The sequence below is a fragment of the Pseudomonas sp. FW300-N1A1 genome, from assembly GCF_058789115.1.
On record NZ_JBYTBK010000029.1, the window covers coordinates 1 to 55366 of the forward strand.

The 55366-nt window shown below is 62.0% G+C and carries 61 protein-coding genes (1 of these 61 cut by a window edge); 28 read left to right on the plus strand and 33 right to left on the minus strand.

Annotated features, from left to right (window positions below):
• Positions 1-220: 220 nt before the first annotated feature.
• Both rhtA and AC3WQN_RS18450 read left to right on the plus strand, forming a co-directional pair.
• Positions 221-1108, plus strand: coding sequence for a threonine/homoserine exporter RhtA (rhtA, locus tag AC3WQN_RS18445; protein ID WP_103402265.1), 888 nt, complete (start codon positions 221-223; stop codon positions 1106-1108).
• A 163-nt stretch (positions 1109-1271) separates the two neighbouring features.
• On the plus strand, positions 1272-1553 hold the full coding sequence (locus tag AC3WQN_RS18450; protein ID WP_095080063.1) for a hypothetical protein: 282 nt from the start codon (positions 1272-1274) through the stop codon (positions 1551-1553).
• Between the two features lie 14 nt (positions 1554-1567).
• Here the strand turns inward: AC3WQN_RS18450 and AC3WQN_RS18455 are convergent, their stop codons facing one another.
• Entirely contained in the window at positions 1568-2134 is a 567-nt protein-coding gene (locus tag AC3WQN_RS18455) for a TetR/AcrR family transcriptional regulator (protein WP_103402264.1), read from the minus strand.
• A gap of 91 nt (positions 2135-2225) precedes the next feature.
• Between AC3WQN_RS18455 and AC3WQN_RS18460 the strand changes: the two genes are divergently transcribed.
• Both AC3WQN_RS18460 and AC3WQN_RS18465 read left to right on the plus strand, forming a co-directional pair.
• The gene (locus AC3WQN_RS18460; RefSeq protein WP_103402263.1) at positions 2226-2966 is read left to right on the plus strand and encodes an SDR family oxidoreductase; all 741 of its coding nucleotides are present in this window, start codon (positions 2226-2228) and stop codon (positions 2964-2966) included.
• Positions 2967-3002: 36 nt separating this feature from the next.
• Positions 3003-3593, plus strand: coding sequence for a 2-hydroxychromene-2-carboxylate isomerase (locus tag AC3WQN_RS18465; protein WP_103402262.1), 591 nt, complete (start codon positions 3003-3005; stop codon positions 3591-3593).
• A gap of 51 nt (positions 3594-3644) precedes the next feature.
• Here AC3WQN_RS18465 and AC3WQN_RS18470 read toward each other — a convergent pair whose 3' ends face one another.
• The 5 genes from AC3WQN_RS18470 to AC3WQN_RS18490 form a co-directional block, all read right to left on the minus strand.
• Positions 3645-5453 carry an aminopeptidase P family protein gene (locus AC3WQN_RS18470; protein WP_103402261.1) on the minus strand — a complete coding sequence of 603 codons (1809 nt, stop codon included), beginning with the start codon at positions 5451-5453 and terminating at the stop codon, positions 3645-3647.
• A 57-nt stretch (positions 5454-5510) separates the two neighbouring features.
• Positions 5511-6680 carry a cysteine desulfurase family protein gene (locus AC3WQN_RS18475; RefSeq protein WP_103402260.1) on the minus strand — a complete coding sequence of 390 codons (1170 nt, stop codon included), beginning with the start codon at positions 6678-6680 and terminating at the stop codon, positions 5511-5513.
• A 199-nt stretch (positions 6681-6879) separates the two neighbouring features.
• Complete coding sequence (locus AC3WQN_RS18480; RefSeq protein ID WP_103402259.1) at positions 6880-7494, minus strand: LysE family translocator; 615 nt, start codon at positions 7492-7494, stop codon at positions 6880-6882.
• A gap of 97 nt (positions 7495-7591) precedes the next feature.
• Entirely contained in the window at positions 7592-7861 is a 270-nt protein-coding gene (locus tag AC3WQN_RS18485; protein WP_103402258.1) for a hypothetical protein, read from the minus strand.
• Positions 7862-7979: 118 nt separating this feature from the next.
• Complete coding sequence (locus tag AC3WQN_RS18490) at positions 7980-8345, minus strand: antibiotic biosynthesis monooxygenase (protein ID WP_103402257.1); 366 nt, start codon at positions 8343-8345, stop codon at positions 7980-7982.
• A gap of 92 nt (positions 8346-8437) precedes the next feature.
• On the opposite strand from AC3WQN_RS18490, the gene soxR reads away from it, so the two are divergent.
• From soxR to AC3WQN_RS18545, 11 genes are all read left to right on the plus strand, one after another.
• On the plus strand, positions 8438-8917 hold the full coding sequence (soxR, locus tag AC3WQN_RS18495) for a redox-sensitive transcriptional activator SoxR (protein WP_103402256.1): 480 nt from the start codon (positions 8438-8440) through the stop codon (positions 8915-8917).
• Between the two features lie 130 nt (positions 8918-9047).
• Positions 9048-9506 (plus strand): VOC family protein, encoded by a 459-nt coding sequence (locus AC3WQN_RS18500; RefSeq protein ID WP_103402255.1) that lies wholly within the window; start codon positions 9048-9050, stop codon positions 9504-9506.
• Positions 9507-9770: 264 nt separating this feature from the next.
• Positions 9771-10982: a PepSY-associated TM helix domain-containing protein gene (locus AC3WQN_RS18505; RefSeq protein WP_103402254.1), complete on the plus strand. Its 1212-nt coding sequence runs from the start codon at positions 9771-9773 to the stop codon at positions 10980-10982.
• Positions 10979-11518: a PA2404 family protein gene (locus AC3WQN_RS18510; RefSeq protein WP_103402253.1), complete on the plus strand. Its 540-nt coding sequence runs from the start codon at positions 10979-10981 to the stop codon at positions 11516-11518. Before AC3WQN_RS18505 ends, AC3WQN_RS18510 begins: the two co-directional genes overlap by 4 nt.
• 14 nt (positions 11519-11532) lie before the next feature.
• Positions 11533-11862: a hypothetical protein gene (locus AC3WQN_RS18515; protein ID WP_095145800.1), complete on the plus strand. Its 330-nt coding sequence runs from the start codon at positions 11533-11535 to the stop codon at positions 11860-11862.
• Positions 11859-12434, plus strand: coding sequence for a DUF6162 family protein (locus tag AC3WQN_RS18520; RefSeq protein ID WP_095148546.1), 576 nt, complete (start codon positions 11859-11861; stop codon positions 12432-12434). Before AC3WQN_RS18515 ends, AC3WQN_RS18520 begins: the two co-directional genes overlap by 4 nt.
• 35 nt (positions 12435-12469) lie before the next feature.
• The gene (locus tag AC3WQN_RS18525; RefSeq protein ID WP_095145770.1) at positions 12470-13408 is read left to right on the plus strand and encodes a metal ABC transporter substrate-binding protein; all 939 of its coding nucleotides are present in this window, start codon (positions 12470-12472) and stop codon (positions 13406-13408) included.
• Positions 13405-14157, plus strand: a complete 753-nt coding sequence (locus tag AC3WQN_RS18530; protein ID WP_103400954.1) for a metal ABC transporter ATP-binding protein — start codon at positions 13405-13407, stop codon at positions 14155-14157. The genes AC3WQN_RS18525 and AC3WQN_RS18530 overlap by 4 nt, the downstream gene beginning before the upstream one ends.
• Positions 14157-15056: a metal ABC transporter permease gene (locus AC3WQN_RS18535; protein WP_095080079.1), complete on the plus strand. Its 900-nt coding sequence runs from the start codon at positions 14157-14159 to the stop codon at positions 15054-15056. The genes AC3WQN_RS18530 and AC3WQN_RS18535 overlap by 1 nt, the downstream gene beginning before the upstream one ends.
• A complete protein-coding gene (locus tag AC3WQN_RS18540) occupies positions 15057-16028 on the plus strand; it encodes a metal ABC transporter solute-binding protein, Zn/Mn family (protein ID WP_095145766.1) in 972 nt (323 codons plus the stop codon).
• 124 nt (positions 16029-16152) lie between these two features.
• Entirely contained in the window at positions 16153-16980 is an 828-nt protein-coding gene (locus AC3WQN_RS18545; protein WP_095148550.1) for a class I SAM-dependent methyltransferase, read from the plus strand.
• A gap of 68 nt (positions 16981-17048) precedes the next feature.
• Here the strand turns inward: AC3WQN_RS18545 and AC3WQN_RS18550 are convergent, their stop codons facing one another.
• From AC3WQN_RS18550 to AC3WQN_RS18565, 4 genes are all read right to left on the minus strand, one after another.
• Positions 17049-17276: an MbtH family protein gene (locus AC3WQN_RS18550; RefSeq protein WP_095148551.1), complete on the minus strand. Its 228-nt coding sequence runs from the start codon at positions 17274-17276 to the stop codon at positions 17049-17051.
• A gap of 81 nt (positions 17277-17357) precedes the next feature.
• Entirely contained in the window at positions 17358-18755 is a 1398-nt protein-coding gene (locus tag AC3WQN_RS18555; RefSeq protein WP_103400992.1) for an aspartate aminotransferase family protein, read from the minus strand.
• A gap of 954 nt (positions 18756-19709) precedes the next feature.
• Positions 19710-21032, minus strand: coding sequence for an ATP-binding protein (locus AC3WQN_RS18560; RefSeq protein ID WP_103400955.1), 1323 nt, complete (start codon positions 21030-21032; stop codon positions 19710-19712).
• On the minus strand, positions 21029-21709 hold the full coding sequence (locus AC3WQN_RS18565; protein WP_103400956.1) for a response regulator: 681 nt from the start codon (positions 21707-21709) through the stop codon (positions 21029-21031). Before AC3WQN_RS18565 ends, AC3WQN_RS18560 begins: the two co-directional genes overlap by 4 nt.
• A 153-nt stretch (positions 21710-21862) precedes the next feature.
• On the opposite strand from AC3WQN_RS18565, the gene dsbD reads away from it, so the two are divergent.
• The 3 genes from dsbD to dsbG are packed head-to-tail and all read left to right on the plus strand — an operon-like array spanning position 21863 to position 25208.
• Entirely contained in the window at positions 21863-23599 is a 1737-nt protein-coding gene (dsbD, locus tag AC3WQN_RS18570; protein WP_103400957.1) for a protein-disulfide reductase DsbD, read from the plus strand.
• Entirely contained in the window at positions 23599-24465 is an 867-nt protein-coding gene (locus AC3WQN_RS18575) for a TlpA disulfide reductase family protein (protein ID WP_103400958.1), read from the plus strand. Before dsbD ends, AC3WQN_RS18575 begins: the two co-directional genes overlap by 1 nt.
• Positions 24441-25208, plus strand: a complete 768-nt coding sequence (dsbG, locus tag AC3WQN_RS18580) for a thiol:disulfide interchange protein DsbG (protein WP_103400959.1) — start codon at positions 24441-24443, stop codon at positions 25206-25208. The genes AC3WQN_RS18575 and dsbG overlap by 25 nt, the downstream gene beginning before the upstream one ends.
• Before the next feature lie 198 nt (positions 25209-25406).
• On the opposite strand, the gene AC3WQN_RS18585 is transcribed toward dsbG, so the two are convergent.
• Positions 25407-25847, minus strand: coding sequence for a GlcG/HbpS family heme-binding protein (locus AC3WQN_RS18585; protein ID WP_103400960.1), 441 nt, complete (start codon positions 25845-25847; stop codon positions 25407-25409).
• A gap of 267 nt (positions 25848-26114) precedes the next feature.
• On the opposite strand from AC3WQN_RS18585, the gene gcl reads away from it, so the two are divergent.
• The 8 genes from gcl (at position 26115) to AC3WQN_RS18625 (ending at position 35794) form a co-directional block, all read left to right on the plus strand.
• Complete coding sequence (gene gcl / locus AC3WQN_RS18590) at positions 26115-27890, plus strand: glyoxylate carboligase (protein ID WP_103400961.1); 1776 nt, start codon at positions 26115-26117, stop codon at positions 27888-27890.
• Positions 27891-28030: 140 nt separating this feature from the next.
• On the plus strand, positions 28031-28813 hold the full coding sequence (gene hyi / locus AC3WQN_RS18595; RefSeq protein WP_103400962.1) for a hydroxypyruvate isomerase: 783 nt from the start codon (positions 28031-28033) through the stop codon (positions 28811-28813).
• A gap of 224 nt (positions 28814-29037) precedes the next feature.
• Positions 29038-29928, plus strand: coding sequence for a 2-hydroxy-3-oxopropionate reductase (locus tag AC3WQN_RS18600; RefSeq protein ID WP_103400963.1), 891 nt, complete (start codon positions 29038-29040; stop codon positions 29926-29928).
• 148 nt (positions 29929-30076) lie between these two features.
• Positions 30077-31357 carry a glycerate kinase type-2 family protein gene (locus AC3WQN_RS18605; protein ID WP_103400964.1) on the plus strand — a complete coding sequence of 427 codons (1281 nt, stop codon included), beginning with the start codon at positions 30077-30079 and terminating at the stop codon, positions 31355-31357.
• Positions 31347-32762, plus strand: coding sequence for a pyruvate kinase (gene pyk / locus AC3WQN_RS18610; protein ID WP_103400965.1), 1416 nt, complete (start codon positions 31347-31349; stop codon positions 32760-32762). The genes AC3WQN_RS18605 and pyk overlap by 11 nt, the downstream gene beginning before the upstream one ends.
• A 174-nt stretch (positions 32763-32936) precedes the next feature.
• On the plus strand, positions 32937-33857 hold the full coding sequence (locus tag AC3WQN_RS18615) for an urea transporter (protein WP_103400993.1): 921 nt from the start codon (positions 32937-32939) through the stop codon (positions 33855-33857).
• Positions 33858-33878: 21 nt separating this feature from the next.
• A complete protein-coding gene (locus AC3WQN_RS18620; RefSeq protein WP_095145736.1) occupies positions 33879-34703 on the plus strand; it encodes an ion transporter in 825 nt (274 codons plus the stop codon).
• 92 nt (positions 34704-34795) lie between these two features.
• A complete protein-coding gene (locus AC3WQN_RS18625) occupies positions 34796-35794 on the plus strand; it encodes a sulfate ABC transporter substrate-binding protein (RefSeq protein ID WP_103400966.1) in 999 nt (332 codons plus the stop codon).
• A 69-nt stretch (positions 35795-35863) separates the two neighbouring features.
• Here AC3WQN_RS18625 and AC3WQN_RS18630 read toward each other — a convergent pair whose 3' ends face one another.
• From AC3WQN_RS18630 to ccmA, 13 genes are all read right to left on the minus strand, one after another.
• Complete coding sequence (locus AC3WQN_RS18630; RefSeq protein ID WP_103400967.1) at positions 35864-36262, minus strand: RidA family protein; 399 nt, start codon at positions 36260-36262, stop codon at positions 35864-35866.
• A 137-nt stretch (positions 36263-36399) separates the two neighbouring features.
• Positions 36400-36804 (minus strand): type II toxin-antitoxin system HicB family antitoxin, encoded by a 405-nt coding sequence (locus tag AC3WQN_RS18635; RefSeq protein WP_103400968.1) that lies wholly within the window; start codon positions 36802-36804, stop codon positions 36400-36402.
• Positions 36804-37016 carry a type II toxin-antitoxin system HicA family toxin gene (locus AC3WQN_RS18640; RefSeq protein ID WP_103400969.1) on the minus strand — a complete coding sequence of 71 codons (213 nt, stop codon included), beginning with the start codon at positions 37014-37016 and terminating at the stop codon, positions 36804-36806. The genes AC3WQN_RS18635 and AC3WQN_RS18640 overlap by 1 nt, the downstream gene beginning before the upstream one ends.
• 190 nt (positions 37017-37206) lie before the next feature.
• The gene (locus tag AC3WQN_RS18645; RefSeq protein ID WP_103400970.1) at positions 37207-37617 is read right to left on the minus strand and encodes a hypothetical protein; all 411 of its coding nucleotides are present in this window, start codon (positions 37615-37617) and stop codon (positions 37207-37209) included.
• Between the two features lie 15 nt (positions 37618-37632).
• A complete protein-coding gene (gene ccmI, locus AC3WQN_RS18650; RefSeq protein ID WP_103400971.1) occupies positions 37633-38841 on the minus strand; it encodes a c-type cytochrome biogenesis protein CcmI in 1209 nt (402 codons plus the stop codon).
• Positions 38838-39308, minus strand: coding sequence for a cytochrome c-type biogenesis protein (locus AC3WQN_RS18655; protein ID WP_095080100.1), 471 nt, complete (start codon positions 39306-39308; stop codon positions 38838-38840). Before AC3WQN_RS18655 ends, ccmI begins: the two co-directional genes overlap by 4 nt.
• The gene (locus AC3WQN_RS18660; RefSeq protein WP_103400972.1) at positions 39305-39841 is read right to left on the minus strand and encodes a DsbE family thiol:disulfide interchange protein; all 537 of its coding nucleotides are present in this window, start codon (positions 39839-39841) and stop codon (positions 39305-39307) included. The genes AC3WQN_RS18655 and AC3WQN_RS18660 overlap by 4 nt, the downstream gene beginning before the upstream one ends.
• Positions 39838-41826 carry a heme lyase CcmF/NrfE family subunit gene (locus tag AC3WQN_RS18665; protein WP_103400973.1) on the minus strand — a complete coding sequence of 663 codons (1989 nt, stop codon included), beginning with the start codon at positions 41824-41826 and terminating at the stop codon, positions 39838-39840. Before AC3WQN_RS18665 ends, AC3WQN_RS18660 begins: the two co-directional genes overlap by 4 nt.
• A gap of 3 nt (positions 41827-41829) precedes the next feature.
• The gene (gene ccmE, locus AC3WQN_RS18670) at positions 41830-42285 is read right to left on the minus strand and encodes a cytochrome c maturation protein CcmE (RefSeq protein WP_095080103.1); all 456 of its coding nucleotides are present in this window, start codon (positions 42283-42285) and stop codon (positions 41830-41832) included.
• Complete coding sequence (gene ccmD / locus AC3WQN_RS18675) at positions 42282-42458, minus strand: heme exporter protein CcmD (protein WP_095080104.1); 177 nt, start codon at positions 42456-42458, stop codon at positions 42282-42284. The genes ccmE and ccmD overlap by 4 nt, the downstream gene beginning before the upstream one ends.
• Positions 42455-43210, minus strand: coding sequence for a heme ABC transporter permease (locus tag AC3WQN_RS18680; protein WP_103400974.1), 756 nt, complete (start codon positions 43208-43210; stop codon positions 42455-42457). The genes ccmD and AC3WQN_RS18680 overlap by 4 nt, the downstream gene beginning before the upstream one ends.
• 77 nt (positions 43211-43287) lie before the next feature.
• Complete coding sequence (gene ccmB, locus AC3WQN_RS18685; RefSeq protein ID WP_103400975.1) at positions 43288-43956, minus strand: heme exporter protein CcmB; 669 nt, start codon at positions 43954-43956, stop codon at positions 43288-43290.
• Positions 43953-44534: a cytochrome c biogenesis heme-transporting ATPase CcmA gene (ccmA, locus tag AC3WQN_RS18690; protein WP_492589173.1), complete on the minus strand. Its 582-nt coding sequence runs from the start codon at positions 44532-44534 to the stop codon at positions 43953-43955. The genes ccmB and ccmA overlap by 4 nt, the downstream gene beginning before the upstream one ends.
• 248 nt (positions 44535-44782) lie before the next feature.
• Between ccmA and fliK the strand changes: the two genes are divergently transcribed.
• Together fliK and AC3WQN_RS18700 are read left to right on the plus strand one after the other, a co-directional pair.
• Positions 44783-46348 (plus strand): flagellar hook-length control protein FliK, encoded by a 1566-nt coding sequence (fliK, locus tag AC3WQN_RS18695; RefSeq protein ID WP_103400977.1) that lies wholly within the window; start codon positions 44783-44785, stop codon positions 46346-46348.
• Entirely contained in the window at positions 46345-46674 is a 330-nt protein-coding gene (locus tag AC3WQN_RS18700) for an EscU/YscU/HrcU family type III secretion system export apparatus switch protein (protein WP_103400978.1), read from the plus strand. Before fliK ends, AC3WQN_RS18700 begins: the two co-directional genes overlap by 4 nt.
• 201 nt (positions 46675-46875) lie before the next feature.
• On the opposite strand, the gene AC3WQN_RS18705 is transcribed toward AC3WQN_RS18700, so the two are convergent.
• The 9 genes from AC3WQN_RS18705 to AC3WQN_RS18745 all read right to left on the minus strand — a co-directional run.
• Complete coding sequence (locus AC3WQN_RS18705; RefSeq protein ID WP_103400979.1) at positions 46876-47268, minus strand: DUF2802 domain-containing protein; 393 nt, start codon at positions 47266-47268, stop codon at positions 46876-46878.
• On the minus strand, positions 47269-47754 hold the full coding sequence (locus AC3WQN_RS18710; protein WP_019692361.1) for a chemotaxis protein CheW: 486 nt from the start codon (positions 47752-47754) through the stop codon (positions 47269-47271). It lies immediately after the preceding gene.
• A gap of 85 nt (positions 47755-47839) precedes the next feature.
• On the minus strand, positions 47840-48712 hold the full coding sequence (locus tag AC3WQN_RS18715) for a CheW domain-containing protein (RefSeq protein ID WP_103400980.1): 873 nt from the start codon (positions 48710-48712) through the stop codon (positions 47840-47842).
• A 1-nt stretch (position 48713) separates the two neighbouring features.
• Positions 48714-49502 carry a ParA family protein gene (locus tag AC3WQN_RS18720; protein ID WP_095148567.1) on the minus strand — a complete coding sequence of 263 codons (789 nt, stop codon included), beginning with the start codon at positions 49500-49502 and terminating at the stop codon, positions 48714-48716.
• Between the two features lie 44 nt (positions 49503-49546).
• Positions 49547-50440 carry a flagellar motor protein MotD gene (gene motD, locus AC3WQN_RS18725; RefSeq protein WP_103400981.1) on the minus strand — a complete coding sequence of 298 codons (894 nt, stop codon included), beginning with the start codon at positions 50438-50440 and terminating at the stop codon, positions 49547-49549.
• A gap of 276 nt (positions 50441-50716) precedes the next feature.
• Positions 50717-51457 (minus strand): flagellar motor protein, encoded by a 741-nt coding sequence (locus AC3WQN_RS18730; protein ID WP_095080127.1) that lies wholly within the window; start codon positions 51455-51457, stop codon positions 50717-50719.
• Positions 51457-52584, minus strand: a complete 1128-nt coding sequence (locus AC3WQN_RS18735) for a protein-glutamate methylesterase/protein-glutamine glutaminase (protein WP_103400982.1) — start codon at positions 52582-52584, stop codon at positions 51457-51459. Before AC3WQN_RS18735 ends, AC3WQN_RS18730 begins: the two co-directional genes overlap by 1 nt.
• Positions 52585-52633: 49 nt before the next feature.
• A complete protein-coding gene (locus AC3WQN_RS18740; RefSeq protein ID WP_103400983.1) occupies positions 52634-54859 on the minus strand; it encodes a chemotaxis protein CheA in 2226 nt (741 codons plus the stop codon).
• Between the two features lie 76 nt (positions 54860-54935).
• Positions 54936-55366, minus strand: partial view of a protein phosphatase CheZ gene (locus AC3WQN_RS18745; RefSeq protein WP_103400984.1) — the 3' portion only. The gene runs 358 nt beyond the window's last position; 431 of the gene's 789 nt are visible here — the last part of the coding sequence; the start codon falls outside the window, past its right edge — the gene reads right to left on this strand; the stop codon is at positions 54936-54938.

Consider the following 55366-nt stretch of genomic DNA (forward strand, 5'->3'; position numbering starts at 1 on the left):
TTCGACTGCGCCGGAAGTGGGGCGAATTATAGACAGATAAAATTCGCCGTCAACTGCTAATTCAGGGTTTCTATCAAAAAGCCGTCAAAGCCCTGAAAACCTGGCTGAACAGACGCTACTTGCACAAAGACTGCGCAGTATATTGCTCAATTCATATTAGTTGAGCATGATGTGCCACACGTACGCTCTCTCGCCTCCTGATTCTGGAAGACTCCACGCAATGAATGACCACCCCCGCAGCCTGGCTTCGACTCTGCTCCCGGTCGGCCTGCTATTAATAGCCATGGCCTCGATTCAGTCCGGCGCGTCCCTGGCCAAAAGCATGTTCCCGGTCGTGGGCGCCGAAGGAACGACGACCCTACGACTGGTCTTCGCCAGCGTGATCATGGTCCTGCTGCTGCGCCCCTGGAAAGCCAGGCTCACTGCCAGCTCATTGCGCACCGTGATTGTCTACGGGGTGGCGCTGGGCGGCATGAACCTCCTCTTCTATATGTCGCTGCAAACCGTGCCCCTGGGTATCGCCGTTGCATTGGAGTTCACCGGCCCGCTGGCAGTGGCGATCTATGCCTCGCGCAGGGCCATCGACTTCATGTGGATCGGCCTGGCGATCGTCGGCTTGCTGCTGCTTATCCCGACGGACGCGGCAAGCGCGAGCATTGACCTCGTGGGTGCCGGTTACGCACTCGCAGCCGGCGTCTGCTGGGCGCTGTACATTCTCTTCGGCCAGAAGGCCGGGGCAGACAATGGCGTGCAGACCGCCGCCCTCGGGGTGATGATTGCCGCCCTCTTCGTTGCGCCTATCGGAATCGCCCATGCTGGCGCTGCGTTACTGACACCGTCGCTGATCCCCATCGCACTTGGCGTGGCGATTCTGTCCACCGCCCTTCCTTATACCCTCGAGATGGTCGCCCTCACCCGCATGCCCGCACGCACCTTTGGTACGCTGATGAGCATCGAGCCCGCTGTCGGGGCCTTGTCCGGCCTGCTGTTCCTGCACGAGTACCTGTCCCTGGCACAGTGGATGGCCATTACCTGCATCATCCTCGCCTCCGTGGGCGCAACCATGACCATGCGCAGCGAATCCAAGCCGCTGGTACCGGCAGACTAAGTTTCATTCTGACGAAGGTCTGGTATTTAGCGCTCAATTAGGCCATTTTAGCCCCGACTCGACATAGGATATCGACAGCTCGGGTAGGGATGTCATCGACAAGAAATGAAAGCGCACGCTGTCAGGCTTGGGTGCCAGACCCGAGACCGTATTAGGGAAAGGAATGAAACGATTTTTGGTACTTGTTGCAGTACTGGCTATTGCCGGATGTGCCGCGACCTCTAAAACCGAAGTTAAGCGTGGGAAAAAAGGCCTTCACATCAACTGCTCCGGCCTTTCATCCTCTTGGGACAAGTGCGACGCAACCGCCGTTCACGCGTGCGGACCAAAAGGCTACAAGGTGATCGCCAAGTCCGGTGACAGTGTCGAAGACCCGGGCGACTATCCGTTTGGCTTGAACCCTGCCGGGTATACCAGCCGCAGCATGATTATCATCTGCAAGTAATCCGTGCGTCCCTGTCAGGCTTTTCGAGTGGCTATCTGCAGTCCGATTTCCTCGTAGCCTGACTGCAATACGCTGCGCTGGACCTCAGGACTCACCAGCATCCGCGCAACCACCAGCGCCCCGACACATTGCGACAGGATGGCCCAGGCCAGACTGTCGCTCTCCAGAATAGCCGCCCAGCTTTTGTGCAATCGACAGATCCACTGCTCCGCTTCCTGGCGAACACGGACATCGGAGCGCGCAATCTCGGCCCCCAATGCGGGCAGTGCACACCCGGTCCCGGGGTGCTCGACATGAGCCATGCTCAGGTAGAGCTTGAGACAACGCTCCAGCCTGTCTCGACTCAAGTCCCCCTCGCCACTCAATCGCTCAAGGCTGTGACGCAACTCGCGCTCGACGATCGATACAAAAAGCTCATCCTTAGAGGCGAAGTGAGTGTAGAACGCCCCGCCGCTGAGCCCGATGGCTTTCATCAAGCCATCGACACCCACGGCGCTGAAACCTTCGGTCTTAGCCGATACCGAGCTGCTTTCCAGCAGTTTCTGCCTGGTTTCCAGTTTGTGACTGGCTGAGTAGCGCATGCTTTTCCCCGAACATCCATCACCTTGACGTACTCGCAATCGTAGCATAACGTTCGTTTAGTTAACGACCGTTTACCAAAGAGCGATCACTATGACCACTGCTATCAACAACAAGAAAGTCGTACTGGTTGTCGGGGCCGGCGATGCCACCGGCGGCGCCATTGCCAAGCGTTTTGCGCAGGAAGGCCTGATTGCCTGTGTCACCCGTCGCAGCGCCGACAAGCTGCAGCCATTGGTCGATGCCATCAAGGCCAATGGTGGCGAGGCCCACGGTTTTGCGTGCGATGCCCGCAAGGAGGAAGACGTGATCGCGCTGGTGGAACAGATCGAAAGCCAGATCGGCCCGATCGAGGCCTTTGTCTTTAACATTGGTGCCAATGTGCCGTGCAGCATCCTTGAGGAGACGGCCCGCAAGTACTTCAAGATCTGGGAAATGGCCTGCTTCTCGGGTTTTCTGAACGCCCGTGAAGTGGCCAAGCGCATGGTCACCCGCCAACACGGCACGATTCTGTTCACCGGTGCCACTGCAGGCCTGCGGGGCGCCGCCGGGTTTGCCGCGTTCGCCGGCGCCAAGCATGGCATCCGGGCCCTGGCCCAAAGCATGGCGCGGGAACTGGGGCCCATGAACATCCATGTCGCCCATGTGGTGGTCGATGGTGCCATCGACACTGACTTTATCCGTGAGAGCTTCCCGGACAAATATGCGCTCAAGGACCAGGACGGCATTCTTGACCCCGCGCACATTGCCGAAAACTACTGGTACCTGCACAGTCAGCCGCGGGATGCCTGGACCTTCGAACTGGACCTGCGCCCCTGGAATGAACGCTGGTAAGCACGCCCCCAGAACAATAATCAGAGCGTATCGAACATGAGCAAAACCCTGGAGTTCTACTTCGACCTCGGCAGCCCCGCCACTTACCTGGCCTATACCCAGCTGCCGAGCCTCTGCGAACAATCCGGTTGCCAACTGATCTACCAGCCGATGTTGCTGGGAGGCGTGTTCAAAGCCACCGGCAACGCCTCGCCGGCGACGATCCCGGCCAAAGGACGTTACATGTTCCAGGACCTGGCGCGGTACGCCAGGCGCTACGGCGTACCGTTCAGACTCAACCCTCACTTCCCCATCAACACCTTGCTACTCATGCGTGCCGTCACCGGCATCCAGCGGCAACAGCCCGAACGCTTCCTCGACTTCATTGATTGCCTGTTCCAGGCGATCTGGGTAAATGGCCGCAACCTCAATGATCCGGCAACCGTCGCCGCCGTGCTCAGCGAACACGGCTTTGATCCAGATATCGTGCTTGCGTTGACGGCGGACGAAGACGTCAAGGCCGCGCTCAAGGACAACACCGAGCAAGCGATCAGGCGGGGAGTGTTTGGTGCGCCAAGCATGTTCGTCGATGACCAGTTGTTCTTCGGTCAGGACCGACTGGACTTCGTTCGCGAGGCGTTGAGCTAAATCCGGGTCAAGCCGTGCGCCGCCAGCCCTGGCTGACGGCGCACGCTTGAGTCAGATAGCGGCAGTGCGGGTGTTCAGCCAGGCCAGGGCAGCACCGTCGAGCAGAGGGCTCAGGCGCTCACGGACTTGTGCGTGATAGTCGTTGAACCACTCGCGCTCATCCTGGGTCAGCAATGAAGTCTCCAGACAGCGGGTGTCGATCGGGCACAGGGTCAGGGTTTCGAACCTGAGGAACTCACCGAACTCACTGCTGCCCGCCTCACGGTTCAACACCAGGTTCTCGATCCTTACCCCCCAGCGACCCGGACGATAAGTACCCGGCTCGATCGAGGTGATCATCCCCGGCTGCATCGCGGTTTGCGGCGCTGGCGCGGCTTGATAGGCAATGACTTGCGGGCCTTCGTGAACGTTCAGGAAGTAACCGACGCCATGCCCGGTGCCATGGCCGTAATCAACGCTTTCGGCCCAGATCGGTGCCCGTGCAATCGAATCGAGCAACGGCGAGAGAATGCCGCGCGGGAACTGCGCGCGGGACAAGGCAATCACGCCCTTGAGGACCCGCGTGCAGTCACGCTTCTGCTCAGCGGTAGGCGTGCCCACCGGCACCATGCGCGTAATGTCGGTGGTGCCGCCCAGGTATTGACCACCGGAGTCGATCAGCAACAGGCCGTCACCCTCGATCACCGCATGTTCTTCTTCGGTGGCATGGTAATGCGGCATGGCACCGTTGGCGTTGTAGGCCGCGATGGTGTTGAAGCTCAGCGACACATAACCCGGACGACGGGTACGGGCAGCCGTCAGATGCTCGTCAATGGTCAGTTCGGTGATGCGCTCACGCCCCAGGGCGTCGTCCAGCCAAGTGAAAAATTCGCACAGTGCTGCGCCGTCCTGCTCCATGGCCCGGCGAATGTGCTCGGCATCGGCGAGGCTTTTCTGCGACTTGGCCAGGGTGGTCGGGTTCAGGCCTTCAACCAGTTTCACCCCACTGCCCAGGTTCCCCAGCAGTCCGGCCGTCACCCGTGCCGGGTCGACTTGCAGGCTTGCACCGTTGGGCACCGCCGCCAAGGCCTGGGCCACTTCGTCGTAGTCACGCAAGGTGACGCCGTCTTCTTCAAGGACCGCGCGCAAGGATGCATCCACTTTGCTCAATGCGACAAACAGCGTGGCCTGCTCCTGGTTGATCAGTGCAAAGGACACGAACACCGGGTTGAACGACACGTCGCCACCACGCAGGTTGAACAGCCAGGCGATGTCGTCGAGGGTGGCGATGAAGTGCCAATCGGCACCGCGCGCTTTCAGGGCTTCACGCAATTTGGCGAGCTTTTCGCCGCGACTCACAGTGGCCTGTGGTGGCAAGTGCGGGTAGATCGGTTGATCCGGCAGGCTCGGGCGATCGCTCCAGACCTCATTCAACAGATCGATATCGGTACGCAGCCGGGCGCCACGTTCTTCAAGCTTGCTGCCCAGGGTCCGCGCCGAGGCCACGGCCATCACCGCACCATCCACCGCGACCACGCCACCTTCCGGGGTTTGCTCGGCCAGCCACTCCAGCGGGCCGGGTTGCCCCGGTTGCAGCTTGACCAGTTCGATGCCGCTGCCCTTGAGTTCCTTGGTCGCCTGCTCCCAGTAACGGCTGTCGGCCCAGACGCCAGCGAATTCCTGAGTGACGATCAGCGTACCGACCGAGCCATGAAAGCCCGACAACCACTGACGCCCCTGCCAGTAACCCGGCAGGTACTCCGACAGGTGCGGGTCGGCCGACGGCACCAGCAGGGCATGAATGCCCTCCCGGCTCATCAGCTCGCGGGTGAGCGCCAGGCGCTGGGGAACCGTTCCTTGGGTCAAAGGCTGCGTACTCATCATGTCTCCTGCTAACCACTGGGTATTGTTATAGGGCGCTGACTTCTGGTCGGCGCATCAGGGTTGGGCGGTAGCCCAGAACGCCGGTGCACTGGCGCTTGCTGCCTTGATCAATTGTGCCGCCTGATCAATGTCCTGCTCGGTGGTGAAACGTCCCAGGCTCAAGCGAATCGTCCGCCCGGCCGCCCGTGCATCATGGCCCAGTGCCGTCAGCACATGGGACGGCGTATTGTTTGCCGAATTGCAGGCCGAAGTGGCCGAGAAAGCAATCGAAGCACTCAAGAGCTGGGAATTGAACTCGCCCTCGTGGAAGGTCAGGCTCAGGGTATGGGGAATGCGTTGCGTCGGGCTGCCGTTCAAACGCAGGCCGGCAATGCCGTCGAGCTGCTTGAGCAAACGTTCGTGCAGCCGGGTGATGGTAGCCCCCTCCTCGGCAAAGTGCTCGGACGCCAGGGCGAAGGCCGCACCCATGGCCGCGATCTGATGGGTGGCCAGGGTTCCGGAGCGCAAGCCCCCTTCATGTCCTCCGCCATGGATCTGTGCCTGCAAGCGTTGCTGGGCGCGCGGGCCGACGTAGAGTGCACCGATGCCCTTGGGGCCATAGACCTTGTGCGCGGAAAACGACATCAGGTCGACCGGCCACTGGGCCAGGTCAATCGCCACTTTGCCCGCGCCCTGCGCCGCATCGACGTGGAACAACGCACCGTGCTCGCGCACCCGCTGGCCAATAGCCGGGATGTCGTTGACGGTGCCCAGTTCGTTGTTGACCAGCATCAGCGACACCAGGAAGGTATCGTCGCGCAGCGCTTCGCTGACCGCTTGAGCGGTGATCAGGCCTTCGGCATCCGGCAGCAGGTAGGTGACTTCAACGCCGGCCTCCTGCAATTGCCGTGCAGTGTCGAGGATCGCTTTGTGCTCGATCTGGCTGGTAATGATGTGCCCACCGGCCTGCCCCCGGGCCTGGGCCACGCCCTTGAGGGCGAGATTGTTCGATTCGGTGGCGCCGGAGGTCCAGACGATCTGTTGCGCCTGTGCCCCCACCAGATCGGCGACTTGCTGCCGGGCCTGCTCGACCGAGCTGCGGGCCTGCTGGCCAAACGCGTGGGAGCTGGACGCCGGGTTGCCGAAGTTGCCGCTGAACCCCAGACAGTCGACCATCACCTGGATGACCCGCTCATCCACCGGCGTGGTGGCGGCGTAATCGAAATACAAAGGACGCTTATTCATAAAAGACTCGCAGAGCTAGTTCCGGGATCAGGTGCATGGGCTGGCATTGCCGCGCCACGCTCAGGGTAGCGCGCGAATGACAGGCGCTCAGCAATACCTGATCGGATGCCGTTAAAGAAAGACAACTTCATTTAAAAGTGCGTAGGAACGCTCCTGAAGTCGAGCTTAACAGGCATCGGACATCCGGTCGAAGCAGCCGTCAGCTGAAGCTCTCCTGCAGCATCGGGTACAAGGAGGCCACCAGCAACAGCGCCATGCCCCAGTTGAACATCCGCAACCAGCGTCGATCACGCAGGACATTGCGCAACAGACTGGCACACACCACCCAGAGACTGACACTGGGCAGGTTGATCAAGGCGAACACGGCGGCGATGACGATCACATTCGTGAAGTAGCCCTGCAGGGGGGTGTAGGTGCTGATGGCACCAATGGCCATGATCCAGGCCTTGGGGTTGACCCACTGAAACGCCGCGGCCCCCAGGTAACTGATCGGTCGAGCCTGATCGTGCCCGGTGTCGGACACCGGCCCCGAGTGGGCGATTTTCCACGCCAGGTACAGCAAGTAGGCCGCGCCGATAAAGCGCAGCACGCTGTAAAGCACCGGGTAAGTCTGGAACACCGCGCCCAGGCCAAACCCGACCGCCAGCACCAGGCTGAAGAAGCCGCAGGTAATGCCGAGCATGTGCGGAATCGAGCGGTTAAACCCGAAATTGACCCCCGAGGCCAGCAACATCGTGTTATTCGGGCCAGGGGTAATCGACGTTACCAGGGCGAACAGGGCAAAGCCCAACAGTAAATCCAGTGAGAGCGTCATGGGGGCATTCCATCGGTGTCAGTCAGATACCGACCCTATCGCAGCCCCGGTTTGCCGCCCATGGACAGTTGGGCAAAACTTCGAGCAGTACAGTGCCTCAGCTGGAACGACCGTGAAGCGTCACGCCCCGCTCGGCGTTCATCTCACCGTGCCGGTCGAAACCGAAGGTCTTTTGTGGTTGGCCAAGCAACTCGGCTTTTTTGGTGTGGTATTCATCAAACGACAATCCGCGACGATTCAGGGCTTCCAATGCCAGCTCCCGGCTCTCCTCGGCGGTATACGGGCGCAACTCGGGCGCGGACGGACTGGCACAACCGGCGAGCACCGAGGTCATCAACAACAACGAAGTAGCGAGCAAAACGTGCATGAGGGCGATTCCCGGGAGCTGGCCTGAAGCGATGGACACAGGCTACCCCCGCCCCTTTCGCGGGAAAAATCATCATGCTCGATAGTCATTATTGAGCGCACTGCCGTCTTGCCACGACTCAGTTCACCAGGCTGCACTGCAACGCATTGTCTGCGCTGCGTTCGATGCTGCGCAGCACCTGGAAGGAGCCAAAGGTGACGCCCTTGGCCTGGTGGGCGCGGATCAGTTGCCAGAAATCCTGTTCACCGCTCTCGAAACCGCGGAACGCCGCCTCACCCGCTTCGCGCGATTGCCATTGCAGGTAATTGAGCACTCGCCGGCCGTCATCACTGGCCTGCACGCTGGCACTCAGGAAACCCTGGTAGTGCTGGGCCAGGTGCTCGGTCTGTGCAGACAGCGCCGAGACCAGTCCTGGCTGTTGATGGGGTTCGATCTCGAACTCGATCAGCTGGGTAAAACTGCGATTTCTCTCTACTGGCTGCATGAGGATTCCCCCTGGCACGTAAGTCGCGACTTGCGAATGAAAGGTCGGCAGGATAAAACCTCTACTTAAGTAAAGGTCAAGCGGCAATTGAAATGACGATCAAGGAAAACCTGCACAAAGAGTTGAGCGTCGGCCAATTGGCCGAACGCAGCGGCGTGGCGGTCACGGCCCTGCACTTCTACGAGTCCAAGGGGCTGATCAAGAGCAACCGCAATCAGGGCAATCAACGGCGCTATCCTCGCGAAGTATTGCGACGGGTGGCACTGATCAAGGTTGCCCAACGCCTGGGCATCCCTTTGGCGGAGATCGGCCAGGCACTCAAGTCCCTCCCGGATCACCGAGCTCCGACGGCCGCGGACTGGAAGCAACTGTCCGCACAGTGGAGCAACGACCTGAATGAGCGAATCACTCAGTTGACCTTGCTGCGCGACAAGCTCAACGGCTGCATTGGTTGCGGCTGCCTGTCGATGGAGGCCTGCCCACTACGCAACTACGGGGATGTGCTCGGCGAACAAGGCGCGGGGGCACAATTGCTGGCGCCGGGAACGGCTGATCAGCAGTGGCATGACTGATAGCCCTGTAATGGCCATGCTGCAGTCCGTCGGCCTCTCGGAGAGGTTGAACAGGCTGGCCTATAGTAATCCGACCGGAAACCGGCGAAGGACTTGCACCACCCCATCAACGAAAACAGGGAGAACGGTCATGAGTGTCAAACCCATTCCCGAGGGTTATCGAAGCATCACCCCCTATCTGGGCATCCAGAAAGCCGCCGAGGCCATCGAGTTCTACAAGAAAGCCTTCGGAGCCACGGAAATCATGCGCCTGGCGATGCCCGACGGCAGTATCGGCCATGCCGAACTGCGTATCGGCGACTGCGCGATCATGCTCGGCACGCCGTGCGATCAAGGCCCGCTGAGCAACCCCGACAATTCGCCCTCCGTTGGCCTGCATTTGTATGTCGAGGATGTTGATGCCCGCTATGCCCAGGCGATCAAGGCCGGCGGTAGTGTGATTTCAGAAGTGAAGGACCAGTTCTACGGCGACCGCTCGGGGACCTTGAAAGACCCCTACGGCCACCTGTGGTTTCTGGCGACCCACAAGGAGGACTTGACCCAGGAACAGATCGAGCAGCGAGCCAAGGAAATGTTCACCCCGCAATAATCCCCTCCCCTGCAGGAACCGGTTGGCCCGCGTAGACGGCGTATCGACCCTCATCGCCTCGGCGGCCAGCCGGCTCCCGCAGGTCTGCGCACCCACCGCATCGCCCCACTGAAACATTTTCTTTCATATTGCCCTTCTGGATTTATGATTCTCATTCGTCTTAATTAGATGCAGCGGGCCGCGTAGGCAAAAGCCACGGCAAGCTTTTTTGGGAATCACGGTGCTCCGGCACCGCTCCTCTCATCGATTAAAGACCCCCCATTCATGTCGAAGAAGTCCCGTTCCAAACTCTGGTTCCTGGTACACAGCTGGCTCGCGTTGCCCATCTGGTTCTTTGTCCTGATCGTCTGCGTCACCGGCACCCTGGCGGTGGTCAGCCAGGAGATCGTCTGGCTGGCCAATCCGGACATCCGTGCCAGCCAGCCGTCCGACGACGCCGAACTGCTCAGCTATGATCAGGTCATCGCCGCCATCAAGAAGGCCGAACCGGACACCCTTGTCGAGTCCATCAGTCGCCCGGATGAATCACACTTCGCCCTGTCGGCTGATGTCAGCTACCCCGACGGGCGATCGGTCACGGTCTACGTCAACCCCTATACCGGGGTGATTCAAGGGATCAGCCCGGACTTCAACTTCCAGGCCTTCACCCGCGCACTGCATGGCTGGTGGCTGGTGCCCTTTACCAACGGCTTCAGTTGGGGCTGGTACCTGGTGTCGTTCCTGGGCATTCCGTTGCTGGTGTCCCTGATCACCGGGCTGGTGGTGTACAAGAAATTCTGGAAAGGCTTTTTCAAGCCCACGCTACGGGTTCGCCATGGCGCGAGGATTTTCTGGGGAGACTTCCACCGCCTCAGTGGTATCTGGTCGATCTGGTTCATCGCGGTGATTTCCATCACCGGCATCTGGTTCCTGATCCAGGCGCTGCTGTCCGATTTCCACATTTCCATTTCCAGCGAGCCGGTAATCCCGGTGGTGGCCCGTGAGAGCGTGCCGCTGTCGCCGAGCGGTACGCCAGCGAAAATGATCGACCTGGACAACGCCATCCTGATTGCCCAGGAGAAAATCCCGGGGCTGGAAGCCAGCTTCGTCAGCCTGCCGTCCAACGCCTACAGCCACCTGACCATCGGTGGCCGTGGCTGGTACCCGTTGATGTTCCAGACCGCAACGATCAATCCCTACAACGGCGACATCGACGCCTCGCGCCTGTTGTCGGACCGCAGCGGCCTGGAGTTCGTCACCGAATCCATGCGGCCCTTGCACACCGGTGATTTCGGCGGGCTGTGGATCAAGCTGATCTGGTTCTTCTTCGGCCTGGTGTTGAGCATGATGGTCCTCAGCGGCCTGCTGATCTGGACCAAACGCACGGCCCTGGCCACCGCCAATGCCCTCAAGCGCAGTAACAAGACCGCGCGCCCCGCCAGGGCCGGGCAGCCGGCTCCCGCCATGAACATCGACACGCCGGAGGGCAACCTGTGAGCAACGTCACCGCAGCAGCACCGTCGCGCCTGAGCCAGCTCTGGCACAAGTGGCGCTTTCACATCAATGTCCTGCTGATCCTGATTCCACTGGGGTTCATGCCCAAGTACTTCGCCGACGCCGCGCTGTTTCGCGGCGACAGCGGGTTGGGCGAGCGTGAAATCGGTGAGGTCCAGGTCGGGCCCTGGAGCCTGCACCTGGCCGAGTTGCGCAATGCCGCACCGGAAATGTCCGGCCCGGCCGGCTACATGAAGAGCTTCAACGCGGCGCTGTGCAAGACCTGCGCCGAGCAGGTCAAGGCCACCTACCTGCGTATCGGCAAACCCCGCAGCCTGCGCGCCGCCGGGGTGATCTTCTTCGGCACGCCCTACCGCATGGGCGCCATGCTGCCGGTCCCGGAGAAGACCCGCGCCGACGCTGAAATCTGGATCACCATGGAAGGCTGGGACGGCAGCCTGCACCAGGCAGCCGTGCCACTGAACAAGGCGTCCCCGGCGACCCTCGCCTGGCTGAACAAACAAGGAGGCAAACCATGAAGAGCGCCCACCCCATGACCGCTGTCCGCCTGATTGGCAGCACCTTCGCCCTGGCACTCAGTGCAGGCTTCAGCGCCCAGGCGCTGGCCCACAACCCGATGTGCGAGTGCAAGGCCATCGATGCCGAACAGATTCGCTGCACCGGTGGCTTCTCCGATGGCAGCGGTGCCCCCGGTGTCACCCTGGACGTGATCGGTTACGACGAAACCATCCTGGTACCGGGCAAGCTGGGTACCGACTCGACCCTGACCTTCAAAAAGCCGGGGACCGAGTTCTACGTACTGTTCGACGCCGGCCCAGGCCACGTGGTCGAGATCGACCAAGCGGATATCGAGGCCCCATGAGCAACCCGACGACACAAGTAGTCCGTCCGGCCGGTGCCGGCCATGAAACCCTTTATGTACTGCTCTTGTGCCTGGCGATCCTGACGGTTGCCGCGTCGGTGGTGCTGTGGCGCGGCGAGGCGCAGGCGGTCAGCAGCATCGAACGCCATCAACTGGACGCCCGACGCGACCTCAGTGCCTCCGAACAAGGCATTTACGCCGACCTGCGGGTAACCCTCGACGAAATCCACCTGCTGCGCGAAGAACAGCACGTCCCGCCCTCCCCGCAAACCCTCGCCGATGAAGGTTTTGCCCCCTTCGCCCAGGACGCCAGTTCGCTCAGCCGCGGCGCTCATGCCTGGCAAATGCTGGTAACCAGCGCCTACTTCGGTCACAGCCAGGCGCCGAGCGTGGCCGGTTCGTTTCTGATGCGCCTGAGCGCTGACGATGAGGGCGAGCCGGACATCTGGCTCAACCGTAGCGCCAGCCTCACTGCCCCCTCCGACCTGGCCGATGCCACGCTCATCAGCGCGGGCTGGCAACAGATCGTCGCCCAATTCGATGCCGGCGTCACCCGCCAGCATCGGCACTGATTTTGCGCATTCACCCGAGAGAAGACCGCTTGCCCATGCCTAGTTCATCTCAACGCTATCCTTTGCTGTCCATTGCCCGGCGCCTGCTCATCGGCCTACTGGCCGTCTTGATCGTGCCACTGGCCAGTGCCGATCAGGCCAAGCGCCTGCGCATCGGCATTACGCTGCATCCGTATTACAGCTACGTGACCAATATTGTCGGCGACAAGGCCGACGTGGTGCCGCTGATTCCGGCGGGCTTCAACCCCCATGCCTACGAACCTCGCGCCGAAGACATCAAGCGCATCGCCGGCCTGGACGTGATCGTGCTCAACGGTGTCGGCCATGACGATTTTGCCGACCGCATGATCGCCGCCAGCGAAACCCCGAACGTCAAGGTGATCGAGGCCAACGAAAACGTGCCGTTGCTGGCTGCCACCGGCGTGGCGGCGCGCGGCGCGGGCAAGGTGGTGAACCCTCACACCTTCCTGTCGATCAGCGCCTCCATTGCCCAGGTCAACAACATCGCCCGGGAGCTGGGCAAGATCGACCCGGACAACGCCAAGGCCTACACCCAGAACGCCCGCGCCTACGGCAAACGCCTGCGGCAGATGCGCGCCGACGCCCTGGCCAGGCTGACCACCGCGCCCAACGCCGATCTGCGGGTGGCCACCGTCCATGCCGCCTACGACTACCTGTTGCGTGAGTTCGGCCTGGAAGTGACCGCCGTGGTCGAGCCGGCCCACGGCATCGAGCCCAGCCCGAGCCAACTGAAGAAAACCATCGACCAACTGCGTGAGCTGGACGTGAAGGTGATCTTCTCGGAGATGGACTTTCCGTCCGCCTACGTCGACACCATCCAGCGCGAGTCCGGGGTCAGGCTCTACCCGCTGTCGCACATCTCCTACGGTGACTACAGCGCCGACAAATATGAAAAGGAAATGACCGGCAACCTCAACACCGTGGTCCGGGCCATTCAGGAGGCCGGTGCATGACGGCCCGGCAAATCCTGACCGCACAACGTGCCGGTCCAGCCTTGAACTTCAACGATGTCAGCCTGACACTCGGGCGCACGACGATCCTCGACCAGGTGAGCTTTGAGGTGCAACCCGGCAACGTGCATGCGCTGGTCGGCCCCAACGGCGGCGGCAAAAGCTCGTTGATCAAGACCCTGCTCGGGCAAATGCCCCATCAGGGCCTTCTGAGCCTGGAATGGCCGGGCGAGCCGGGCACCATCGGCTACGTGCCGCAAGCCCTGGAGTTCGATCGCGGCTTGCCCCTCACTGTCGATGACTTCATGGCCGCCATGTGCCAGCGCCGCCCGGCATTCCTGGGCATCAGCCGACATTACAGCGCAGCCATCGGCGAAGCGCTGGAACGGGTCGGCATGCAGGACAAACGCAAACGCCGCATGGGGGCACTGTCCGGTGGCGAGCGCCAGCGCGTGCTGTTGGCCCAGGGCTTGATCCCGGCACCGCAGCTGCTGGTGCTCGACGAGCCGATGTCGGCCCTCGATGAAGCGGGGATCCAGGTGTTCGAACGCCTGCTGGCCGATTGGCGCCAGGCCGGGATCACCGTGCTGTGGATCGAGCACGACCTGGAAGCCGTAGGCCGCCTGGCCGATCGCGTCACCGGGCTCAATCGCCGAGTACTGTTTGACGCCACGCCGAAACAGGCGCTGACCCCGGAACGCTTGCTGAGTCTGTTCTCCACCCACCCACGAACCGCCGGGAGCGCCGCGTGATGAGTTACGAAGCCTTTCGTTTGATGGTTCAGGGCTGGGCCTCTTCGGGTTACTTGCCCGAAGCGCTGGCCTACGGGTTTGTGGTCAACGCACTGCTCGCCGGGTTGTTGATCGGCCCGGTGCTGGGCGGCCTGGGCACGCTGGTGGTGGTCAAGCGCTTCGCGTTTTTCTCCGAAGCGGTCGGCCATGCGGCATTGACCGGCGTGGCCATCGGCATTCTGCTGGGCGAACCCTACACCGGCCCTTATGGCAGCCTGTTCGGCTACTGCCTGCTGTTCGGCATCCTGCTCAACTACCTGCGCAACCGTACAGGCCTGGCGCCCGACACCCTGATCGGGGTCTTCCTCTCGGTTTCATTGGCCCTTGGCGCCAGCTTGCTGCTGATTCTGGCCGGCAAGATCAACGTGCACATTCTGGAGAACGTGCTGTTCGGCTCGGTGCTCACGGTCAACGGCAATGACCTGCTGGTACTGGCCATCGTCGGTTCACTGGTGATGGGCCTGAGCCTGCCGCTGTACAACCGCATCATGCTGGCCAGTTTCAACCCACAACTGGCGGCCGTGCGCGGCGTTGCGGTCAAGACCCTCGACTACCTGTTCGTGGTCCTGGTCACGCTGATCACCGTGGCCGCCGTGAAAGTCATCGGCGCCATCCTGGTGGGCGCGCTGCTGGTGATTCCGGCGGCCGCGGCACGCCTGCTGAGTCAATCGCTCAAGGGCTTCTTCTGGTGTTCGGTGCTCATCGCCACCGTCAGTACCCTGTGCGGGATTCTGGCGCCGATTGTCTTCGACCTGCCGATTCCGTCAGGGGCCGCGATCATTCTGACGGCCGGCATCGCCTTCGCCCTCGCCGCCATCGCCCGTGGCGTGGTCCCCAGCCTCAAAGGGAATATTGGATAAATGTCATTTTCCATGCGTCAGCTGACCTTGGCCATGGCCCTGTGCGGCCTGGCAAACACCAGCACCTTCGCCACCGACCGCTTCGAACCGATGCGCCTGGCGGCCAATAATGGCATTGGCAACACCGTGCAGCATGCCGCGACCGCGGCCCACACAGTACACGTGCTGGCCTCGCTGCCGATCACCCATGGCCTGGCCGCCAGCCTGACCGAGGGCACCGACATCGTGCTGGAACGTGCGGCTCCCGCCAATCTTCCGGGCTCGCGACAAGCCGCGTACTTCTCCGGACGGGGTGCAGTGGCCCTGCACACCTTGTCGCAGCAAGCGGACGCGGTGATCGGCCTGCGCTCGTTGTGGCCAGACGACCCGCTGTACCCGAACGCCCGACGCAGCAATATCCGTATCGTTGAAATCGATGCCGCGCGCCCGGTGGACGGTGCCTTGCCGGGCGTTGCCTTGCAGCCGGGCAATGTCGACGGGCTGAACAGCCAACCCTGGATGGCCAGCAACAACATGGGACGCATGGCCGACGTGATTGCCGCTGATCTGGTGCGCCTGGCCCCCGAGGCCAAGCCGAGGATCGAGAGCAACCTGGCAACCCTCAAGCAACGCCTGCTCAAACTCAGCGCGGACAGCGAAGCGCAACTGGCCGATATCGACAACCTCAGCACGTTCAGCCTCAGCGATCACTTCACCTACCTGGTCAGCGGCCTCAACCTGGAACAGGTCGGCCTCGACACCCGCGCCGACAACGAGTGGACAGCCGAAACCCTGCAACAGCTGAGCGCAACCCTCAAGGACAACGATGTAGCGGTGGTGCTGCATCACCGCCCGCCATCGGAGGTACTGAAGGCTGCCATCACCGCGGGGGGCAGCCGGTTGCTGGTGCTGCAGACCGACGGCGCCGATCCGGTGGCCGAGCTGTCCGGCAACATCAATCAAGTGCTCCAGGCGCTGAAAAGCCAGTCCTGAAACCTTCCACCTGAAGTCGCGGCCCTACCGGGCCGCGCTTACAAAGTCCCTCAAGAAACCAGGCCGCCCCCCGTGCTAGCGTGCCCTGCGCATGACGCGAACAGACAGGGAAAGGGACTAAACCATGAGCGACTCCATCGCACTGAACAAGGCCAACTGGGACGAGCGCGCACCGTTGCATGCCGCCTCAGCGGAATACGCGACCGCCGCCTTTATCGACGACCCCCGGCATCTATCCGATGTCGTGCGGTTCGACTTGCCACTGCTGGGGGATATTTGCGGACTGCGCGGCGTGCACCTGCAGTGCCATATCGGTACCGACACCCTTTCACTGGCCCGACTGGGCGCACAGATGACCGGGCTGGACTTCTCACCGGCCGCCCTGGCTCAGGCCCGCGCCCTGGCGCAGCAATGCGGCGTGCCCATCACCTATGTCGAGTCCGAGCTTTATCACGCCACCGAGGCGTTGCCCCACGCGGCATTCGATCTGGTGTACACCGGCATTGGCGCCCTGTGCTGGCTACCGAGCATCGACGCCTGGGCACGTACCGTCAGCACATTGCTCAAGCCTGGTGGACGGTTGTTCATCCGCGAGGGCCACCCGATGCTGTGGGCGCTCAATGAAGACTGCGAACACGCCCTGTCTGTAGAACTGCCGTATTTCGAGCGTGAGGCGCCGCAAGTGTGGGACGACGAGCGCACCTATGTCCAAACCGACGTCTCGCTCAAGGCGACGGTGACCCATGAATGGAACCACGGTCTGGGGGAAATCATCAGCGCACTGCTGGCCCACGGGCTGGACATCACCGGCCTGGTCGAACATCAAAGCATTCCCTGGGATGCCCTGCCGGGCCAGATGGTCAGCGACGCCAACGGTGAATACCGCCTCAAGGAAGCTCCGTGGCGCCTGCCGTTGACCTACACCTTGCAGGCCGTCAAACGCAGTACCTGAAGCCCGGTGGCGCAGACGAAAAAGCCCGTTGAACCCAAGGTCCAACGGGCTTTTTGTCAACCGCGCAGTCAGTTGCCGGCGGCGGCCTGCTCGGCCATTTTCTGGCGCAGGCTCAAGGGTCGCATGTCAGTCCAGACCTCTTCGATGTAGGCCAGGCACTCTTTCTTGAAGCCGCTTTTGCCCACGGTGCGCCAGCCTTGCGGCACGGCCTTGTAGTCCGGCCAGATCGAGTACTGCTCTTCATGGTTGACTACTACCTGAAAGAGGATGTCCTCGCGGTCGAATACTGAAGTCATGGTGAATCTCCATCGCTGTAGGATGGGCTGCACCGCAGGCGCAGCCGTTGTGTAGAAGAAACGTATCAAGCCCTGGAAAAATTAGAGGTCGGCAACCGCGGCGCCCAGCGCACGCCCGAAAATCTCTGCCACGCGGTCAATCTCGGCGGCAGTGATGATCAGCGGTGGCAAGAAGCGCACCACACACCCGTGGCGCCCACCCAACTCCAGGATCAGTCCGCGCTTGAGGCATTCACGCTGAACCCGTGGCGCCAACTGACCGAACGCTGGCGGATGACCCTGCGCGTCCGCTTCCCCGGCCGGGTTGACCAGCTCAACACCGAGCATCAGTCCACGGCCACGGATGTCGCCCAATTGCGGGAAGTCCTGCTGCAGAAGACGCAAGTGCGCGGCCAGGCGTTCACCCATGGCCGCCGCGTGGTCGGCCACCTTGTGTTCGATCAGGTAACGCATCACTGCGGAGCCTGCGGCCATGGCCATCTGGTTGCCACGGAACGTGCCGGCATGGGCGCCCGGCAGCCAGGTGTCGAGCCAGTCGCGATAGACCACCACCGCCAGCGGCAAGCTGCCGCCGATGGCTTTGGACATCACCACGACATCCGGGATGATCCCCGCATGCTCGAAGGCAAACATCTTGCCGGTACGGGCAAAGCCGCTCTGGATTTCATCGACAATCAAGGCCACCCCGGCCTGTTCGGTGATCCGGCGCAACCCCCGCAGCCAGTCGAGATCGGCCGGAATCACCCCGCCCTCGCCCTGCACCGCTTCAACGATCACCGCCGCCGGCAACTGCACGCCGGCCTCCGGATCGTTCAACAGGTTTTCCAGATAATGCAGGTTGGCCTTCACCCCGAGCTCGCCACCCAGGCCGAACGGGCAACGGTAGTCATAGGGGAACGGCATGAACTGCACGCCATTGCCGAGCAACGCCCCCAACGGCTTCTTCGGTCCCAGGCTGCCCATCAGGCTTAACGCGCCCTGGCTCATACCGTGATAACCGCCCTGGAACGACAACACCATACTGCGCCCAGTGGCGGTGCGTACCAGCTTCAAGGCCGCCTCCACCGCATCGGTACCGGTCGGACCGCAGAACTGGATCTTCGCTTCGCCAGCCAGGGCCGCAGGCAGCAGGCCGAACAGGTCCTGCACAAACTGATCCTTGACCGGCGTGGTCAGGTCCAGGGTGTGCAGCGGCAATTCGTCGGCCAGGACCTGCTGGATTGCCTCGATCACCACCGGGTGGTTGTGCCCCAGCGCCAACGTGCCGGCACCGGCCAGGCAGTCGATAAAGCGCCGACCTTCCACATCCTCGACATAGAGGCCTTTGGCTCGCTTGAGCGCCAGCGGAATACGCCGTGGGTAGCTGCGGGCGTTGGACTCCTGTCGGCTTTGACGGGCCAGCAGCGGCGACTCGTTGAACTGGTAAAGCACTTCGGCCGGCGCCGACTGAACGTTGACAAGGCTGGTAGCGACTGACATCTCTCGACCCTCGATACGCGGATGATAGTGACCAAAACTGCACGCCAGGCAGGTGCGCATTCCGGCTCGGGCGCGCACGTACCGGTTTTCCTGTTCTGGAAACGCATCAGGGATATGAGGATTTAGACCGGTCGCTGGTTTTCTATGCGCTGGGCAAAAAAATGCGCTGCGAATGCTGAGTTGAGGGTGTGCTGAATATTGCTTTCGTCGGCAAGCGCAACTCCGCCCGGCCCGGTCCCACACAGTGCGCGTAGGCACCCATGCCATCCAATCAAGCGCGAACGCCGCTCCGTGGCGAGGGAGCTTGCTCCCGCTGGGGTGCGAAGCGCGCCCAACGAGACGATTGCAGGCTTTCAGATCGAACTCGGTGACTGGCTTGGGGCTGCTGCGCAACCCAGCGCGAGCAAGCTCGCTCGCCACGGGGCATGTGTTCGGCATCCCTGTTTCTTGACGAGAGTCGCCATGTAACCAGATCCATTGCTCCCACACAGTACGTGTAGGCGCGCATGCTGTTCAATCAAGCGCGAACGCTGCCTCCGTGGCGAGGGAGCTTGCTCCCGCTGGGGTGCGAAGCGCCCCCAACGAGACGACTGCAGGCTTTCAGATCGAACTCGGTGACTGGCTTGGGGCTGCTGCGCAACCCAGCGCGAGCAAGCTCGCTCGCCACGGGGCATGTGTTCGGCATCCCTGTTTCTTGACGAGAGTCGCCATGTAACCAGATCCATTGCTCCCACACAGTACGTGTAGGCGCGCATGCTGTTCAATCAAGCGCGAACGCTGCCTCCGTGGCGAGGGAGCTTGCTCCCGCTGGGGTGCGAAGCGCCCCCAACGAGACGACTGCAGGCTTTCAGATCGAACTCGGTGACCGTCTTTTGGGGCTGCTGTGCAGCCCAGCGCGAGCAAGCTCGCTCGCCACGGGGCATGTGTTCGGCATCCCTGTTCCTTTGAACAGTGTCAGGACTGCAACGGCATGGTCAGTTCGACCCGCAAACCGTCATCACGACTCTCGAAATGCAGCACGCAACCGCAGCGCTGGACAATCGCCTGGACAATCGCCAGGCCCAGGCCGCAACCGGTGCTCGAACCATTGCGCCAGAAGCGTTGAGTCAGGTGTTGCAGGTCCTCGTCGGCTATCCCCGGACCGTGGTCGCGCACCTTAAAATGCACGCGATTGCCGGTGGTTTCCAGGCTCAGCTCCACGACCGCGTCCGCTGGCGTGTGGCGCAAGGCATTGTCGAGCAGGTTGCGCAGCGCGGCAATCGACAACACCGAGGGCATCTGCACCGGTGCCTGGGAATAACTGGCCGGCAGGTGCAGCTTGATCCGGCTACGGTCGCCACTCGCCGCGTCCTGAATCGCCAGGCGGGCGACCTGTTCGGCGCTGCACTGCACACCATCGTCGAACGACAGGCTGCCCTCGACGCGGGCCAGCAACAGCAGTTGCTCCAGGGTTCGGTGCAAGCGGTCGGCGCCCTCTTCAGCTCGGGCCAGGGACTGGTCACGGGCAGCCCCTTCAGTCATGCGGGCCACTTGCAGGTGGGTCTTGATGGCCGTCAGCGGGCTGCGCAGCTCATGGGCTGCGTCGCCGGTCAGCCGACGCTCGCGCTCGATGGTCTTGCCAATGCGCTGGAACAGCTGGTTCTGGGTCTCTAGCAACGGCTGCAATTCACTGGGCAACGGCTGGATCTGCAGGGGTTCAAGGGAATCGGCGCTACGGCGCATCAAGGCGTCACGCATGCGGTTGAGTGGCGCCAGCCCCTGGCCAATGCCCAGCCACAGCAGGCACAGGCAGCCGAGCAAGGCCACGCCCACCGGCACCGAAGCGGCCAGCAATATCGACAGGTTCAACGCTTCGCGTTCCACTTGCCGGTCGGCCGTGGTGATGCGCAGGTCGCCACGGGCCAGGGTGAAGCTGCGCCAACGGGCGCCGTCGATCATCTGATCGTGGAAGCCCAGCTTTTCCGCTTCCAGGGTTTGCTCGGGTGTCGCATGACTGCGGGCCAGGATTTCGCCGCGCAACGAGCTGACCTGACAGGCCATCCCCCCCGGAACATTCAACTGTTCGGCACTGAAATGGGTGCCCTCGCCCTTGCTCGGCAAGGGCGGCAGCTGCTCCAGCAGCCCAGCCACCATGCGCGCCGACGCCACCAGCCGCTGATCGAGGGAGAACATCATCTGGTTACGCAGGTCGCTGAGCATCCAGGCCGCGGCCAATGCCCAGATCATCGCGAAAGCCGCGCCGAGGGTCAGGCTCAGGCGCACGCGCAAACTCATCACTTCGATTGCTCTCCAGCGTCCGCCGGCCCCAGGCGATAACCCAGCCCCCGCACGGTCTCGACAATGCCATTGCCGAGCTTGCGCCGCAGGTGATGGATATGAACGTTGAGGGCGTTGCTTTCCAGTTCATCGCTGAAACCGTACACGCTGTCCTTGAGTTGCTCGGTGGACAGCACCCGGCCACGATTGTGCAGCAAGGCCTGCAGCAGCGATTGCTCGCGGCGCGACAGGTCCACCGGCTGGCCGGCCAGCAAGGTTTCCCGGCTGCTGGGGTCGTAGGTCAGGGCCCCGTGTTCGATCAGGTTGACGCTGCGACCCGCGACCCGACGCAACAGGGTGTGCAGGCGCGCGGCCAGCTCGCGCAAGTCGAAGGGTTTGAGCAGGTAATCGTCGGCACCGGCTTGCAGGCCATCGACACGGTCGGTGACCGAGTCGCGGGCGGTGAGAATCAGCACCGGAATCTCCAGGCCTTGCTGGCGCAGTTGCTGAAGCAGTTTCAAGCCGTCTTCATCGGGCAGCCCCAGGTCGAGCACCATCACCTCGAACTCGGCGACCTTGAGCATCGCCCGGGCAGACGACGCCGTGGCCACATGTTCCACGGTCATGCCCTGGGCCGTAAGGCCGGCAACAATACCGCTGGCGATCAGCTCATCGTCTTCACAGACAAGTACATGCATGGTGAGACCTGTAGAAAAGTGTTGATTAAGAAGGCACCGGATTAAGCCGACATTATGCCCCAGCTATCATCGCCACAAGGATAACGCGGTTAATCATCGGTTAATCGCGACCCTTCATGGTGCACCCTACTTGCACCGGTATAAGGTTTACCCATGCGTCGTCTGTTTCTATTCATGCTGTTTGTTTTCGCAGGCCTGGCCCAGGCCGCCGCCAACCCGTTTGAAACCAAGCCTGATTTCCTGCCGGTGGACAAGGCGTTCATCTTGACCTCCGAACGCCTGGAATCCGGGGAAACCCAGCTGTTCTGGCAAATTGCCGACGGCTACTACCTGTACCAGAAACGCCTGACTTTCAACGGTCTGCCAGAGGCCCAAGCCCCTGCGCTGCCCGAGGGCGAAGCCCACAGCGATGAGTTCTTTGGTGATCAGCAGGTCTATCGCCAGGGCCTGGAGCTGAAGATCCCGGCCGACGCCACGGGCCGGATCAAAGTGGGTTTCCAGGGCTGCGCCGATGCTGGCCTGTGTTACCCGCCACAGACCCAGGTCGTTGACCTGGGCGGTATCGTGCCTGCCGTCAACATCGTAGAAGCACCGGATCAAGCCCTGGCCAGTGGCCTGCAACAGCGCGCGCTGGGCTGGAGCTTGCTGGTGTTCTTCGGCCTGGGCCTGCTGCTCGCGTTCGCCCCTTGTTCATTGCCCATGCTGCCGATCCTCGCCGGCTTGATCGTCGGCAGTGGTGCCAGTGCCAAGCGCGGTTTTGCCCTGGCCGGCAGTTATGTGGTGAGCATGGCGCTGGTGTATGCGGCACTGGGTGTGCTGGCGGCATTGCTGGGGGCCAATCTGCAGGCATGGCTGCAGAATCCCTGGCTGCTGGGCAGTTTCGCGGTGATCTTTGTACTGCTGTCGCTGCCGATGTTCGGCTTCTTTGAACTGCAATTGCCGGTGGCCGTGCGTGACCGTCTGGAAAACGCCAGCCGCAAACAGGGGGGTGGCAGCCTGCTCGGGGCTGGTGCGCTGGGGGCATTATCCGGTTTGCTGGTAGGCCCGTGCATGACCGCGCCACTGGCCGGAGCCTTGTTGTACATCGCCCAGAGCGGCAATGCGCTGCATGGCGGGTTGATCCTGTTCACGATGGGCATCGGCATCGGTTTGCCACTGTTGCTGCTGGTGACCGTCGGCAATCGCTTCCTGCCCAAGCCCGGCACCTGGATGAACCTGCTCAAGGGCATTTTCGGTTTCCTGTTCCTCGGCACCGCGCTGGTCATGCTCCGACCGGTGCTGGATGAGTCGTTGTGGGTCGGTTTGTGGGGTGCGCTGTTGCTGATCATTGCCTACAGCGCCTGGCGCCACACCGGCGGGTTCGGTCGTGCCGCCCATGTGTTCGGTGGCCTGGCACTGCTGTCCGGGTTGTGGGGCAGCATGTTGATGATCGGCGCTGCCGGCGGCAGTGATGACCTGTTCAGGCCCTTGCAGGTCTATCGCGCACACGCCTCCACGGGAGTGGCCAGCCCTACGGCCCACGACGCCTTCATCACGGTCAAGGACGCCACCGCGCTGCAACGTGAACTGGACACGGCACGCGCCCAGGGCCAGTGGGTGCTGCTGGACTACTACGCCGACTGGTGCGTGTCGTGCAAGATCATGGAGAAACAGGTGTTCGGCAAACCCCAAGTGCTGGAGGCGTTGAAGGATGTGCGCTTGCTGCGCCTGGATGTCACCGCCGACAATGCCGACAGCCGTGAACTGCTCGACCGTTACAAAGTGCCCGGGCCGCCCAGCCTGTTGTGGATCGGCACCGACGGCGAAGAACGCCGCAGCCAGCGCATGACCGGAGAGGTCGATGCCGCCGGTTTCCTCCAACACTGGAACATCGTCCGGAACGCTCTTTGATGCTGACCTTTACCCTCGGCACCTTTGCCATTGCGCTCAATCATTTGCTGCTGATCAGCGCCTTGGGACTGGCCACCCTGGTCGGCTGGCGCGTGGCCAAGCGCGGAGGCGAGAACCCCGAGTCGGTGCTGTTCGGGTTATTCATGCTGGGCCTGCTTGCCGCCAGAACGGGGTTCGTGGTCGCCTACTGGCCTCACTACCGCGGTGACCCGTGGCAAATCATCGACCTGCGCGATGGCGGTTTCCTCGCCTGGCCGGGGGTGATTGTGCTGCTACTGGCAACGGTGGCGTGGGGCTGGCGTCGTCCGCCCCTGCGCAAACCACTGGGGTACGGCGTGGCCAGCGGTCTGTTGTTCTGGCTGCTGGCGAGCCTGTCCCTGAATCTGTATGAACAAGGCACCCGCCTGCCGGAAATCGCCTTGCACAATGCCGCCGGCGAAACCGTGCAACTGGCCGACTATCAGGGTGGCCCCCTGGTGATCAACCTCTGGGCCACCTGGTGCCCTTCCTGCCGGCGGGAAATGCCGGTGCTGGAAAATGCCCAGCAACAACGACCCGACCTGACCTTTCTGTTCGTCAATCAGGCTGAAAGCATGCAGAGCGTCAGCACCTTCCTCGCCACCCAGGGCCTGAGCCTGTCGAACGTCCTGTTTGACCGTGGCGGCCGGTTGGGCCAGGCCATCGGCTCCATGGCATTGCCGACGACGCTGTTCTACAGCGCCGAGGGTCGCCTGCTCGGCAGCCACCTGGGCGAGCTTTCAGAAGCCAGCCTGGCCCGCGCACTGGAAAATTTCGATACCCCCTCTACCCCCATTCAGGCCACACCGCCAAGGAAACTGCCATGCCCCGCTTCCGCCATCTGCTGACGATGACCCTGGGCGCAGCCCTGCTGCAAAGCCCCTTGCTCCACGCCGAAGAACTGCCTGCGGCAATCCGCAAGATTGAAGAGAAAGGCGCGAAGATCATTGGCAGCTTCGATGCACCCGATGGTTTGCGCGGTTATGCAGCGCAATACCAGAACCGAGGCATGGCCCTGTACCTGACGCCCGACGGCAAGCACGTGTTGCTGGGCAACCTGTATGACGCCAATGGCAAGGACCTGAGCGCCGAGCCGTTGCAAAAGCTGGTGTACGCGCCGATGGCCAAGGAGGTCTGGGCGAAGATGGAGTCCAGCGCCTGGATCGCCGACGGCAACAAGGACGCCCCTCGAGTGGTGTACCTGTTCAGCGACCCGAACTGCCAGTACTGCACCCTGTTCTGGGAGCAGGCCAGGCCCTGGGTGAAGTCCGGCAAGGTGCAACTGCGGCACATCATGGTCGGCATCATCCGTGAAGACAGCCCGGGCAAATCCGCCGCCCTGCTGGCCAGCAAAGACCCGAGCAAGGCCCTGGACGACCATGAAAAGGCCGGTAAACAAAGCGCACTCAAGGCGCTGCCAACCATTCCCCAAGAGGTCCAGGACAAACTCAATGCCAACATGGCATTGATGGAAGAACTCGAACTGTCCGCCACCCCGGCGATCTTCTACCTCGACGCCAAGGGTGACCTGCAACAGCAACAAGGCGCACCGTCGCCTGACAAACTGGCGAAGATACTCGGGCCTAAATAACGACGACGGGAGCAGCCGAGCGCCGCCCAGCTCTCTCCCGCCGTTGATCCGCGCATTGAACCAGCCCCCCACTCCCTGTGGGCAATTCCATGCTTGAGCTCCCAAGCATGGAATTTCGTGGATTTTGGCTTTGGCTTCTCAAGCCAAACATCACCCAGGCCGGCCTACCTGCGATTGCAATGGCTCAATCGCTGAAGATCAAGCCACCACCCCCGCATCCGCCCGCAACCCCAGCGCCTCGACGGCATTGATCGCGCACTGCTCATCGACATCCGACAGATCACCGCTGATCCCCACGGCACCCAGCACATTGCCTTCCTGATCCCGAATCAGCACCCCCCCCGGTGCGGGGACCACGCTGCCCTGCCCCAGGCTGTTCAACGCCGCGATAAACGCCGGACGCTGTTGTGCGTCCAGTGCCAATAGCCGCGAGCCCTTGCCCAGCGCAATCGCGCCCCAGGCTTTGCCGATCGCAATGTCGGGACGCAGCAGGCTCGCGCCGTCTTCGCGCTGCAGAGTGATCAGATGCCCGCCGGCATCCAGTACCGCAATGGTCAGGGGGGCTGCATTGATTGCTCGCCCGGCGGCGATGGCCTCGTTGACCAGGTTGACTGCGACTTTCAAGGTTAAAGCGCTCATGGGTGCCGTCCTTATTTTGTTATGGGAAAGCCGTTGGGTTCTTTTTGTCGAGAAACCCGATGGAACAAATAGAACACAATCAGTTATTTTTTTGTATACAATAACTCTCGAAAAGCGCCTCATGCGACGAAACGCCACAGTGTTTATGGGCTTCCGACGAATGAAACAAGTGCTTGAGAAAATGGATTGACCTGCGCCGTCCGCCGTGAATACACTCTGCGCAAAGCCACTTGTATACAATTACAAAACGTAAAGAGGCACAAAACCATGAGCAAAATGAGAGCAATCGAAGCCGCCGTTCTGGTGATGCGCCGTGAAGGGGTTGATACCGCTTTTGGCATTCCGGGCGCTGCCATCAACCCGCTGTACTCCGCCCTGCAAAAGGTCGGCGGCATCGATCACGTCCTCGCTCGCCACGTTGAAGGCGCCTCGCACATGGCCGAGGGCTACACCCGCACCAAAGCCGGCAACATCGGCGTGTGCATCGGTACTTCCGGCCCTGCCGGTACCGACATGGTCACCGGGCTCTACAGCGCCTCGGCCGACTCGATTCCAATCCTTTGCATCACCGGCCAGGCACCCCGCGCCCGTATGCACAAGGAAGACTTCCAGGCTGTCGATATCACCACCATCGTCAAGCCAGTGACCAAGTGGTCGACCACCGTCATGGAACCGGGCCAAGTGCCTTACGCGTTCCAGAAGGCCTTCTATGAAATGCGCTCCGGCCGCCCAGGCCCAGTGTTGATTGACCTGCCGTTCGACGTGCAGATGGCCGAAATCGAATTCGACATCGACGCCTACCAACCGCTGCCATTGGCCAAGCCGAGCGCGACCCGCGTGCAGGTGGAAAAAGCCCTGGCCATGCTCGACCAGGCTGAACGTCCATTGCTGGTGGCCGGTGGCGGCATCATCAATGCCGATGCCAGCGACCTGCTGGTGGAGTTCGCCGAGCTGACTGGTATTCCAGTCATTCCGACCCTGATGGGCTGGGGCACCATTCCGGACGATCACCCGTTGATGGTCGGCATGGTTGGCCTGCAGACGTCGCACCGCTACGGCAACGCCACGATGCTGAAATCCGACGTGGTGCTGGGCGTGGGTAACCGTTGGGCCAACCGTCATACCGGTTCGGTCGACGTGTACACCGAAGGTCGCAAATTCATTCACGTCGACATCGAGCCGACCCAGATCGGCCGCGTGTTCACCCCGGACCTGGGCATCGTTTCCGACGCCGCCGCCGCGCTGACCGTATTCATCGAAGTCGCTCGTGAATGGCAGGCTGCCGGCAAACTGAAAAACCGCAGTGCCTGGTTGCAAGACTGCCAGCAACGCAAAGCCAGCCTGCAGCGCAAGACTCACTTCGACAACGTACCGGTCAAGCCGCAACGCGTTTACGAGGAGATGAACCAGGTGTTCGGCAAGGACACCTGCTACGTCAGCACCATCGGTCTGTCGCAGATTGCCGGCGCGCAGTTCCTGCACGTCTACAAGCCGCGCCACTGGATCAACTGTGGCCAGGCCGGCCCGCTGGGCTGGACCATTCCGGCTGCGCTGGGCGTGGTCAAGGCTGACCCGAGCCGCAAGGTTGTGGCACTCTCGGGCGACTACGACTTCCAGTTCATGATTGAAGAACTGGCAGTGGGCGCGCAGTTCAAACTGCCGTACATCCATGTCGTGGTGAACAACTCGTACCTGGGCCTGATCCGTCAGGCGCAGCGCGGTTTCGACATGGACTACTGCGTACAGTTGTCCTTCGACAACCTCAATGCGCCAGAACTCAACGGCTATGGGGTTGACCATGTCGCCGTGGCCGAGGGCCTGGGTTGCAAGGCGCTGCGCGTGTTCGAACCGGCCGACATCGCCCCTGCCCTGCGCAAGGCGCAAGAGCTGATGAAAGAGTTCAAGGTTCCAGTGATCGTCGAGATTATCCTGGAGCGCGTGACCAACATTTCCATGGGTACCGAGATCAACGCTGTCAACGAGTTCGAAGACCTGGCGCTGGTCGGCAACGACGCACCGACTGCAATTTCGATGCTCGATTAACGGCTACAGATCGTTCCCACTGTGGGAGCGGGCTTGCTCGCGAAGACGGCTTCACATCCAACAGCGATGTTGACCGCTACACCGCTTTCGCGGGCAAGCCCACTCCCACAAGGGACCTCACACATTTACAGGAGACCACCATGCCGCGTTTCGCAGCCAACCTGTCCATGCTGTTTACCGAGCAGGATTTTCTTGCCCGCTTCGAAGCGGCCGCCAAGGCCGGCTTCAGTGGTGTCGAATACCTGTTCCCGTACGATTTCAGCTCCGCCGAAATCAAGGCGCAACTGGATGCCAACGGTCTGACCCAAGTGCTGTTCAACCTGCCGGCCGGTGATTGGGCCAAAGGTGAACGCGGGATCGCCTGCCACCCTGATCGCGTGGAAGAGTTCCGCGCCGGCGTGGACCTGGCGATCGCCTATGCGCAAGTGCTGGGCAACACCCAGATCAACTGCCTGGCCGGTATCCGCCCACAAGGCGTCGACGATGCCACGGTAGAAAAAACCTTTGTCGCCAACCTCAGGTTCGCCGCCGACAAGCTGCAAGCAGCCGGCATCAAGCTGGTGATGGAAGCCATCAACACCCGCGACATCCCGGGCTTCTACCTGAACAACACCGCGCAAGCCCTGTCGATTCGCGAACAAGTGGGCAGTGCCAACCTGTTCCTGCAATACGACATCTACCACATGCAAATCATGGAAGGTGACCTGGCGCGCACCATGGCCACGCACCTGGGCGAGATCAACCACATCCAGCTGGCCGACAACCCCGGCCGCAACGAACCAGGCACCGGAGAAATCAACTACCGCTTCCTGTTCGAACACCTGGATCGCATCGGTTATCAAGGCTGGGTGGGTTGTGAATACAAGCCACTGACCACCACCGAAGCCGGTCTTGGCTGGTTGAAAACCCATAACGCAATTTGAGATTGAAACCGGGCTTTTGTGGCGAGGGAGCTTGCTCCCGTCGGCCGGTCCGCGTTCGGGCGAAGCAGTCGTAAATCCTGAGCACCGGCTCTACCTGATTCACTGCAGTGAAGGGCTGTGGGGCCGCTTCGCGTCCCAGCGGGAGCAAGCTCCCTCGCCACAAAAAGTGGTCGCCTCAGCTACGTGCGCACTATTTGGCTACATAAAAACAAGAGGATTTTCTCATGGCTAAAATCGGATTTATCGGCACCGGCATCATGGGCCACCCAATGGCGTTGAACCTGCAGAAAGCCGGTCACAGCCTGTTCCTGTCGGCACACCACGACCCAGCCCCGGCAGACCTGATCGCCGCTGGCGCGGTGGCGCTGGCGAACCCGAAAGAAGTCGCCCAGGAAGCCGAATTCATCATCGTCATGGTGCCGGATACCCCGCAGGTTGACGACGTACTGTTCCGCGCCGACGGCATCGCTGCCGGTGTCGGCCCTGGCAAAGTCGTGATCGACATGAGCTCGATCTCGCCGACCGCGACCAAAACCTTCGCCGCCAAAATCAATGAAAAAGGCGCGCAATACCTCGACGCCCCGGTCTCCGGTGGTGAAGTCGGCGCCAAGGCCGCGACGCTGAGCATCATGGTCGGCGGCGACGCCAACGCCTTCGAACGCGCCCTGCCACTGTTCCAGGCCATGGGCAAGAACATCACCCTGGTTGGTGGCAATGGCGACGGTCAAACCGCCAAGGTGGCCAACCAGATCATCGTCGCGCTGAACATCCAGGCCGTTGCCGAAGCGCTGTTGTTCGCCTCGAAAAACGGTGCCGATCCGGCCAAGGTGCGTGAAGCCCTGATGGGTGGCTTTGCTTCGTCGAAGATTCTCGAAGTCCACGGCGAGCGCATGATCAAAGGCACCTTCGATCCGGGCTTCCGCATCAGCCTGCACCAGAAAGACCTCAACCTGGCGCTGGCCGGTGCTCGCGAGCTGGGCATCAACTTGCCGAACACCGCCAACACCCAGCAAGTGTTCAGCACCTGCGCGGCCATCGGTGGCAGCAACTGGGACCACTCGGCGCTGATCAAGGGCCTGGAACACATGGCGAACTTCTCGATCCGCGATAAGTAAGCCCTGTCCGGTACTGATCGTTCCCACGCGCAGCAAAGGAACACATCCCAGCCGAAGCGGACGCGGAGCGTCCATTGAGGCATTCCCACGCCGAGCGTGGGAACGATCATTAGCGCTGTTCCAAAAACAATAAGATTGGGAGCCCGCCATGTCGGTCGATCCGCAACAATTCCTGCGCGACCTGTTCGCTACCGCCATCGACGCGGCCCATCCGCAACAGGTCCTCGAAGCCCATTTACCCAAAGACCGCAGCGGCCGGGTGATCGTCATCGGTGCCGGCAAGGCTGCCGCGGCCATGGCGCTGGTGGTCGAGCGCTGCTGGCAGGGTGAAGTGTCCGGCCTGGTCGTCACCCGCTACGGTCACGGCGCACCGTGCGAAAAAATCGAAGTGGTCGAAGCCGCCCACCCGGTGCCCGACGCCGCCGGCCTGGCCGTGGCCGAGCGCGTCCTGGAACGGGTCAGCAACCTCAGCGAAGACGACCGCGTGATCTTCCTTCTGTCAGGAGGCGGTTCGGCCCTGCTGGCCCTGCCCGCTGCCGGGATCACCCTGGCCGACAAACAGGCGATCAACAAAGCCCTGCTCAAGTCCGGCGCGACCATTGGCGAGATGAACTGCGTGCGCAAGCACCTCTCGGCGATCAAGGGCGGACGCCTGGGCAAAGCCTGCTGGCCCGCGACGGTCTACACCTATGCCATTTCCGATGTCCCGGGCGACCTCGCCACGGTGATCGCCTCCGGCCCGACCGTGGCCGACCCAAGCACCTCGGCAGACGCGCTGGCCATTCTCAAACGCTACGCCATCGATGTCCCGGCATCGGTACGCAGTTGGCTGCAAAACCCCGAATCCGAGACCGTGAAACCTGGCGATCCATGCCTGGCGCGCAACCACTTCCAACTGATTGCCCGCCCCCAGCAATCCCTGGAAGCGGCCGCGGTGAAAGCCCGTCAAGCTGGTTTCAGCCCGTTGATCCTCGGTGACCTGGAAGGCGAGTCCCGCGAAGTGGCGAAAGTCCATGCCGGGATCGCGCGCCAGGTGGTGCTGCACGGCCAGCCCCTGGCGGCTCCCTGCGTGATCCTGTCGGGGGGTGAAACCACGGTCACCGTACGCGGCAATGGCCGTGGTGGACGCAACGCCGAGTTCCTGCTCAGCCTGACCGACAGCCTCAAAGGCCTGCCGGGTGTCTACGCCCTGGCCGGCGATACCGACGGCATCGACGGTTCCGAGGACAACGCCGGCGCCATCATGACCCCGGACAGCTACGCCCGCGCCGCGGCGCTGGGTTTGAGTGCCAGCGATGAACTGGACAACAACAATGGCTACGGCTACTTCGAGGCGCTCGACGCCCTGATCGTCACCGAGCCGACGCGCACCAACGTCAACGACTTCCGTGCCATCCTGATCCTCGAGAGCCCTAAACATGACGCCTGATAAAAAGGTCAAAATCCTCGCCACCCTGGGTCCCGCCACCGACGGGATCGACACCATTCGCGAGCTGGTGCAGGCCGGGGTCAACATCTTCCGCCTGAACTTCAGCCACGGCGAGCACGCCGATCACGCCCAGCGCTATCAGTGGATCCGCGAAGTCGAACGCCAGCTCAACTACCCGCTCGGCATTCTGATGGACCTGCAAGGCCCGAAACTGCGGGTCGGCAAGTTCGCCCAAGGCAAGGTGCAACTGGTCCGGGGGCAAGCCTTGCGCCTGGACCTGGATACCACACCGGGCGATGAACACCGGGTCAACCTGCCGCACCCGGAAATCATCGCCGCCCTGGAACCCGGCATGGACCTGCTGCTGGACGACGGCAAGCTGCGCCTGCGGGTGGTGACCAAGTACACCGACGCCATCGACACCACAGTGCTCAATGGCGGTGAACTGTCGGACCGCAAGGGCGTCAACGTGCCGCAAGCGGTACTCGACCTCAGCCCGCTGACCGACAAGGATCGCCGCGACCTGAGTTTCGGCCTGGAGCTGGGTGTGGACTGGGTGGCCCTGTCGTTCGTCCAGCGTCCTGACGACATTCGTGAAGCCCGTTCGCTGATCGGCGACAAAGCCTTTCTGATGGCGAAAATCGAGAAGCCATCGGCCGTTGAACAGTTGCGCGAGATCGCCGAACTGAGCGACGCAATCATGGTGGCCCGTGGTGACCTGGGCGTGGAAGTCCCGGCCGAGAGCGTGCCGCAGATCCAGAAAGACATCATCAGCACCTGCCGCCAGCTCGGCAAGCCAGTGGTGGTGGCGACCCAGATGCTGGAGTCGATGCGTTTCTCTCCGGCACCGACCCGTGCCGAGGTCACCGATGTGGCCACGGCCGTGGCCGAGGGCACTGACGCGGTGATGCTGTCGGCGGAAACCGCCTCCGGCGACTATCCGCTCGAAGCCGTGCAGATGATGAGCAAGATCATCCGCCAGGTCGAAAGCGGCCCGGATTATCAGGCACAGCTGGACGTCAGCCGACCGAAAGCCGAGGCCACTACCTCGGACGCCATCAGTTGCGCCATTCGCCGGATCAGCAACATCCTGCCGGTTGCGGTGCTGGTGAACTACAGCGAGTCAGGCACCTCGAGCTTGCGCGCCGCTCGCGAGCGCCCTTCGGTGCCGATCCTCAACCTGACCCCCAACCTGTCGACCGCGCGGCGCCTGAGCGTGGCCTGGGGCGTGCACTCAGTGGTCAACGATCGCCTGCGCCAGGTGGATGAAGTGTGCTCTACCGCGCTGGAAATCGCCCAGGCGCAAGGCATGGCCCAGCGTGGCGACACGTTGTTGATCACCGCCGGTGTGCCTTTCGGTCAACCCGGGTCGACTAACTCACTGCGAATAGAGACATTGATCTAACGAACTGCCCTTGTGGCGAGGGAGCAAGCTCGCGCTCGACTGCAGAGCAGTCGTCTTTCGGCATGACAGTTTCCACAGAAAACTGCATTCACCGATTGTGGGGCCACTTTGCGGCCCAGCGGGAGCACGCTCCCTCGCCATGGGGTTTTATGCAACTCCCCGGTAATGATCTTCATGCCTGCCAACCACTTCAACACCCATTGCCCCGATTGGGCCACTGCCCTGCTCAACGGCTTCAGCCAGATTTTCCTCCAGCGCAACCCGCTGTGCGGCCTGCTGTGCCTGCTGGCCATCCTCCTGACGGCCCCGGCCTTGCTCGGCGGTGCCCTGCTGGGTGGCGTTGCCGGCTTGCTCACCGCGCAACGTCGTGGCTACGCCAAGGCGGATCGCCAGGCCGGCCTGTTCAGCTACAACGGCGTATTGATCGGCCTGTTGCTGAGCCTGGCCTTCAGCTGGTCGGCCATGCTGCCGCCCCTGATCCTCGCCTCCGGCGGGTTGAGCGCCATGCTCACCGAGCAATGGCTCAAACGCACCCGCGAGCAGCGCTTTCTACCCGCCTATACCGCGCCCTTCGTGCTCTTGGGCTGGTTGCTCCTGAGCTTCGCCGCGCCCACCCCTGCAACGCCCGACCCCGTGGCCGAACTCACGGCCTTGAACCTGCTGGGCGCCGGACTCAAGGGCCTGGGTCAAGTCATGTTCCTCGACCATCCGCTGGCGGGTGTCCTGATCGCCGCCGGTTTACTGCTCGCCGATCGCCGCGCCGCCCTCTGGGCGCTGGTGGGTTCTGCCGCCGGCCTGACCTGCGCCCTGTGGATGAACGACACCTCAAGCGCCTTGCTCGGCCTGCAGGGCTACAACCCGGCACTGGCGGCCCTGGCCCTCAGCCAGCAACGCCGCCAACCCTGGCTGCCGCTGCTGGGTATCGCGCTGGCGATCCTGCTCACACCGGCCTTCGCCGCCATGGGCCTGGCAACGCTGACCGCGCCCTTCATCCTCGCCTGCTGGTTGCTGCGTGCCGGCATTCGCCTGCTGCGCCACACAACCCGCGACCGTTCGCCTTGCCAAACCCCGGAGAATCAACCTAGGCTGCGCTGATTTAAAGCCAAGGCGATGTGAATGGACAGCAGGGACACGTGGCGCAATCGCCTGTACGTGATTATTTTCCAGACCGACACGCCGGCGGGACGGCGCTTCGACACCAGCTTGCTGCTGATCATCTTCGCCAGCCTGGTGGTGGTGATCCTGGACAGCATCGATGACGTCCATCAGAACTACGCCGGCCTGCTGGCCGCCATCGAATGGGGCTTCACCGCGATTTTCCTGCTCGAGTACGGCCTGCGCCTGTACTGCTCCCCCAAACCGCTGCGCTATGCCTTCAGCTTCTATGGCCTGGTTGACCTGCTGGCGATCGTGCCGGGGATCCTGGCGCTGTATTACAGCGACGCCCAGTACCTGTTGATCATCCGGGTCATCCGGATGCTGCGGATCTTCCGCGTGCTCAAGCTCGGCCCCTACCTCAAGCAGGCCCATTACCTGCTCGACGCCTTGCGCGGCAGCAAACAGAAAATCCTGGTGTTCCTGCTCAGTGTCTGCACCCTGGTCACGGTGTTCGGCACCCTGATGTACGTGGTCGAAGGCCCGGAACATGGCTTTACCAGCATTCCCAAAGGCATCTATTGGGCAATCGTGACCCTGACTACCGTCGGTTACGGCGACATCGTGCCCAAGACCATATTGGGCCAGATCATTTCGTCGATGGTGATGATCACCGGTTACTCGATCATTGCCGTGCCCACCGGGATCTTCACCGCGGAACTGGCCAACGCCATGCGCGGGGAAAAGCTGCAACACGACTGCCCGGTGTGCAGCAAAGACAACCATGAACACGGCGCGTCATTCTGCTCACGCTGCGGAAACGCACTATTCAAGAAAATCGAATAAGCAAAGCACTTTTTAGTATTTAAAGAGCTATAGAGCTCCAGCTATAGTCGACGGCAAATTGCCTTCACTCTCTCGAACAAAAGGAATGTGCAGTGAAAAAGATCTTTGGCGCTTCACTTCTGGCCGCTGGCCTGACCCTCGCTAGCATGGCTCAAGCCGCACCGACCCTGCTCAACGTTTCCTACGACGTGATGCGCGATTTCTACAAGGACTACAACACTGCCTTCCAGAAACACTGGCAAGCCGAGCACAACGAAAACATCACCGTGCAGATGTCCTTCGGCGGCTCCAGCAAACAGGCGCGCTCGGTGATCGACGGCCTGCCAGCCGACATCATCACCATGAACATGGCCACCGACATCAACGCATTGGCCGACAACGGCAAACTGGTCCCTGAGAACTGGGTCACCCGCCTGCCGAACAACAGTGCACCGTTCACCTCGGCCACCGTGTTCATCGTCCGCAAAGGCAACCCCAAAGCCCTGAAAGACTGGCCAGACCTGCTCAAGGATGGTGTCGAGGTCATCGTGCCAAACCCGAAAACCTCGGGTAACGGCCGCTACACCTACCTGTCGGCCTGGGGCTACGTGCTGAAAAACGGCGGCGACGAGAACAAGGCCAAGGACTTCGTCGGCAAACTGTTCAAGCAAGCCCCGGTGCTCGACACCGGTGGCCGCGCCGCCACCACCACCTTCATGACCAACCAGATCGGCGACGTGCTGGTGACCTTCGAAAACGAAGCGGAAATGATCGCCCGCGAGTTCGGCCGCGACCAGTTCGAAGTGATCTACCCAAGCGTCTCCGCCGAAGCCGAGCCACCGGTGAGCGTGGTCGACAAGGTCGTCGACAAGAAAGGCACCCGCGCCGCCGCCGACGAGTACCTGAAATACCTGTGGTCCCCACAAGGCCAGGAAATCGCCGCCGCCAACTACCTGCGCCCGCGTGACCCGGCCATCCTGGCCAAATACACCGACCGCTTCCCGACAGTCGACTTCCTGTCAGTGGAGAAAACCTTCGGTGACTGGCGCACCGTGCAGAAAACCCACTTCAACGATGGCGGTGTTTTCGACCAGATCTATAGCGGCCAGTAACCGCTGAGCGAGACATGAAAAAGGCGACCTTGGGGTCGCCTTCTTCTTGTCATCCCCGTTCGGATCCGACTAAGGAAGCATCGCTTCCACTTCAACCTCTATCAGCCATTGCGGTAGCGAAAGACCACTCACCATCACCCACGATGACGCCGGCGGATTGCTCGGAAAACGCTCCAACAACACCTTGGTGATCTGGTCCTGCTGATCACGGGCAGACTCGACAATGTAAATCCGCATCATCACCACATGAGACAAGTCTCCACCCGCCTCGGCCAGTATGGCCTCGATGTTGTCGAATGCCTTGTCCGCTTGTTCGCGCAGCCCCAGGGCAACCGTGCGCTCACACTCATCGACACCAACCTGACCGGATAACAACAAACGGCGCCCGCCGCTCACTTCAACGGCCTGGCTGAAACCGTACTGCAGCGAGTTGAAAACGGTTGAAGGATTCAAAACCGACTTCTGCATAGGGACTCCCGATTCCTTGAGATGATCGGGAAAACTAAACCAACACCCATCAGAGTTCTACCCGAATTCCACCCGCTGCAATACCAGGAAACGTAACTACTCGGGACGAAGTTACTCCTATTACCTGCAGGTGTTTCTCAATGCCGCACCAGTTTTTCCAATGCCGCGTCCGCCAAAAAGGAAGAGCGGCTTTTAACGTTATGCTCGCGCACATAGCGGTCAATACGCTGGATCACGTAGCCCGGCAACGTCACGTTGACCTTCTCGGTTTTGCCTAGATAAGGCGCGATGTCCAGCTCCAGCATCCCCCAGCCCATGTCGGCAAAATCCGGGTTACTGCGGTGCGACGCGGCAGAAGTCGGCATCGGAATATCTTCCCCGCCTGCGGCGATCTCCTGCAGCATGATGTGAGCAACTTCTACCGCTGCGTTGTAAGCCTCTTCAAACGTGTCGCCTGCGGTGACAGCGCCCGGAATATCGGGGATCTGAATACCGATGGCGGTGTTCTCGTCGCCCCATTCGATACAGATGGGAAATTGCATTACGGATCTCCTGCGTAACTGGCTACCGGGTAATGAAGCCCGGCTCGCCTCCTGATGCTTTTAACCGTCCCGATCGGTAAGTCGTTCTTAGGATGGGGTACGGGTATCGTGAAAGGACTGTAAGGGTGAGTGAAGATGTGATGACTGCCAGTGACCCGATCGAGCCTCCAGCCCGCAGCCTCCAGTTCCTTGATCAATAACCTGCTCTGCACCTCACGCCTCCTTGCACCGGCCCAAATAAAAATAACCCCAGAGTTACTTTTACTCAAGCACAAAAAGTCGCGTCGTGACGTACGGTTGTTTTACAGCGTGTTGAATTGATCGGTGTCTGCGGCGAGGACTGGGCCGGTAGATGCATTGAACCCACCTGCAAAAACGGCGACCCGAAGGTCGCCGTTTGCGTTACTGCCCGTACTGCCGGCCCAGCCCCGACGGCACGCCATGGATATCGGTATCCTCCCATGGCCCCTGCGGGCTGATGCTGCGGCTCCAACCGTTGTTCCAGCGGTAGTAGGTGCGCTGGCGGTAGAAGACGTTGGTCTGGTCGTCGAGGACATAGACGCCCAGCCTGGCATCCCAGTGGCTGTTGCCGCCAGGAGGCGGGGCGAAGCTTGCCGAGGTGCGCGGCAGGGGCTTGCCCGGTTTGTTCGGGGTCACCGGCTTGCTGGGCGCCGTGGAGGGCCCAGGCTTGGTCGTCGGGCCCGATGGCGGGATCGGCGGCAATGGCCGGGTATCCGGTGTTGGCTCCTGGACCGCACAGGCGCTCAACCCCAAAACCAGACTGAGCAGAGTGATACGGGCGAATACGGTCATTGCGGTGTTTCCTGGTTATTTGTCCGGACTGTCGATGGTCAGTTTTTGCGGCGCGGTGGTGCTGCTGGCCAAAGGCTGGCTGCGACCGATCCACTCGCCGGCAGTCGGTTGACCGGCACGGGACACGCGCGCAACCAGTTGGACTTCAGGAAAGTTGGACAGTTTCAACTGCGGCATCATTGCGTCGGCATCACCCAGCTCAACGGTCACGGGCAGGTCGGCAACGGTCAGGCGCTTGGCTGCCAGCGGGGCCGGCGGGCCGGACGTGGCGCGCGCAAAGATGAACACGCTGTCACCCGGCAGGACCTTGGCCTTCAGGTCAGGCGCCAGGTCGACGGTCACCTTCAGCAGCGCCGCGGGCTTGGCCGCGGCTACCGGAGCCTTGGCCACGGCACCGCCGCTCTCCTGCAGTTTTTCGCTCGCCCGTTGAATGCCGCCCTGCAGGGCGCTGCGCGAATTGTCCTCGGCTGGCAGTTGCGCCAGCAGGCGATTCCAGTAGTCGATGGCCTCCTGGTAACGCTCGCCTTCGAAGGCCGCGATGCCCAGCAGGCCGAGGCTGGTGACTTCTTTCGGATCAGCCTTGAGCGCTTCGTCGGTCAACGCCTGGACCTTGTCCGACCACTTCTTGTTGTCGGCAAAGTACTGGGCCTGGGCCCACTGGCCGAGCAACTCGGGCTGACGACCGGCAATGGCCACGGTGCGTTCGAAAATCTTCGCGGCGTCCGCCGGACGGTCCTGGGCCATATAGGTACGCCCCAGGAAGTACAGGCCTTCGGCAGAGTCCGGCTGAGCGGCAACGGCACGCTCCAGGCGCAGGGTCATCTCTTCCATGGTCTGCGGCGCCTGGGCGAATTCGCGGGTCAACTCGACCTTGTCGCTGGCACCAAAATGCAGGTACAGCCCCAGCCCCAACACCGGCACCAGGATCGCGGCCAGCAACGGCAGCGGCTTGCCCAGGCGGGAAACCCGACCGGTATCGGCACCTTCGGTGTCGGCCAACAGCTCACGGGCGGCTTCGTCACGACCGACGCTCATCTGCGTCGCATCGAGCACGCCTTCGGCCTGCTGCGACTGCAACTCGGCCACGCGCTCTTGGTAAAGCGCCACGTTCAGCGCGGTACGATCCTCTTCGCGCTGGGCGCGACGGCCCCGCAGCACCGGGATCAACAGAAAACTCAGGGCAACCAGTAGAAGCAGACCTGCAGCGAGCCAGAAATCAATCATTCTTGGTTTTTATCCAACAGTTGGTCGAGGCGCTTGCGCTCCTCGTCAGTAAGCGTGTCCTTGCCAGCGGCACGCTCGACGCGCCGACGACGGACGATCAGGGCAATCACCACCACACCCCCGAGCAACAGCCCGGCCGGGCCAAACCACAGCAATGCCGTCTTGCCGGTCAAGGCCGGCTTGTAGCGCACGAAGTCGCCGTAGCGATCGACCATGAAGTCGATGATCTGCTGGTTGTCCTTGCCCTCGCCGAGCATGCGGAAAATCTCTTTGCGCAGGTCAGCGGCAATCGGCGCGTTGGAGTCGGCAATGTCCTGGTTCTGGCACTTGGGGCAACGCAGCTCTTTGGTCAGCTCGCGAAACCGCTCGCGATCGCCTTCCTTGGCGAACTCGTAGGTGTCGATGGCCGCGTGGGCCACACCCGCGATGCTCAAGCCCAGTACGGCGGCAGCAATCCAGCGCTTCATGGCTTGGCCTCGTCGACCAGCGCCTGGTACTTGGGCGCCAGTTGCTCACGCCAGACCACTTCGTCGATCACCCCGACGTATTTGTCGCGAATGATGCCCTTGGCGTCGATGAAGAAGGTTTCCGGGGCACCGTAGACACCCAGGTTCAAGCCCAGGGTGCCCTCCTCGTCACGGATGTCCAGCAGGTACGGGTTGTGGAACTCGGCCAACCACTTCAGGGCGTCGGCATTGACGTCCTTGTAGTTGACGCCGTAGATCACCACGCCCTGCTCGGCCAGCTTGTTCAGCACCGGGTGTTCGACCCGGCAGGAAATGCACCAGGTCCCCCAGACGTTGACCAGTGCCGGCTTGCCCAGCAGGTCGGCGCGGGTCAGGGTCTTGTCGCCCTGCACCGTGGGCAGGGTGAACTCCGGGAACGGCTTGCCGATCATCGCCGAAGGCAACTCGGCCGGGTTCAGGTACAAACCGCGATAAAGAAACACGGCGACCACCAGGAACAGCGCCAGTGGCAACACCATCAACCAACGTCTCATGCAGTCGCTCCCGTCATGCCCAGTGCTTCACGCACACGGCTTTTCACCTTGACCCGATAACGCCGGTCCATTGCCGCCAGCAAACCGCCAAAACCGGTGAGCAGGCCGCCGAACCAGATCCAGCGCACGAACGGCTTGACGTGCACGCGCACGGCCCAGGCGCCATCGCCCAGGGATTCACCCAGGGCCACATAGATGTCACGGGTGAAACCGGCATCGATCCCGGCCTCGGTCATGACCGAGTTCTGCACGGTATACAGGCGTTTTTCCGGGTGCAGGACACTGACTTCCTTGCCATCGCGGATCACCCGCACGGTGCCCTTGTCGGAGGTGAAGTTCGGGCCTTCGAAGTGCTTGGCCCCTTCGAACACGAAGTGATAACCGGCCAGCTCCATCGACTCGCCCGGGTCCAGGCGCAAATCGCGCTCGGCGCTGTTCTGGCTCGACAGCACCACGCCCAGCGCGCACACGGCAATGCCCAGATGCGCGATCTGCATACCCCAGTAGCTGCGGGTCAGGGTCGGCAGGCCCTTGATCAGGCCCTTGTGACGGGTTTTGTCGAAGATGTCACGCACACCGGCCAGCAACACCCAGGCCGCGAGCATGAAGGTCGCCAACACCGCCCAGTTGAAATCGCCGTAGGCGATCCCGGCCACCACCGCCAGCGCGGCGCTGCCCAGCAGCACCGGGGTCAGCATGCCCAACAACCATTTCACCGGGGTGTCTTTCCAGCGCACCAGCACGCCCACCGCCATCACCACCATCAGCAATGCCATCAATGGAATGAACAGGGCATTGAAGTACGGCGGGCCCACCGACAGCTTGGCGCCGGTCAGGGCGTCCAGCACCAGCGGGTACAAGGTGCCCAGCAGAATCATCGAGGCCGCCACCACCAGTACCAGGTTATTGCCCAGCAGCAGGGTTTCCCGGGACCACAGGTTGAAGCCCACGTGGCTCTTGACCACCGGCGCACGCAAGGCAAACAGCGTCAGTGAACCGCCCACCACGAACAGCAGGAAGATCAGGATGAACACGCCACGCTCAGGGTCCGAGGCGAACGCATGCACCGACGTCAGGACGCCGGAACGGACCAGGAAGGTGCCCAGCAGGCTCAGGGAAAACGCGGCGATGGCCAGCAACACGGTCCAGCTCTTGAACACACCCCGCTTTTCAGTCACCGCCAGCGAGTGAATCAGCGCAGTACCGACCAGCCATGGCATGAACGAGGCGTTTTCCACCGGGTCCCAGAACCACCAGCCACCCCAGCCGAGTTCGTAGTAGGCCCACCACGAGCCGAGGGTGATGCCGATACCCAGGAAAGCCCAGGCAACAATGGTCCAGGGACGGGACCAACGGGCCCACGCCGCATCCAGGCGACCGCCCATCAACGCGGCAATGGCGAAGGCGAAGGCCACCGAGAAGCCGACGTAACCCATGTAGAGCATCGGCGGGTGAACAATCAGGCCGATGTCTTGCAGCAACGGATTGAGGTCGGCGCCATCCGTCGGCATTTGCGGCAGGATGCGCTCGAACGGGTTCGAGGTAGCGATCAGGAACAGCAGGAAACCGGTGCTGATCATGCCCATCACCGCCAGTACCCGGGCCAGCATGACCTGCGGCAGTTGCCGGGAGAACACCGACACCGCGAAGGTCCAGCCACCGAGAATCAGCGCCCACAACAACAGGGAACCTTCGTGGGCGCCCCACACGGCGCTGAACTTGTAGTACCAGGGCAACGCGCTGTTGGAGTTGTTGGCCACATAGGCGACCGAGAAGTCATCGGCCATGAAGGCATAGGTCAGGCACCCGAAGGCGAACGCCAGAAAGGTGAACTGCCCCCACGCCGCTGGCTGGGCCAGGCCCATCCACAGGCGATCGCCGCGCCAGGCGCCGAACAACGGCACAATGGCCTGCACGACGGCAAAACACAGGGCGAGAATCATCGCCAGGTGGCCAAGCTCGGGAATAAAGAGACCGGAAGTCATGGATCAACCCTCCTTCGCGGGTGTGGGAGCGGATTGACCACTGTCTTTGAGCGCCTTGGTCACTTCGGGCGGCATGTACTTCTCGTCGTGCTTGGCCAACACTTCGTCTGCCACTACCACGCCATCGGCGTTCAGCTTGCCCAGCGCAACGATGCCCTGCCCTTCGCGGAACAGGTCCGGAAGGATGCCGCGGTAGGTGATGGTCACGGACTTGTTGAAGTCGGTCACCACGAACCTCACGTCCAGCGAATCGCCGGAACGTTGCAGGGACCCGGCTTCGACCATGCCGCCCGCGCGGATGCGCGTGTCTTGCGGGGCTTCGCCGTTGGCGATCTGGGTCGGCGTGTAGAACAGGTTGATGTTCTGCTGCAGGGCGCTCAAGGCCAGGCCGACGGCAGCGCCGACACCGACCAGGATCGCGAGAATGATGACAAGACGCTTTTTACGCAGCGGATTCACTGGCTGTTCTCCCGGCGCAGACGACGCGCCTCTTGTTGCAGATAACGCTTGCGGGCCAGGATCGGCGCGGCCACGTTGAGGGCCAGTACCGCCAGGCAGATGCCATAGGCCGACCAGACATAAAGACCGTGATGGCCCATGGCGAGGAAGTCGCCAAATGAAGCGAAACTCATGACGCGGCCTCCAGGCTGTTTTGCACTTCGGCTTTCACCCAGCTGGCACGCGCTTCGCGCTTGAGCACTTCAAGGCGCATGCGCAGCAATAGCACGGCGCCGAAGAAACAGTAGAAGCCCAGCACCGTGAGCAACAACGGCAGCCACATTTCCGCCGGCATCGCCGGTTTTTCGGTAAGGGTGAAGGTGGCGCCCTGGTGCAGGGTGTTCCACCACTCCACCGAGTACTTGATGATCGGGATGTTGATCACGCCGACAATCGCCAGCACCGCGCAGGCCTTGGCCGCGCTGTCGCGATTGCTGATGGCATTGCCCAGGGCAATCAGGCCGAAATACAGAAACAGCAGGATCAGCATCGACGTCAGCCGTGCATCCCAGACCCACCACGAGCCCCAGGTCGGCTTGCCCCAGATCGCCCCGGTCACCAGCGCCACGGCGGTCATCCAGGCACCGATCGGCGCGGCGCACTGCAGGGCCACGTCCGCCAGTTTCATCTTCCACACAAGTCCGACAATGCCGCAGACCGCCAGCATCACATAGACGGACTGGGCCAGCATGGCGGCCGGCACATGAATGTAGATGATCCGGAAGCTGTTGCCTTGCTGGTAGTCCGGCGGCGCGAAGGCCAGGCCCCAGACGGCACCGATGCCGATCAGCAGCAACGCGGCGATGCTCAGCCAGGGCAGCATTCTACCGCTGATGCCGTAAAACCACTTGGGTGAGCCGAGTTTATGAAACCAGGTCCAGTTCATTACTGTTTCCATCACGGTTGTTTTTCGTTGTCACGAAAAGCCAGGGCCTTTACTGGTTAAAAAATAACCAGGCCTCATTATTCGCCGACGCTGATCTTCAGGCCAGCGGCTATTGCAAAGGGTGTCAGGGTTATCGCCAGGGCGGCCAGGCTACCCAGCCACAGCAGATAACCGGTTGCCGGCATACCCTGGAGCGCCGCCTGCAAGGCGCCACTGCCCAGGATCAACACCGGGATATACAACGGCAAAATCAACAGCGCCAGCAGCAAGCCACCACGTTTGAGCCCCACCGTCAGTGCCGCGCCGACCGCACCGAGCAGGCTCAGTACCGGTGTACCCAGCAACAGCGACAAGAGCAAAACCGGCAGACAGGCGGCAGGTAAACCGAGCATCAACGCCAGTAACGGCGCAAGCAATACCAGTGCCAGGCCGGAAAACGCCCAGTGTGCCAGTACCTTGGCCAAAACCAGAAGAGGCAGGGGGTGCGACGAAAGGACCCACTGCTCAAGGGATCCGTCCTCGAAATCACTGCGGAAAAGCCCGTCCAGCGAGAGCAAAACCGATAAAAGGGCCGCTACCCAGACTAGGCCCGGCGACAAGGTTTGCAACAATTGTGTCTCAGGTCCGACCGCCAGCGGAAACAATGCGACGACGATGGCGAAGAATACGAGAGGATTGGCCAGTTCTGCCGGACGACGACACAGCAAGCGCGCCTCACGGGCGACCAACAGCGCAAAGACACTCATACGGCCCACCGCCCCAGATCAATGTCGCGGTAACCGGCCGGCATCCGGGTCAGGGTGTGGTGAGTGGTCAAGACCACCATGCCACCCTGCTCGCAGTGTGCGGCCAGGTGTTCTTCCAATTGGGCGACACCTTGTTTGTCGAGCGCGGTAAACGGCTCGTCGAGAATCCACAGCTTCGGGCTGTCCAGGTACAACCGCGCCAGCGCGACCCGGCGTTGCTGCCCCGCGGACAGGGTGTGGCAGGGAACATCTTCGAAACCGCGCAGTCCTACCGCTTCCAGCGCCCGCCAGATGGCCTCATGGCTCGCCGGTCGATGCAAGGCGCACAACCAGCTGAGGTTCTCCTCAGGGGTCAGCAAGTCCTTGATGCCGGCGGCATGGCCGATCCACAGCAGGTTGTGGGCCAACTCCGTGCGCTGTTGATTGAGTGGCTGGCCATTGAGCAACACCTGGCCGCTGGTGGGCTGCATCAACCCGGAGAGCAGGCGCAGCAGGCTGGTCTTGCCGCTGCCGTTGGGGCCGCTGATCTGCAACATGTCACCGCTGCCCAGCTGCAATTCGAGGTGCTCGAAGAGCATTCGCAAGTCTCGCTCGCAGGCGAGCGCTACGGCTTGTAGTCGAGGGATGGTCAAAAGATCGCGGGCCTTTACGGTTCAAGTCGGCAGTGGATCGGCCGTTAAAGTGGTGCAGCATAGAGGCATTGACGGCCTGTTCCAGAGAGCTGGGTCAAACAATTGCGATGTTTTCGCAAGGTCTCCGAAGACGGGCCGCATTATACATGCGATGTCCTACTCTAAAGAGGGCAATTTCGACAGGGTGTGACCTGATGACCGGTGAGATCAACATTCTTCCACTGCCCCCCACCGCGGCGGTTCCGTCGCGCCAGCAGGTCAGTGGCGAGTTGCTCAAGCTGCTCACGCCCATGGACGGCCTGATCGCGGCCGGTAAAAGTGCCGACGCGCAAGTCCTGTCGCTCAAGCAGAACGACCAGACCTTCCAGCTCCTGCTCAAGGTCACGCTCGACAGCGGTCGCCAGACTACGGTGCAGGCCACCAGCAATCTGCCGCTGCCCCAGGGTACAAGCCTGACCATTACTCAACCCTCGGCCAACAACCTGGCAATCACGGTGCAACAGGCGCAGGCCGCGAACATTGCCGCCCTCACCCGCCTGGACACCTCGCAACTGCCAGTCGGCACGCTGTTACAGGGTAAAGTGCTGACCCAGCAGGCGTTACCCCAAACCCCGGGGCAACCGGCGGTGTACCGCTCCATGGTGAGCCTGCTCAACACGGCGCTCAGCGGCAGCACCTTGAGTATCGACAGCGCGCAACCGTTGCGCATCGGCACCCTGCTCAGTGCCCTGGTCCAGGACTCACAGACCCTGAGTTTCGTGCCGCTCGCCAACCGCCAGGATCAACTGGCGATTGCCCAACAGCTGATCAGCCAGCAGCACCGTCAAGGCTCACTGGAAGGCTTGCTCAAAGTCTTGCAAAACCTGCCCGCCGGCACCCAGCCCGCGCAGTTGCGCGCCACCGTCGAGCAACTGCTGGCAAGCCTGCCCGACGCGCAACAATTGAGCTCCAGCAAAGGGCTGGCGCAGGCGCTGGCCAATAGCGGTCTGTTTCTGGAAAACAAGCTGCTCGCCGGAGCGCCTCCCGAGCTGACCCAGGACCTGAAAGGCAACCTGCTACGCCTGGTGGCACAGCTGGCACCGGGGTTGCCGGCCAACACCAGTTTCAATGCCGCCATTGCGGCCAACACCTTGGCCCAGGCCCTGCCAAGCTTCGTGCGTAACGCCCTCGGGACCCTGGGCCAGGTCAGTGCCAAACCGCATCCCGGCAGCTTTCCCCTGCCCTCGCGCCTACTGCAGAGCCAGGACGGCGAAGGCAACCTGGAGCACCTGCTGCGTCTGGCGGCAGCGGCCATCTCTCGCCTGCAAAGTCATCAACTGGCGGGCCTGGAGCAAACCGGCATGACCGAGGAGGGTCGGCTGCAAACCACCTGGCAATTGGAAATCCCCATGCGCAATGGGCAAGACATCGTACCGCTGCAGGTCAAACTCCAGCGTGAAGATCCGCCTCCCCGGGAACACAAGGAGCAACCCGCCGAACGCGAATCCCGGCAGCCACTGTGGCGGGTTGACCTGGCCTTCGACCTCGAACCGCTGGGGCCGCTGCAGGTGCAGGCGCAACTGGTACGCGGCAGCCTGTCCAGCCAGCTCTGGGCCGAGCAGCCCTACACCGCGAGCCTGATCGAACAGCATCTGGGCAGCCTGCGCGCGCAACTGCTGGCCGCCGGGCTGAACGTTGGCGAACTGGATTGCCACCTCGGCAAACCACCCCAGGGCCCGCGAACCCGCCTCGAACAACGCTGGGTCGACGATACCGCATGAAAAACCCCAATCCGCCCCGCCAAGCCATTGCCCTCAAGTACGACGGCGCCCACGCCCCCACGCTGACCGCCAAGGGCGACGAAGCGCTGGCCGAAGCCATCCTGAAAATCGCCCGCGACTGTGAAGTGCCGATCTATGAAAACGCCGAACTGGTGAGATTGCTGGCGCGAATGGAATTGGGCGACAGCATTCCGGAGGAGTTGTATCGCACGATTGCCGAGATCATTGCGTTTGCCTGGAAACTCAAGGGCAAGTTTCCGGCGGGCTATGACGCGCAGGCGCCGATGGCGGCGCGGGATGTGACAGATCGAGGGGAGGGTTATTGATCCAGCAGGCGCTGCAAGTTCAATGTGGCGAGGGAGCTTGCGCCCGCCGGCCGGTCCGCGTTCGGCGCAGCAATCGCAAAAAAGCTGACGAGGTCTATCTGGAAGAAAGCAATTGTAGGTTTCAGGGCCGCTTCGCAGCCCAGCGGGAGCACGCTCCCTCGCCACAATTGTTCACCCGGCGCCAGACGCTCGTCATTGCTTTTAGTTTTTGTGCATCTTACGCATCAACTCCGCCTCAGCCTGGGTCAAGCCGCAGGACTGAGTGAGTTCATCGACGCTGGCGCCCATTCCCACCAGCCGCGCCGCCTGGGCGAACGACAGGCTGGTCGGGTCGCGCTGCTCGAGCTGCGCCAGTTTGTCCGGCAAGGGCCCGACCACCGCACGCAACTCATGCAGGTCTTCGCCCATGCGCACGTTACCGTCCTGGTAGTTGTCGACGCGTCTGGCCAGGTCCTTGATACGTTGATCGCGCAACGCATCCGCCTTGGCCTGCTCCACCGCCAGCTCGCGCTGCTTGCGGGTGTAGGCCAGACACATCGCCAGGGTGCCGATCCAGAGCAACCCCAGCACAATGACAGCAACCTCGAGAATCAATCAGATACTCTCCAGTTCCGACCACTCTTCTTCGCTCATCATCTTGTCCAGCTCGACCAGGATCAGCAATTCGTTGTTCTTGTTGCACACGCCCTGGATGAACTTGGCCGACTCTTCGTTGCCGACATTCGGCGCGGTCTCGATTTCCGACTGACGCAGGTAAACCACTTCAGCCACGCTGTCGACCATGATCCCGACCACTTGCTTGTCGGCCTCGATGATCACGATCCGGGTGTTGTCGCTGACTTCCACAGTCCCCAGGCCAAAGCGCTGGCGAGTGTCGATCACCGTGACCACGTTGCCGCGCAGGTTGATGATCCCCAGCACGTAACTTGGCGCACCCGGAACCGGAGCGATCTCGGTGTAACGCAGGACTTCCTGAACGCGCATCACGTTGATGCCGTAGGTTTCATTGTCCAGCTTGAAGGTTACCCATTGCAGGATCGGATCTTCGGAACCCTTTGCAGACGACGCCTTATCATTCATACCCTGACCCCTCGAAAAACCGCCCATGGCGGTGTGTGTTCTGCCTGGCCGCACGGTGCATGCGACCCGCTGTCTGTTATGTCGGTCAATTGACCGGTTTCAAATTGCCCATGTGCCTGGCGCCACCACTGGCGATCAACTCCGCCAGTTCCGAGACGTCCAGCAACGCACACATGTGTTCGATCACGGTGCCTGCCAACCAGGGTCGTTGACCACGGTGGCTGCGCCATTTGATTTCGTTCGGATCCAGGCGCAACGAGCGGCTGACCTGATGCACGGCCAGCCCCCACTCATAACCCTGAACCGAGATCACGTATTGCAGGCCCTGGCGAAAATCGTCGCGATAGCGATCGGGCATGACCCAGCGCGCGGTATCCAGCACCTTCAGGTTGCCGGCCTGGCTCGGCAAGATCCCGAGGAACCACTCCGGCTGCCCGAACAACGGTGTCAGCTCGTGCCCGGCCAGCGGATAGATCGACCCCAGGCACACCAGCGGCACGGCCAGGGTCAAACCGGCGACGTCGAACAGCAGGCATTCGAACGGCTCCGCGGCCCAGCTCGGCCGGCCATCGCCCTCGAGCGGAGGTGGTGTCTGGCTGGGCGGCAAGTGCACTTCAGCCACGGGCTCAACCAGCAGCGGCGATAACGGAGCAACCAAAACCACGGGCGCCAGAATCGGTGCAGGGGCTTCCAGCACCGACACCACGACAGGTTCACTGGCCATCGCCGGGGTGAGCGGCTCGGCCACCACCACGGTGGCCTGCGCGTCACGCGCCTGCTCTTCGAGCACCGCGGCCTGGAACTCGTCCAGCGCGCCTTCAGCCTCGATCACCTCGAGGACTTCAATGACCTGGACCACTTCGGGTGCCAGCTCTTCGGTCGCCTCTTGCAGCAATCCATCCAGATAGGACTGCAATGCCAGTTGCGGGCGAGACGCGATCTGTACCGGCCGATTCATCTCAAGCCACCTGCGCGACAAGTTGCTGGGCCAGCAAGTGCTTGAGCAACGAACGATAGGCCAGCACGCCACGGCTCTTGCCGTCGAACTGCGAAGGTGTCAGCCCCGCCCGGCTGGCGTCGCGCAGCCGGGTATCGACCGGGATATAGCCTTGCCAGATGTCATCCGGGTACAGGTCGCGCAACACCCTCAAGGTGCCGAGCGAAGCCTGGGTGCGACGGTCGAACAGGGTCGGCACGATGGTGAACGGCAACGCCTGCTTGCGTGAGCGGTTGATCATTGCCAGGGTATTGACCATGCGCTCCAGCCCTTTGACCGCCAGGTGCTCGGTCTGAACCGGGATCACCAGTTGCTGGCTGGCCGCCAAGGCGTTGACCATCAGCACACCGAGCAACGGCGGGCTGTCGATCAGTGCGTAATCGAAGTCCTGCCACAGCTGCGCCAGACTCTTGGCGATGACCAGGCCCAGGCCACTCTGCCCCGGCGACTGGCGCTCAAGGGTGGCCAGCGCGGTGCTCGAGGGCAACAGGGAAATGTGCTCGTCGCTGGTCGGCAACAGCAACTGCCCGGGCAGCCCCTGGGGCACGCTGCCCTTGTGCAAGAACAGGTCGTAGCTGCTGTGCTCCAGGCTATCGGGGTCGTAGCCGAAGTAGCTGGTCATGGAGCCGTGGGGGTCCAGGTCGACCACGACCACGCGCTTGCCCGCCTCGGCCAGTAATCCGGCTAAAGCGATGGAGGACGTGGTTTTACCAACACCACCCTTTTGATTGGCAACTGCCCAGACTCTCATTCAGTTCGTTCCTCCCGGTCGTACAGGGGCAACCGAGAAATAGCTCAACGTGTTAAGCCGGGTGACGGAGAATTGACGGCACTCGCGTTGCCCGGCGACTTGACAGGCGTCGGTGCAGTTTGTGTGCCAGCACGCTTCAAGGCGGCGTCCGGTTGCGCATGGGCGGCTCCGGTGGCGGTCAGGCTGCGCCGCACATCGAGATTGCGCGACACCACCAGCACCACCCGACGGTTGCGTGCGCGGCCTTCGGCGGTGGCGTTGTTGGCCACCGGCTGAAACTCACCGTAACCCACCGAGGCCAGCCGCCCGGGGTTGACCCCCTGCATGGCCAGCATGCGCACGATGCTCGCCGAACGGGCCGACGACAGCTCCCAGTTGGTCGGGTACTGCGCGGTGCGGATCGGTTGATCGTCGGTGAACCCTTCAACGTGAATCGGGTTGTCGAACGGCTTCAGAATCGCCGCGACCTTGTCGATGATGCTGAACGCGATATCGCTGGGCATGGCGTCGCCGCTGCCGAACAGCAAGCTGGAATTCAGTTCGATCTCAACCCACAACTCGTTACCGCGCACGGTCATCTGGTTGGAACTGATCAAGTCGCCAAACGCCGCGCTGATGTCGTCGGCAATGCTCTTGAGCGGGTCGTTGCTTGATTGGGCGAGCCCTGCGTCGATCTGCTCGGCGTCCTTGACCAGCGGCTGGGCCGGGGTCACGGTGCGCGGACGCTCGTCACCAATGGGGATCGGCTTGAGGGCGCGATCCGAATCGGTGAACACGCCGATCAAGGCTTCGGAGATGACCTTGTACTTGCCTTCGTTGATCGAAGAGATGGAATACATCACCACGAAAAAGGCGAACAGCAACGTAATGAAGTCAGCGTAGGAAACCAGCCAGCGCTCATGGTTGACATGCTCTTCAGTGTGGCGACGACGTGCCATGATCAGGGTGTGCTCACAGTAAATGACGAAGCGCGTTGGCGCTGTGATTGTGCCAGGCAAGGCGCGGGGCGCCGAGAATGGTCGCTCCCTTCTCAAACCACGCAACGCAGCCTGGCGCAATCACAGCGCCAACCCGGAGGGCAGCGCCCTGCGAGCCGCAATACGTCGTTATTCGTCGTTCATTTGAAGCAACCAAACTTCTCTCCTTACGCCAAGTCTTGCGGCTCGCAGGGCGCTGCGCGCTCGTCATTTACTGTGAGCACACCCTGCAATCCCCTAGTCCATGAAGCCCTGAAGCTTCAACTCAATGGAACGAGGGTTTTCACCTTCGGCGATCGACAGCAGGCCTTCGAGCAACATTTCCCGGTACCGGGACTGGCGCAAGGCAATCGCCTTGAGCTTGGCGGCAATCGGCAGCAGCACCAGGTTGGCACTGGCCACCCCGTAGATGGTCGCAACGAACGCCACGGCAATGCCGCTGCCCAGTTGCGACGGATCGGCCAGGTTGCCCATGACATGAATCAGGCCCATCACCGCACCAATGATGCCGATGGTCGGCGCATAGCCGCCCATGCTTTCAAACACCTTGGCGGCTTCGATATCGCGGCTTTCCTGGGTATAGAAATCCACCTCCAGGATGCTGCGGATCGCTTCCGGCTCGACGCCATCGACCAGCAATTGCAGGCCCTTGCGCGAATAACTGTCCGGTTCGGTATCCGCCACGCCTTCCAGGCCGAGCAGGCCCTCCTTGCGCGCGGTGAGGCTCCAGTTGACGACACGGTCGATGCCGCCGGCCAGATCGATACGGGGCGGGAACAGGATCCACGCGAGGATCTGCATGGCCCGTTTGAAGGCACTCATCGGCGACTGCAACAGCGCCGCGCCAATGGTCCCGCCCAGCACAATCAAGGCCGCCGGGCCGTTGGCCAAGGCCCCCAGGTGCCCGCCTTCCAGGTAGTTGCCGCCGATGATGGCGACAAACGCCATGATGATCCCGATGAGGCTTAACACATCCATCAGAGGCACGCCTCGACCAGGTGCTTGCCGATCGCGTCCAGGTCGTAGATCGCGTCCGCCAGGTTGGCTTTGACGATCGCCATCGGCATGCCGTAGATCACGCAGCTGGCTTCATCCTGGGCCCAGATCGAGCTGCCGCCCTGCTTGAGCAAGCGCGCACCTTCGCGACCGTCGGCGCCCATGCCGGTGAGCACCACCGCCAGAACTTTGTCGCCGTAGGACTTGGCCGCCGAACCGAAGGTGATATCCACGCACGGTTTGTAGTTCAAACGCTCATCGCCCGGGAGGATTTTCACCGCGCCACGGCCATCGACCATCATTTGCTTGCCGCCCGGTGCGAGCAGGGCCAGCCCCGGACGCAAGATGTCACCGTCCTCGGCTTCCTTGACGCTGATCCGGCACAGCTTGTCCAGGCGCTCGGCGAACGCCTTGGTGAAGGCCGCCGGCATGTGCTGGACCAGCACGATCGGGGCCGGGAAGTTGGCGGGCAACTGCGTCAGCACGCGCTGCAAGGCCACGGGCCCGCCGGTGGACGTACCGATGGCCACCAGCTTGTAGGATTTGCGTTTGGGGGCCGGCGACGACGGACTGGCGACCGCTGCGCGGGTCGGCACGGGCAGCGGGGCCGGGCGTACCGACGCGCTGCTGCCGTAGCTGCTGACACTGGCAGGTGCCGGGGTTGTCGGCGCGGCAACCGGTGCCGGAGCGCTGTAGGCACTCATGCGACGGTTGCTGCGTGAAATGCTGTGTACCTTCTCGCACAACAGCTGCTTGACCTTCTCGGGGTTGCGCGAGATGTCTTCGAAATTCTTCGGCAGGAAATCCACCGCGCCGGCGTCCAGCGCATCGAGGGTCACCCGGGCGCCTTCATGGGTCAGCGAGGAGAACATCAACACCGGGGTCGGACAGCGCTGCATGATGTGCCGCACTGCCGTGATGCCATCCATCATCGGCATCTCGTAGTCCATGGTGATCACGTCCGGCTTGAGGGCCAGGGCCTGGTCGATCGCCTCTTTACCGTTGGTGGCCGTCCCGACCACCTGGATATTCGGATCGGCCGAAAGAATTTCCGAGACGCGGCGGCGGAAAAAACCCGAATCATCCACCACCAGGACCTTGACTGCCATAAACACTCCATTAGACGGAGCGAGGCTCAGTCGCCCCGCCCCATCAGAATCAAATACGCCGTGCGGCGTAACGCTTGAGCATGCTCGGAACATCGAGAATCAGGGCTATGCGGCCGTCACCGGTAATGGTGGCGCCGGACATCCCCGGGGTTCCCTGGAGCATTTTGCCCAATGGCTTGATGACCACTTCTTCCTGGCCCACCAGTTGATCGACGACAAAGCCGATTCGCTGGGTGCCCACCGAAAGGATCACCACATGGCCCTCGCGCTGCTCTTCATGAGCGGCGGAACTGACCAGCCAGCGCTTGAGGTAGAACAGTGGCAACGCCTTGTCGCGCACGATCACCACTTCCTGACCGTCGACCACGTTGGTGCGCGACAGGTCGAGGTGGAAGATCTCGTTGACGTTGACCAGCGGGAAGGCGAACGCCTGGTTGCCGAGCATGACCATCAGCGTGGGCATGATCGCCAGGGTCAGCGGGACCTTGATGACGATCTTCGAGCCCTGGCCCTTGGTCGAGTAAATGTTGATCGAACCGTTGAGCTGGGAAATCTTGGTTTTCACCACGTCCATGCCCACGCCGCGCCCGGACACGTCGGAGATCTCGGTCTTGGTCGAGAACCCCGGGGCAAAAATCAGGTTGTAGCATTCGGTATCGCTCAGTCGGTCGGCGGCATCCTTGTCCATCACGCCGCGTTTTACCGCGATCGCGCGCAGGACGTTAGGGTCCATGCCTTTGCCGTCATCGGAGATCGACAGCAGGATGTGATCACCCTCCTGCTCCGCCGCCAGCACCACCTTGCCACCACGGGACTTGCCCGAGGCCTCGCGCTCTTCTGGCGACTCGATACCGTGGTCGACCGCGTTGCGCACCAAGTGGACCAACGGATCGGCCAGCGCCTCGACGAGGTTCTTGTCGAGGTCGGTTTCTTCACCGACCAGTTCCAGGTTGATCTCTTTCTTGAGCTGACGCGCCAAGTCGCGAACCAGGCGCGGGAAGCGCCCGAAGACTTTCTTGATCGGCTGCATCCGGGTCTTCATGACGGCGGTCTGCAAGTCTGCCGTCACCACGTCGAGGTTCGACACGGCCTTGGACATGGCTTCGTCGCCACTGTTGAGCCCCAGGCGAACCAGGCGGTTACGCACCAGCACCAGTTCGCCGACCATGTTCATGATTTCGTCCAGGCGCGCGGTGTCCACACGGACCGTGGTCTCGGCTTCACTGACCGGCTTCTCGGCAGGCGCTGGTGCCGCTGCACGGGCAGGTGCGGCGGCTGGCTTGGACGCTTGAACCTTGGCGGGCGCTGACTTGGCAACCGGCTGTGCCACAGGCACGGCAACCGGTGCCGCCGCAGTGGCCGTAGACGCGGCACTGCCAACGTCCTGGCTGAACTTGCCCTTGCCGTGCAACTCATCGAGCAAGGATTCGAACTCGTGATCGGAGATCAGATCGCCGCCAACCGCCACTGCGGCGGGCACGGCCGCTGCCGGAACGGAGGCAATGGCCGACTCCAGCGCTACGACGGCAAAGTTGCCCTTGCCGTGCAACTGATCGAGCAGTGCTTCGAATTCGTCATCGGTAATGTCGGTGTTCTCGGCCGCTGCGACAGGCGCAACAGGCTCGGCCGGCGCCGCGAGTGCATCGACGGCGAACTGGCCTTTGCCGTGCAACTGATCGAGCAACGACTCGAACTCGGCATCGGTAATCTCATCGTTGCCAGCAGCCGCCACGGGGGCTACTGCAGCAGGTGCCTCGGCTTGCGCCTTGACCGCGTTCAGCGAGTCGAGCAGCAGTTCGAATTCATTGTCGGTAATGTCGCCCGAATCGCTTTGCGCTTCAGGCTCGGCCAGCGCTTCAACCACCGGCGCAACTTCATCGGCCGACTGCGGCTCGGCCAAGCGCGCCAATGCCGCCAGCAGTTGCGGGGTGGCCGCCGTGATTGGCGCCCGCTCACGGACTTCGCCGAACATGCCGTTGACGGCGTCCAGCGCTTCGAGAACCACGTCCATCAGCTCTGAGTCGACGCGACGCTCACCCTTGCGCAGGATGTCGAACACGTTCTCGGCGATGTGACAGCATTCCACCAGCTCGTTGAGCTGGAGGAAGCCGGCGCCCCCTTTTACAGTGTGAAAACCGCGAAAAATTGCATTGAGCAAATCCGCATCATCCGGTCGGCTTTCCAGCTCGACCAGTTGCTCGGACAGTTGCTCTAGAATCTCGCCGGCCTCAACCAGGAAATCCTGAAGGATCTCTTCATCGGCGCCGAAGCTCATTAATGGGTGCTCCTAATGGTAAGTCCTGATATCGGTCAATGCCGGACCGGCATGCACCGTCATCACGACCTGTGACCTAAAAACCAAGGCTGGAAAGCAAATCGTCCACATCGTCCTGACCGGACATCACGTCATCACGTTTATCGGCATGAATCTGCGGACCTTCACCCTGAGCCAGATGTTTTTTCGGATCTTTTTCAGCCAGCATCGATTCGCGGTCATGTTCGATGCCCGCGAAGCGATCGACCTGACTGGCCATCAGCACGAGCTTGAGCAGATTGCTTTCGACTTCCGTGACCAGTTGCGTCACGCGCTTGATTACCTGACCGGTAAGGTCCTGGTAATCCTGGGCCAGCAGAATGTCATTGAGGTGGCCTGAGACGACCTGGGTCTGCTCGGCGCTGCGCGTCAGGAAACCGTCGACGCGCCGGGCCAGCTCGCGGAACTCTTCGGCCCCGACCTCGCGACGCATGAAGCGCCCCCAGTCCGAGCTCAAGGCCCGGGCAT

Bases quoted from the DNA above. Each gene is read 5' to 3' on its own strand.
- pyk (WP_103400965.1), top strand. From the start codon at position 31,347: ATGACGCCTGATAAAAAGGTCAAAATCCTCGCCACCCTGGGTCCCGCC.
- AC3WQN_RS18715 (WP_103400980.1), bottom strand. From the start codon at position 48,712: ATGAATCGGCCGGTACAGATCGCGTCTCGCCCGCAACTGGCATTGCAG.
- AC3WQN_RS18585 (WP_103400960.1), bottom strand. From the start codon at position 25,847: ATGAGCGCTTTAACCTTGAAAGTCGCAGTCAACCTGGTCAACGAGGCC.
- gcl (WP_103400961.1), top strand. From the start codon at position 26,115: ATGAGCAAAATGAGAGCAATCGAAGCCGCCGTTCTGGTGATGCGCCGT.
- motD (WP_103400981.1), bottom strand. From the start codon at position 50,440: ATGGCACGTCGTCGCCACACTGAAGAGCATGTCAACCATGAGCGCTGG.
- AC3WQN_RS18680 (WP_103400974.1), bottom strand. From the start codon at position 43,210: ATGAACTGGACCTGGTTTCATAAACTCGGCTCACCCAAGTGGTTTTAC.
- AC3WQN_RS18555 (WP_103400992.1), bottom strand. From the start codon at position 18,755: ATGTCAGTCGCTACCAGCCTTGTCAACGTTCAGTCGGCGCCGGCCGAA.
- AC3WQN_RS18460 (WP_103402263.1), top strand. From the start codon at position 2,226: ATGACCACTGCTATCAACAACAAGAAAGTCGTACTGGTTGTCGGGGCC.
- AC3WQN_RS18475 (WP_103402260.1), bottom strand. From the start codon at position 6,680: ATGAATAAGCGTCCTTTGTATTTCGATTACGCCGCCACCACGCCGGTG.
- AC3WQN_RS18615 (WP_103400993.1), top strand. From the start codon at position 32,937: ATGCCTGCCAACCACTTCAACACCCATTGCCCCGATTGGGCCACTGCC.
- AC3WQN_RS18480 (WP_103402259.1), bottom strand. From the start codon at position 7,494: ATGACGCTCTCACTGGATTTACTGTTGGGCTTTGCCCTGTTCGCCCTG.
- ccmD (WP_095080104.1), bottom strand. From the start codon at position 42,458: ATGAGTTTCGCTTCATTTGGCGACTTCCTCGCCATGGGCCATCACGGT.
- AC3WQN_RS18535 (WP_095080079.1), top strand. From the start codon at position 14,157: ATGAGTTACGAAGCCTTTCGTTTGATGGTTCAGGGCTGGGCCTCTTCG.
- AC3WQN_RS18575 (WP_103400958.1), top strand. From the start codon at position 23,599: ATGCTGACCTTTACCCTCGGCACCTTTGCCATTGCGCTCAATCATTTG.
- AC3WQN_RS18740 (WP_103400983.1), bottom strand. From the start codon at position 54,859: ATGAGCTTCGGCGCCGATGAAGAGATCCTTCAGGATTTCCTGGTTGAG.
- dsbG (WP_103400959.1), top strand. From the start codon at position 24,441: ATGCCCCGCTTCCGCCATCTGCTGACGATGACCCTGGGCGCAGCCCTG.
- AC3WQN_RS18505 (WP_103402254.1), top strand. From the start codon at position 9,771: ATGTCGAAGAAGTCCCGTTCCAAACTCTGGTTCCTGGTACACAGCTGG.
- AC3WQN_RS18520 (WP_095148546.1), top strand. From the start codon at position 11,859: ATGAGCAACCCGACGACACAAGTAGTCCGTCCGGCCGGTGCCGGCCAT.
- AC3WQN_RS18530 (WP_103400954.1), top strand. From the start codon at position 13,405: ATGACGGCCCGGCAAATCCTGACCGCACAACGTGCCGGTCCAGCCTTG.
- hyi (WP_103400962.1), top strand. From the start codon at position 28,031: ATGCCGCGTTTCGCAGCCAACCTGTCCATGCTGTTTACCGAGCAGGAT.
- AC3WQN_RS18630 (WP_103400967.1), bottom strand. From the start codon at position 36,262: ATGCAGAAGTCGGTTTTGAATCCTTCAACCGTTTTCAACTCGCTGCAG.
- rhtA (WP_103402265.1), top strand. From the start codon at position 221: ATGAATGACCACCCCCGCAGCCTGGCTTCGACTCTGCTCCCGGTCGGC.
- dsbD (WP_103400957.1), top strand. From the start codon at position 21,863: ATGCGTCGTCTGTTTCTATTCATGCTGTTTGTTTTCGCAGGCCTGGCC.
- AC3WQN_RS18455 (WP_103402264.1), bottom strand. From the start codon at position 2,134: ATGCGCTACTCAGCCAGTCACAAACTGGAAACCAGGCAGAAACTGCTG.
- AC3WQN_RS18515 (WP_095145800.1), top strand. From the start codon at position 11,533: ATGACCGCTGTCCGCCTGATTGGCAGCACCTTCGCCCTGGCACTCAGT.
- AC3WQN_RS18665 (WP_103400973.1), bottom strand. From the start codon at position 41,826: ATGACTTCCGGTCTCTTTATTCCCGAGCTTGGCCACCTGGCGATGATT.
- AC3WQN_RS18710 (WP_019692361.1), bottom strand. From the start codon at position 47,754: ATGAATGATAAGGCGTCGTCTGCAAAGGGTTCCGAAGATCCGATCCTG.
- AC3WQN_RS18700 (WP_103400978.1), top strand. From the start codon at position 46,345: ATGAAAAACCCCAATCCGCCCCGCCAAGCCATTGCCCTCAAGTACGAC.
- AC3WQN_RS18540 (WP_095145766.1), top strand. From the start codon at position 15,057: ATGTCATTTTCCATGCGTCAGCTGACCTTGGCCATGGCCCTGTGCGGC.
- fliK (WP_103400977.1), top strand. From the start codon at position 44,783: ATGACCGGTGAGATCAACATTCTTCCACTGCCCCCCACCGCGGCGGTT.
- soxR (WP_103402256.1), top strand. From the start codon at position 8,438: ATGACGATCAAGGAAAACCTGCACAAAGAGTTGAGCGTCGGCCAATTG.
- AC3WQN_RS18565 (WP_103400956.1), bottom strand. From the start codon at position 21,709: ATGCATGTACTTGTCTGTGAAGACGATGAGCTGATCGCCAGCGGTATT.
- AC3WQN_RS18450 (WP_095080063.1), top strand. From the start codon at position 1,272: ATGAAACGATTTTTGGTACTTGTTGCAGTACTGGCTATTGCCGGATGT.
- ccmA (WP_492589173.1), bottom strand. From the start codon at position 44,534: ATGCTCTTCGAGCACCTCGAATTGCAGCTGGGCAGCGGTGACATGTTG.
- AC3WQN_RS18525 (WP_095145770.1), top strand. From the start codon at position 12,470: ATGCCTAGTTCATCTCAACGCTATCCTTTGCTGTCCATTGCCCGGCGC.
- AC3WQN_RS18470 (WP_103402261.1), bottom strand. From the start codon at position 5,453: ATGAGTACGCAGCCTTTGACCCAAGGAACGGTTCCCCAGCGCCTGGCG.
- AC3WQN_RS18605 (WP_103400964.1), top strand. From the start codon at position 30,077: ATGTCGGTCGATCCGCAACAATTCCTGCGCGACCTGTTCGCTACCGCC.
- AC3WQN_RS18620 (WP_095145736.1), top strand. From the start codon at position 33,879: ATGGACAGCAGGGACACGTGGCGCAATCGCCTGTACGTGATTATTTTC.
- AC3WQN_RS18500 (WP_103402255.1), top strand. From the start codon at position 9,048: ATGAGTGTCAAACCCATTCCCGAGGGTTATCGAAGCATCACCCCCTAT.
- ccmB (WP_103400975.1), bottom strand. From the start codon at position 43,956: ATGAGTGTCTTTGCGCTGTTGGTCGCCCGTGAGGCGCGCTTGCTGTGT.
- AC3WQN_RS18655 (WP_095080100.1), bottom strand. From the start codon at position 39,308: ATGAAGCGCTGGATTGCTGCCGCCGTACTGGGCTTGAGCATCGCGGGT.
- AC3WQN_RS18735 (WP_103400982.1), bottom strand. From the start codon at position 52,584: ATGGCAGTCAAGGTCCTGGTGGTGGATGATTCGGGTTTTTTCCGCCGC.
- AC3WQN_RS18485 (WP_103402258.1), bottom strand. From the start codon at position 7,861: ATGCACGTTTTGCTCGCTACTTCGTTGTTGTTGATGACCTCGGTGCTC.
- AC3WQN_RS18730 (WP_095080127.1), bottom strand. From the start codon at position 51,457: ATGGATGTGTTAAGCCTCATCGGGATCATCATGGCGTTTGTCGCCATC.
- AC3WQN_RS18635 (WP_103400968.1), bottom strand. From the start codon at position 36,804: ATGCAATTTCCCATCTGTATCGAATGGGGCGACGAGAACACCGCCATC.
- AC3WQN_RS18660 (WP_103400972.1), bottom strand. From the start codon at position 39,841: ATGAGACGTTGGTTGATGGTGTTGCCACTGGCGCTGTTCCTGGTGGTC.
- ccmI (WP_103400971.1), bottom strand. From the start codon at position 38,841: ATGATTGATTTCTGGCTCGCTGCAGGTCTGCTTCTACTGGTTGCCCTG.
- AC3WQN_RS18550 (WP_095148551.1), bottom strand. From the start codon at position 17,276: ATGACTTCAGTATTCGACCGCGAGGACATCCTCTTTCAGGTAGTAGTC.
- AC3WQN_RS18600 (WP_103400963.1), top strand. From the start codon at position 29,038: ATGGCTAAAATCGGATTTATCGGCACCGGCATCATGGGCCACCCAATG.
- AC3WQN_RS18465 (WP_103402262.1), top strand. From the start codon at position 3,003: ATGAGCAAAACCCTGGAGTTCTACTTCGACCTCGGCAGCCCCGCCACT.
- AC3WQN_RS18490 (WP_103402257.1), bottom strand. From the start codon at position 8,345: ATGCAGCCAGTAGAGAGAAATCGCAGTTTTACCCAGCTGATCGAGTTC.
- AC3WQN_RS18645 (WP_103400970.1), bottom strand. From the start codon at position 37,617: ATGACCGTATTCGCCCGTATCACTCTGCTCAGTCTGGTTTTGGGGTTG.
- AC3WQN_RS18545 (WP_095148550.1), top strand. From the start codon at position 16,153: ATGAGCGACTCCATCGCACTGAACAAGGCCAACTGGGACGAGCGCGCA.
- AC3WQN_RS18720 (WP_095148567.1), bottom strand. From the start codon at position 49,502: ATGAGAGTCTGGGCAGTTGCCAATCAAAAGGGTGGTGTTGGTAAAACC.